Source organism: Pseudomonas sp. PB103, assembly GCF_009764635.1.
Taxonomy (GTDB): domain Bacteria; phylum Pseudomonadota; class Gammaproteobacteria; order Pseudomonadales; family Pseudomonadaceae; genus Aquipseudomonas.
The window spans coordinates 56,953-107,690 of record NZ_RWIL01000008.1; the positions used below are offsets into that span (position 1 = coordinate 56,953).

49 protein-coding genes, 4 tRNA genes and 1 pseudogene (1 of these 54 running past the window's edge) are annotated in these 50,738 nt (G+C 59.9%); 42 read left to right on the forward strand and 12 right to left on the reverse strand.

Annotation, left to right across the window (positions count from 1 at the left end; all coding sequences use genetic code 11):
- Positions 1 to 399: the 5' portion of a response regulator gene (locus tag EJA70_RS01575; RefSeq protein WP_008087827.1), read on the reverse strand. 351 nt of this gene lie to the left of the window's left edge; 399 of the gene's 750 nt are visible here — the first part of the coding sequence; it begins with the start codon at positions 397 to 399; the stop codon falls past the left edge of the window.
- Positions 400 to 695: 296 nt separating this feature from the next.
- Here EJA70_RS01575 and pyrF point away from each other — a divergent pair, with 296 nt between their 5' ends.
- Positions 696 to 1,394 carry an orotidine-5'-phosphate decarboxylase gene (gene pyrF, locus EJA70_RS01580; RefSeq protein ID WP_178116825.1) on the forward strand — a complete coding sequence of 233 codons (699 nt, stop codon included), beginning with the start codon at positions 696 to 698 and terminating at the stop codon, positions 1,392 to 1,394.
- A 149-nt stretch (positions 1,395 to 1,543) separates the two neighbouring features.
- Here the strand turns inward: pyrF and EJA70_RS01585 are convergent, their stop codons facing one another.
- Positions 1,544 to 2,548 (reverse strand): NADP-dependent oxidoreductase, encoded by a 1,005-nt coding sequence (locus tag EJA70_RS01585; RefSeq protein ID WP_158829168.1) that lies wholly within the window; start codon positions 2,546 to 2,548, stop codon positions 1,544 to 1,546.
- A 238-nt stretch (positions 2,549 to 2,786) separates the two neighbouring features.
- Between EJA70_RS01585 and EJA70_RS01590 the strand changes: the two genes are divergently transcribed.
- From EJA70_RS01590 to EJA70_RS31305, 4 genes and pseudogenes are all read left to right on the forward strand, one after another.
- The gene (locus tag EJA70_RS01590; protein WP_158829169.1) at positions 2,787 to 3,548 is read left to right on the forward strand and encodes an SDR family oxidoreductase; all 762 of its coding nucleotides are present in this window, start codon (positions 2,787 to 2,789) and stop codon (positions 3,546 to 3,548) included.
- 186 nt (positions 3,549 to 3,734) lie between these two features.
- Positions 3,735 to 5,108: a PLP-dependent aminotransferase family protein gene (locus EJA70_RS01595; RefSeq protein WP_158829171.1), complete on the forward strand. Its 1,374-nt coding sequence runs from the start codon at positions 3,735 to 3,737 to the stop codon at positions 5,106 to 5,108.
- Between the two features lie 990 nt (positions 5,109 to 6,098).
- A pseudogene (locus EJA70_RS31300) lies at positions 6,099 to 6,323 on the forward strand (HAMP domain-containing protein); the annotation flags it as partial.
- Positions 6,321 to 7,184 (forward strand): methyl-accepting chemotaxis protein, encoded by an 864-nt coding sequence (locus EJA70_RS31305; RefSeq protein ID WP_371924490.1) that lies wholly within the window; start codon positions 6,321 to 6,323, stop codon positions 7,182 to 7,184. The pseudogene EJA70_RS31300 and the gene EJA70_RS31305, both read left to right, overlap by 3 nt.
- 250 nt (positions 7,185 to 7,434) lie before the next feature.
- Here the strand turns inward: EJA70_RS31305 and EJA70_RS01605 are convergent, their stop codons facing one another.
- Positions 7,435 to 8,193, reverse strand: coding sequence for a hypothetical protein (locus EJA70_RS01605; protein WP_045123332.1), 759 nt, complete (start codon positions 8,191 to 8,193; stop codon positions 7,435 to 7,437).
- Between the two features lie 382 nt (positions 8,194 to 8,575).
- Between EJA70_RS01605 and EJA70_RS01610 the strand changes: the two genes are divergently transcribed.
- From EJA70_RS01610 to EJA70_RS01625, 4 genes are all read left to right on the forward strand, one after another.
- A tRNA-Glu gene (locus EJA70_RS01610) sits at positions 8,576 to 8,651 on the forward strand.
- A 2-nt stretch (positions 8,652 to 8,653) separates the two neighbouring features.
- Positions 8,654 to 8,729 (forward strand) — tRNA-Gly (locus tag EJA70_RS01615).
- 104 nt (positions 8,730 to 8,833) lie between these two features.
- Positions 8,834 to 8,909 (forward strand) — tRNA-Glu (locus tag EJA70_RS01620).
- A gap of 2 nt (positions 8,910 to 8,911) precedes the next feature.
- Positions 8,912 to 8,987: transfer RNA gene (locus EJA70_RS01625), tRNA-Gly, on the forward strand.
- Between the two features lie 142 nt (positions 8,988 to 9,129).
- Here EJA70_RS01625 and EJA70_RS01630 read toward each other — a convergent pair.
- From EJA70_RS01630 to EJA70_RS01645, 4 genes are all read right to left on the reverse strand, one after another.
- The gene (locus EJA70_RS01630; protein WP_158829175.1) at positions 9,130 to 10,869 is read right to left on the reverse strand and encodes a dipeptidase; all 1,740 of its coding nucleotides are present in this window, start codon (positions 10,867 to 10,869) and stop codon (positions 9,130 to 9,132) included.
- Positions 10,870 to 11,056: 187 nt separating this feature from the next.
- Positions 11,057 to 11,695: a LysE family translocator gene (locus EJA70_RS01635; protein ID WP_158829177.1), complete on the reverse strand. Its 639-nt coding sequence runs from the start codon at positions 11,693 to 11,695 to the stop codon at positions 11,057 to 11,059.
- 1 nt (position 11,696) lies between these two features.
- A complete protein-coding gene (locus tag EJA70_RS01640) occupies positions 11,697 to 12,467 on the reverse strand; it encodes a 2OG-Fe(II) oxygenase (RefSeq protein WP_158829179.1) in 771 nt (256 codons plus the stop codon).
- Positions 12,468 to 12,555: 88 nt separating this feature from the next.
- The gene (locus EJA70_RS01645) at positions 12,556 to 13,182 is read right to left on the reverse strand and encodes an alanyl-tRNA editing protein (protein WP_158829181.1); all 627 of its coding nucleotides are present in this window, start codon (positions 13,180 to 13,182) and stop codon (positions 12,556 to 12,558) included.
- A gap of 90 nt (positions 13,183 to 13,272) precedes the next feature.
- Between EJA70_RS01645 and EJA70_RS01650 the strand changes: the two genes are divergently transcribed.
- Positions 13,273 to 14,271: a LysR family transcriptional regulator gene (locus EJA70_RS01650; protein WP_158829183.1), complete on the forward strand. Its 999-nt coding sequence runs from the start codon at positions 13,273 to 13,275 to the stop codon at positions 14,269 to 14,271.
- Between the two features lie 94 nt (positions 14,272 to 14,365).
- Here the strand turns inward: EJA70_RS01650 and EJA70_RS01655 are convergent, their stop codons facing one another.
- The gene (locus EJA70_RS01655; RefSeq protein ID WP_008087850.1) at positions 14,366 to 14,773 is read right to left on the reverse strand and encodes a PA2817 family protein; all 408 of its coding nucleotides are present in this window, start codon (positions 14,771 to 14,773) and stop codon (positions 14,366 to 14,368) included.
- A 74-nt stretch (positions 14,774 to 14,847) separates the two neighbouring features.
- Positions 14,848 to 17,295: an acyl-CoA dehydrogenase gene (locus EJA70_RS01660; RefSeq protein ID WP_158829185.1), complete on the reverse strand. Its 2,448-nt coding sequence runs from the start codon at positions 17,293 to 17,295 to the stop codon at positions 14,848 to 14,850.
- A gap of 249 nt (positions 17,296 to 17,544) precedes the next feature.
- On the opposite strand from EJA70_RS01660, the gene EJA70_RS01665 reads away from it, so the two are divergent.
- From EJA70_RS01665 to EJA70_RS01680, 4 genes are all read left to right on the forward strand, one after another.
- Complete coding sequence (locus tag EJA70_RS01665) at positions 17,545 to 18,204, forward strand: transglutaminase family protein (RefSeq protein WP_158829186.1); 660 nt, start codon at positions 17,545 to 17,547, stop codon at positions 18,202 to 18,204.
- A gap of 43 nt (positions 18,205 to 18,247) precedes the next feature.
- Positions 18,248 to 18,871, forward strand: a complete 624-nt coding sequence (locus EJA70_RS01670) for a glutathione S-transferase family protein (protein ID WP_158829188.1) — start codon at positions 18,248 to 18,250, stop codon at positions 18,869 to 18,871.
- Between the two features lie 123 nt (positions 18,872 to 18,994).
- Positions 18,995 to 19,927 (forward strand): ABC transporter ATP-binding protein, encoded by a 933-nt coding sequence (locus EJA70_RS01675; protein WP_158829190.1) that lies wholly within the window; start codon positions 18,995 to 18,997, stop codon positions 19,925 to 19,927.
- Positions 19,924 to 20,703: an ABC transporter permease gene (locus EJA70_RS01680; protein ID WP_008087860.1), complete on the forward strand. Its 780-nt coding sequence runs from the start codon at positions 19,924 to 19,926 to the stop codon at positions 20,701 to 20,703. The genes EJA70_RS01675 and EJA70_RS01680 overlap by 4 nt, the downstream gene beginning before the upstream one ends.
- A gap of 152 nt (positions 20,704 to 20,855) precedes the next feature.
- Here the strand turns inward: EJA70_RS01680 and EJA70_RS01685 are convergent, their stop codons facing one another.
- On the reverse strand, positions 20,856 to 21,374 hold the full coding sequence (locus EJA70_RS01685; RefSeq protein WP_008086309.1) for a DUF2062 domain-containing protein: 519 nt from the start codon (positions 21,372 to 21,374) through the stop codon (positions 20,856 to 20,858).
- A gap of 136 nt (positions 21,375 to 21,510) precedes the next feature.
- Here EJA70_RS01685 and EJA70_RS01690 point away from each other — a divergent pair, with 136 nt between their 5' ends.
- From EJA70_RS01690 to EJA70_RS01745, 12 genes are all read left to right on the forward strand, one after another.
- Positions 21,511 to 23,745, forward strand: a complete 2,235-nt coding sequence (locus tag EJA70_RS01690) for a DNA internalization-related competence protein ComEC/Rec2 (RefSeq protein ID WP_158829192.1) — start codon at positions 21,511 to 21,513, stop codon at positions 23,743 to 23,745.
- A 101-nt stretch (positions 23,746 to 23,846) separates the two neighbouring features.
- A complete protein-coding gene (locus EJA70_RS01695; RefSeq protein WP_007908216.1) occupies positions 23,847 to 24,482 on the forward strand; it encodes a MotA/TolQ/ExbB proton channel family protein in 636 nt (211 codons plus the stop codon).
- On the forward strand, positions 24,479 to 24,907 hold the full coding sequence (locus EJA70_RS01700; protein ID WP_158829194.1) for a biopolymer transporter ExbD: 429 nt from the start codon (positions 24,479 to 24,481) through the stop codon (positions 24,905 to 24,907). Before EJA70_RS01695 ends, EJA70_RS01700 begins: the two co-directional genes overlap by 4 nt.
- Entirely contained in the window at positions 24,907 to 25,917 is a 1,011-nt protein-coding gene (gene lpxK / locus EJA70_RS01705; protein ID WP_158829196.1) for a tetraacyldisaccharide 4'-kinase, read from the forward strand. The genes EJA70_RS01700 and lpxK overlap by 1 nt, the downstream gene beginning before the upstream one ends.
- Positions 25,918 to 25,938: 21 nt before the next feature.
- Positions 25,939 to 26,124 carry a Trm112 family protein gene (locus tag EJA70_RS01710; RefSeq protein WP_003174668.1) on the forward strand — a complete coding sequence of 62 codons (186 nt, stop codon included), beginning with the start codon at positions 25,939 to 25,941 and terminating at the stop codon, positions 26,122 to 26,124.
- Entirely contained in the window at positions 26,121 to 26,885 is a 765-nt protein-coding gene (gene kdsB, locus EJA70_RS01715) for a 3-deoxy-manno-octulosonate cytidylyltransferase (RefSeq protein ID WP_158829198.1), read from the forward strand. The genes EJA70_RS01710 and kdsB overlap by 4 nt, the downstream gene beginning before the upstream one ends.
- A complete protein-coding gene (locus EJA70_RS01720; protein ID WP_158829200.1) occupies positions 26,885 to 27,349 on the forward strand; it encodes a low molecular weight protein-tyrosine-phosphatase in 465 nt (154 codons plus the stop codon). Before kdsB ends, EJA70_RS01720 begins: the two co-directional genes overlap by 1 nt.
- Positions 27,346 to 28,365, forward strand: coding sequence for a UDP-N-acetylmuramate dehydrogenase (gene murB, locus EJA70_RS01725; protein ID WP_158829202.1), 1,020 nt, complete (start codon positions 27,346 to 27,348; stop codon positions 28,363 to 28,365). Before EJA70_RS01720 ends, murB begins: the two co-directional genes overlap by 4 nt.
- A gap of 312 nt (positions 28,366 to 28,677) precedes the next feature.
- Positions 28,678 to 29,148, forward strand: coding sequence for a (2Fe-2S)-binding protein (locus EJA70_RS01730; protein ID WP_008086294.1), 471 nt, complete (start codon positions 28,678 to 28,680; stop codon positions 29,146 to 29,148).
- Entirely contained in the window at positions 29,145 to 31,466 is a 2,322-nt protein-coding gene (locus tag EJA70_RS01735; RefSeq protein ID WP_158829204.1) for a xanthine dehydrogenase family protein molybdopterin-binding subunit, read from the forward strand. The genes EJA70_RS01730 and EJA70_RS01735 overlap by 4 nt, the downstream gene beginning before the upstream one ends.
- A complete protein-coding gene (locus EJA70_RS01740) occupies positions 31,466 to 32,446 on the forward strand; it encodes an XdhC family protein (RefSeq protein WP_158829206.1) in 981 nt (326 codons plus the stop codon). The genes EJA70_RS01735 and EJA70_RS01740 overlap by 1 nt, the downstream gene beginning before the upstream one ends.
- Entirely contained in the window at positions 32,443 to 33,033 is a 591-nt protein-coding gene (locus EJA70_RS01745; RefSeq protein ID WP_158829208.1) for a nucleotidyltransferase family protein, read from the forward strand. Before EJA70_RS01740 ends, EJA70_RS01745 begins: the two co-directional genes overlap by 4 nt.
- Before the next feature lie 124 nt (positions 33,034 to 33,157).
- Here the strand turns inward: EJA70_RS01745 and rne are convergent, their stop codons facing one another.
- Entirely contained in the window at positions 33,158 to 36,397 is a 3,240-nt protein-coding gene (rne, locus tag EJA70_RS01750; protein ID WP_158829210.1) for a ribonuclease E, read from the reverse strand.
- Between the two features lie 699 nt (positions 36,398 to 37,096).
- Between rne and rluC the strand changes: the two genes are divergently transcribed.
- From rluC to sppA, 3 genes are read left to right on the forward strand one after another with little or no spacing between them, the layout of a single operon-like run.
- On the forward strand, positions 37,097 to 38,056 hold the full coding sequence (gene rluC / locus EJA70_RS01755; RefSeq protein WP_158829212.1) for a 23S rRNA pseudouridine(955/2504/2580) synthase RluC: 960 nt from the start codon (positions 37,097 to 37,099) through the stop codon (positions 38,054 to 38,056).
- Positions 38,043 to 38,705, forward strand: coding sequence for an HAD-IA family hydrolase (locus EJA70_RS01760; protein ID WP_158829214.1), 663 nt, complete (start codon positions 38,043 to 38,045; stop codon positions 38,703 to 38,705). Before rluC ends, EJA70_RS01760 begins: the two co-directional genes overlap by 14 nt.
- A gap of 24 nt (positions 38,706 to 38,729) precedes the next feature.
- On the forward strand, positions 38,730 to 39,719 hold the full coding sequence (gene sppA / locus EJA70_RS01765; RefSeq protein WP_158829216.1) for a signal peptide peptidase SppA: 990 nt from the start codon (positions 38,730 to 38,732) through the stop codon (positions 39,717 to 39,719).
- A 95-nt stretch (positions 39,720 to 39,814) separates the two neighbouring features.
- Here the strand turns inward: sppA and EJA70_RS01770 are convergent, their stop codons facing one another.
- Positions 39,815 to 40,393, reverse strand: a complete 579-nt coding sequence (locus EJA70_RS01770) for a nucleoside triphosphate pyrophosphatase (RefSeq protein WP_158829218.1) — start codon at positions 40,391 to 40,393, stop codon at positions 39,815 to 39,817.
- Between the two features lie 105 nt (positions 40,394 to 40,498).
- Here EJA70_RS01770 and EJA70_RS01775 point away from each other — a divergent pair, with 105 nt between their 5' ends.
- The 13 genes from EJA70_RS01775 (at position 40,499) to EJA70_RS01835 (ending at position 50,682) form a co-directional block, all read left to right on the forward strand.
- Positions 40,499 to 41,026, forward strand: a complete 528-nt coding sequence (locus EJA70_RS01775; RefSeq protein ID WP_008086273.1) for a YceD family protein — start codon at positions 40,499 to 40,501, stop codon at positions 41,024 to 41,026.
- 13 nt (positions 41,027 to 41,039) lie between these two features.
- Positions 41,040 to 41,222, forward strand: a complete 183-nt coding sequence (gene rpmF, locus EJA70_RS01780; RefSeq protein ID WP_003179396.1) for a 50S ribosomal protein L32 — start codon at positions 41,040 to 41,042, stop codon at positions 41,220 to 41,222.
- A gap of 4 nt (positions 41,223 to 41,226) precedes the next feature.
- Entirely contained in the window at positions 41,227 to 42,237 is a 1,011-nt protein-coding gene (gene plsX / locus EJA70_RS01785; RefSeq protein WP_158829220.1) for a phosphate acyltransferase PlsX, read from the forward strand.
- A gap of 123 nt (positions 42,238 to 42,360) precedes the next feature.
- Positions 42,361 to 43,299 (forward strand): ACP S-malonyltransferase, encoded by a 939-nt coding sequence (fabD, locus tag EJA70_RS01790; protein WP_034155355.1) that lies wholly within the window; start codon positions 42,361 to 42,363, stop codon positions 43,297 to 43,299.
- A 16-nt stretch (positions 43,300 to 43,315) separates the two neighbouring features.
- Complete coding sequence (gene fabG / locus EJA70_RS01795) at positions 43,316 to 44,059, forward strand: 3-oxoacyl-ACP reductase FabG (RefSeq protein ID WP_008086267.1); 744 nt, start codon at positions 43,316 to 43,318, stop codon at positions 44,057 to 44,059.
- A 196-nt stretch (positions 44,060 to 44,255) separates the two neighbouring features.
- Positions 44,256 to 44,492 (forward strand): acyl carrier protein, encoded by a 237-nt coding sequence (gene acpP, locus EJA70_RS01800; protein WP_003175607.1) that lies wholly within the window; start codon positions 44,256 to 44,258, stop codon positions 44,490 to 44,492.
- Positions 44,493 to 44,603: 111 nt separating this feature from the next.
- Positions 44,604 to 45,848, forward strand: a complete 1,245-nt coding sequence (gene fabF / locus EJA70_RS01805) for a beta-ketoacyl-ACP synthase II (RefSeq protein ID WP_008086266.1) — start codon at positions 44,604 to 44,606, stop codon at positions 45,846 to 45,848.
- Entirely contained in the window at positions 45,848 to 46,663 is an 816-nt protein-coding gene (pabC, locus tag EJA70_RS01810) for an aminodeoxychorismate lyase (protein ID WP_158829222.1), read from the forward strand. Before fabF ends, pabC begins: the two co-directional genes overlap by 1 nt.
- 3 nt (positions 46,664 to 46,666) lie before the next feature.
- Positions 46,667 to 47,848: an endolytic transglycosylase MltG gene (gene mltG, locus EJA70_RS01815; RefSeq protein WP_008086264.1), complete on the forward strand. Its 1,182-nt coding sequence runs from the start codon at positions 46,667 to 46,669 to the stop codon at positions 47,846 to 47,848.
- Positions 47,849 to 47,867: 19 nt separating this feature from the next.
- Entirely contained in the window at positions 47,868 to 48,500 is a 633-nt protein-coding gene (tmk, locus tag EJA70_RS01820; protein ID WP_008086263.1) for a dTMP kinase, read from the forward strand.
- Positions 48,493 to 49,476, forward strand: coding sequence for a DNA polymerase III subunit delta' (locus EJA70_RS01825; protein ID WP_158829224.1), 984 nt, complete (start codon positions 48,493 to 48,495; stop codon positions 49,474 to 49,476). The genes tmk and EJA70_RS01825 overlap by 8 nt, the downstream gene beginning before the upstream one ends.
- A 42-nt stretch (positions 49,477 to 49,518) precedes the next feature.
- Positions 49,519 to 49,875 (forward strand): PilZ domain-containing protein, encoded by a 357-nt coding sequence (locus EJA70_RS01830; RefSeq protein WP_158829226.1) that lies wholly within the window; start codon positions 49,519 to 49,521, stop codon positions 49,873 to 49,875.
- 15 nt (positions 49,876 to 49,890) lie between these two features.
- On the forward strand, positions 49,891 to 50,682 hold the full coding sequence (locus EJA70_RS01835; RefSeq protein WP_158829228.1) for a TatD family hydrolase: 792 nt from the start codon (positions 49,891 to 49,893) through the stop codon (positions 50,680 to 50,682).
- Positions 50,683 to 50,738: the final 56 nt, after the last annotated feature.

Below are 50,738 nucleotides of genomic sequence, written 5' to 3' on the forward strand. Positions count from 1 at the left end.
AATGGTTTGAATGCGCGCGACCAGTTCGCGCGGTTCGAATGGCTTGGCCATGTAGTCATCGGCGCCCAGTTCCAGGCCGATGATGCGGTCGGTCGGCTCGCAACGTGCGGTGAGCATCAGGATCGGGATGTCCGATTCGGCGCGCAACCAGCGGCACAGCGACAAACCGTCTTCACCCGGCAGCATCAAGTCGAGCACGACGACGTCGAAATGTTCGGCCTGCATCGCCACGCGCATCGCTGCACCGTCAGTGACGCCGCTGGCGTGAATGTTGAAGCGGGCGAGGTAGTCGATCATCAGCTCGCGGATCGGCACATCGTCGTCGACGATCAACGCGCGAATGCTCCAGCGCTTGTCGTCTTTAGGCTCATCAGTCGCGGTCGTTTGGGTGTTGTGCATGAGGCTGTTCGTCTGCCAGGTAGGCCGCCAACCACAAAGATGGGCTGCGAGGTTGTGGTTTCAGCATAGGCGTCCGGCCGTGAGGCGGGAAGTGCTGATGTAAGGACGTGTTGCGGCTGGCGAGGCTAGCGCGGGCGCTTGTTGCTGGCGTGTCGGTTGTGTATCGGAGTCGACACAATAGCAGCGAGCGCTATGCTGATCACGGTTGGCGCGACGATTTACCGATCATCGGGTGCCGCGCCGCCGCCGGTTCCGCTACAATGCGCGCCGATTTCGACCTGCCTGAGAGCCCATTCATGTCCGCCTGCCAGACTCCTATCATCGTCGCCCTGGATTTCCCCACCCGTGACGCCGCACTGAAGCTGGCCGACCAGTTGGACCCGAAACTGTGCCGGGTCAAAGTGGGCAAGGAACTGTTCACCAGTTGCGCTGCGGAAATCGTCGGCACCCTGCGTGACAAGGGTTTTGAAGTATTCCTCGATCTGAAATTCCACGACATTCCCAACACCACCGCGATGGCCGTGAAAGCCGCCGCCGAGATGGGCGTGTGGATGGTCAACGTGCATTGCTCCGGCGGTATGCGCATGATGGCCGCGTGCCGTAATGAGCTGGACAAGCGCAGCGGCCCGCAGCCTTTGCTGATCGGCGTGACCGTGCTGACCTCGATGGAACGTGAAGACCTGGCCGGTATCGGCCTGGACATCGAGCCGCAAGAGCAAGTGTTGCGTCTGGCCGCGTTGGCCGAGAAGGCTGGCATGGACGGTCTGGTGTGCTCGGCGCTGGAAGCGACGGCGCTGAAAACCGCGCACCCGTCGCTGCAACTGGTGACCCCGGGCATTCGCCCGGCGGGCAGCGCGCAGGACGATCAGCGCCGCATTCTGACCCCGCGTCAGGCGCTGGATGCCGGTTCCGATTATCTGGTGATTGGTCGTCCGATCAGCCAAGCGGCTGACCCGGCGCAGGCGCTGGCTTCGGTAGTAGCCGAAATCGCCTGATCCCGTAGGAGCTGCGGCACGCTGCGATCTTTTGATCTTGCCTGTCTTGTGGTCGAAAACGTTAAAAGATCGCAGCCTTCAGCAGCTCCTACAGGTTATGTAAACCCCTGTAGGAGCTGCGGCATGCTGCGATCTTTTGATCTTCGACGTTAAACCTTCAACACCAACTTGCCAAAGTTCTCACCGCTGAACAACTTCATCAGCGTCTCCGGAAAGGTCTCCAGGCCTTCGACGATATCTTCCTTGCTCTTGAGCTGCCCCTTGGCCATCCAGCCGGCCATTTCCTGCGCCGCGCTGGCGTATTGCGCCGCGTAATCCATCACCACAAAACCTTCCATGCGCGCGCGGTTGACCAGCAGCGACAAGTAATTGGCCGGGCCTTTGACCGCCTCTTTATTGTTGTACTGACTGATCGCACCGCAGATCACAACGCGTGCTTTCAGATTCAAACGGCTCAGTACTGCGTCGAGAATGTCACCGCCAACGTTATCGAAATACACGTCCACACCTTTCGGGCACTCGCGCTTGAGGCCGGCGATCACGTCTTCGTTTTTGTAATCAATGGCGCCGTCGAAACCCAGTTCATCAATCAGGAACTTGCACTTGTCGGCGCCGCCGGCGATACCCACCACGCGGCAACCTTTGATCTTGGCGATCTGCCCGGCAATGCTGCCCACTGCACCCGCCGCCCCGGACAGCACCACGGTGTCGCCAGCCTTCGGTGCGCCGACATCCAGCAGGGCGAAATACGCGGTCATGCCGGTCATGCCCAGTGCGGACAGATACACCGGCAGCGGCGCCAGTTTCGGATCGACTTTGTAGAAACCTCTGGGCTCGCCGAGGAAATAATCCTGCACGCCAATGGCACCGTTGACGTAGTCCCCGACAGCAAACCCTGGATTGTTCGAGGCGATGACTTTGCCTACGCCCAGTGCGCGCATCACCTCACCGAGACCGACCGGCGGGATGTAGGACTTGCCCTCGTTCATCCAGCCACGCATGGCCGGGTCGAGGGACAGGTATTCGTTCTTGACCAGAATCTGTCCCGCCGCCGGCTCGCCGACCGGTACTTCCTGATAGGTAAAAGTCTCGCGGGTGGCCGCACCCACCGGGCGTTTGGCGAGCAGGAACTGGCGATTGGTCTGGGAAGTCATGACAGGCACTCGAGTTGAATGAAGCTTTGTTGATAGACCTTCGACGGCAACGTCGCAAGGTTGGCTGATGCGGCGAATGCTAGTCGATCCAGTGCAGTGATAGTCACCCGCACAGGTTTATCACTGCGACGCATGAGCACTTAAACAGCCACTGGATAGTGCTGACGTCTGATAACCCGCTGTCGCTATGCTGCAACGACAAGCATCCCCCTGCATCTTTGCGTTCGAGGACATAACAATGAGCATGACGTTTTCCGGTCAGGTTGCCGTAGTCACAGGCGCGGCCAACGGCATCGGCCGTGCGACCGCCCAGGCATTCGCCGCCGAAGGCTTGAAAGTGGTGGTCGCCGATCTGGATACCGCGGGGGGCGAGGGCACCGTGGCGCTGATTCGTACAGCCGGCGGTGAAGCGACCTTCGTCCGTTGCAACGTAACCGTCGAAAGCGAAGTGAAAAATCTGATGGACGAGGTGATCAATGCCTACGGCCGTCTCGACTACGCCTTCAACAATGCCGGCATCGAAATCGAGAAAGGCAAACTGGCGGAAGGCTCGATGGACGAGTTCGACGCGATCATGGGCGTCAACGTCAAAGGCGTCTGGCTGTGCATGAAGTATCAGTTGCCATTGCTGCTGGCGCAGGGCGGCGGGGCGATCGTCAACACCGCCTCGGTGGCCGGACTTGGCGCAGCGCCGAAAATGAGCATCTATGCGGCGTCGAAACACGCGGTGATCGGCCTGACCAAATCGGCAGCCATTGAATACGCGAAGAAGAAAATCCGCGTCAATGCGGTGTGCCCGGCGGTGATCGACACCGACATGTTCCGGCGTGCCTATGAGGCTGATCCGAAGAAGGGCGAGTTCGCCAATGCCATGCACCCGGTCGGCCGTATTGGCAAGGTCGAGGAGATCGCCAGCGCCGTGCTGTACCTGTGCAGCGACGGCGCCGCCTTCACCACAGGGCACTCGCTGGCCGTGGACGGTGGCGTCACCGCGTTCTGAAACAGCGCCTGAAAACCAACCCGCCCTGGTGCGGGTTTTTTTATGCCGGCGGCCTGCTCTGTGTATCCGCTAAACAATGTGTATCAAGGCGTTAGAACGGTCGCTTTTGACGGCGTTGTCGCACAGCCTGTGCGGCGCGGCTGTGATTTACTGCCGCCAGCAAAACGGACAGGAGTTTACAAGCTCATGGAATTGAGAATTGACCGCCAGGCATTGGTGCCGGTAGTGCAGCAGATTGTTGACGGACTCACTGACTGGATCATGCGAAGTGGCGTGCCACCCGCCACGCGTCTGCCCTCGGTTCGACAAATTGCCCGGGGCAATCTGCTCAGTCAGTCCTGTGTGACCGAGGCCTGCGAACGGCTGGTTGCCCAAGGCATTCTGGCCTCACGTCAGGGCGCGGGATTTATGGTGGCGGCGTCACCCAAAACGCTGAGCAGAACGGTCGGCGAGGTCGGCTGCGCAGGGATGTGTGCAACGGTGGGCGGCTTGAAGCTGGGGAGCGGCGGTTTGCCTCAGGGCTGGCGTGAGTCTGACGACCTGAGCTACGCGATCAGGCAGGTAGCCCGCACCGACATGGCCAGTCTGTTCGGCTACAGCTCGGCATTGGGCCTTTTCACCCTGCGAGAGCAGATCGTCAAACGCCTGAAAACCCTGAGCATCGAAGCCCATGAGAGCCAGCTACTGACCACGGCGGGAGCCAGCCACGCGCTTGATCTGATCGTGCGGACGCTGTTGCGGGCCGGGGATTGCGTGGTGGTTGAAACCCCGGGTTATGCGCCATTGTTCAACCTGCTGCGCTTGCATGGCGTGCACATGCTCGAGGTGCGTCGCACCCCGCTGGGGCCCGACGTCGTCGCACTCGAGGCGCTGCTGCGGGAGTTTCAGCCGGTCGCGATGTTCATCAACAGTCATCATCACAACCCGACCGGCACCAGCCTGACGGCGACTGTGGCGCAGCAGATCCTGCAGCTGTGCAGGCTGCACGGCGTGCGCGTGATTGAAGATGATGTCTACGCCGACCTGCACAGTGGTAACGGCACGCGACTGGCGGCGCTGGATGAACAGGTTATTTATGTGGGCAGTTTTTCGAAAACCCTGAGCAGTTCGCTGCGGGTCGGTTTCATTCTGGCTGACGCCGAGCTGATCGCCCGGCTGGCGCAGGTCAAGATGATCAGTTGCCTGGGCGCTTGCGGGTTCAGCGAGGCGGTGCTGGCCAGCCTTTTGGGTAGCGGCGCTTATCGCAAACTGGTGCAGCGCCAGTGCCAGCGTTTGAATACCGATCGCGCAGCGGCGTTGCAAGCGCTCGAAGACGCTGACTGGGAGGTTTTCGGCAAGCCGACCGGCGGGTTGTTCATCTGGGCGCGTTCTTCCATGACCGATCATGTGCGTCTGCGCCGACACGCGCAGCGTAATGATGTGGTGTTGTCTGCGCCGAACGCCTTCAGCCCCAGCGGTGAGGTCAGCGAGTGGCACCGGATCAACGTCGCCTACGCCTGCGACCCTCGGGCTCGGCAGTTTTTTCGCAGTACCTGTGCGGATCGACCTCGAGTGTTCTGAAAACGACGCGAGCGTAGCTTTTTGCCATTATTCCGACGCCAGAGACTTGTGCTGGTTCGTGGCCGTTGCGAATCTTCGTGCACAGACTATGGCAGGGGACTACGCGCAATGATTTCGGCCGTGCAAGGACGTTTTGCCAACCTCGGTATGGCGAAAAAACTGGGTGTCGGGTTTGTCCTGGTGCTGTTGTTGACCGCGCTGGTTGCGGCCATCGGAGTCTGGTCCCTGCAGACCATCAGTCAGCGTTTCGAGGGGCTCAAGCAGATGTCTGCGCTGAACAGTGGCCTACTCAAGGTGCGCCTGCTGGAGCAGGAATATGCATTGCGCGGTGACCCGAAAACCGCCGATGCCTTGCGGCAAGGCGTCGATGGGCTGATTGCCCAGGCCAACGAACTCAAGGCGCTGTCGCCCGCCAATGTGCCGGTGATGAGTGATGTCGAACAATCGCTGGGCGCCTATCGCAAGGCGTTCGATGAGTTCGTATCGCTGACACAAGCCAAGGATCTGGCGCTGGAGATGGCCAGTTGGTCGGTGTCCAGCGTGGCCAATAATCTCGATGTGTTGCAGGCCGGGCTGGCCGACGATGGTGCTTATACATGGAAAGACACCGAGGGCAAGGACGGTGCGCAGTTTATCGAGCAAGCCAGCCAGGTCAGCCAGGTTTCGCGCTTGATGCTGCAAGCGATGAACGAGGCGCGAATTCGTCTGGACCAAAGCCGCAAGGGCGATGCCGACAGTGCGGGCAAGGGCAACATCGAACAGGCGGCGCAGGCTCAGGCACAGGCCGAGGAGCTGAAAGCAACGGTCAAGGACGAGGGCTATCTGACGGTGCTCAATGAGGTGTCCGGGCACATCGCCGGGTTCAACGACAAACTGGCCGAATACACCGGGCTGCTGGCACAGGAAAAAACCGTCTACGAACAATTGCACCAGCGCGCCGCGCAAGTGGTGGAGCGGGTCAATCAGGCCTATGTCGCTGAAGACGGTGCGATGCAGGCGGAGCTGAAGAAAAATTCGTTGCTGATTCTTGGGTCGTCGGCGCTGGCATTGTTGGTAGGCCTGATCGCCGCATGGGTCATTACCCGCTTGATCGTGGCGCCGTTGCGCAGCGTGATTCAGGTGGCGCAGCAGATTGCTGCCGGCGATTTGAGCGCCACGGTGCAAGTGACGCGACGGGACGAAATTGGCCAGTTGATGCAGGCCATGCAACAGATGGGCGCGGGGTTGAGCACGATTGTCAGCGGCTTGCAGGCGGGCATCGAGCAACTGGCCAGTTCGGCGCAATCATTGTCGGCGGTGACTGAGCAGACCAACCTTGAGGTCAGCAGCCAAAAAGAGGAAACCGAGCAGGTCGCCACGGCCATGAATCAGATGACCGCAACCGTACACGATGTGGCGCGCAACGCCGAAGAAGCGGCGTTGGCCGCACAAACGGCGGATGGCAAGGTCGAGAGTGGTCAGCAGGTGGTGCGTCAGAGCATGGCGCGGATCGAGCAGTTGGCGGATTCGGCGTCATCGGCCAGTTCCAGCATCGAGAGCCTGAGCGCGCAAATTCAGAATATTGGAACGGTGCTCGAGGTGATCAAGAGCGTGGCCGAGCAGACCAATCTTCTGGCGCTCAACGCGGCAATCGAAGCGGCGCGGGCCGGGGAGCAGGGCCGGGGCTTCGCAGTGGTGGCGGATGAGGTGCGTGCGTTGGCGCGGCGCACGCAACAATCGACCGAGGAGATCGAGCGCTTGGTCAGTGCGTTGCGGGCAGCGGCGCATTCGTCGGTGCAGCAGATTCAGGGCAGTGGTGAGCTGGTGAAGCTGGCGGTCAGTGATGCGTTGCAGACGGAGAGTGCGCTGGGGAGTATTGCGGCAGCGGTTTCGTTGATTCAGCAAATGAATCAGCAGATTGCGGCGGCGGCCGAGGAGCAGAGTTCGGTGGCTGAGGAGATTAATCGCAGCGTCACGAGTATTCGGGCGAGTGCGGATCAGTCGTCGCTGGCGATGCGCGGGAATGCGGCGTCGAGTGTTGAGCTGGCGCAGTTGGGCAATGAGTTGCGCTCGATGGTCGGCCATTTTCGGCTTTGACCCTCGGCAGCCCTCCACGATTGAGTGTGCACAAGTTTCACGCAGGAGCTGCCGAAGGCTGCGATCTCTTGATCTTCTTTTGCAGAAGCAAAGCTTGCTCGCGAAGGCGGCCTGACCATTTCTAAAACAGTACCCAATCCCTGTGGGAGCTGGCTTGCCAGCAATAGCGGCCTGACATTCCCCCCCAAATCTCCCTCGACCACCCACAAAAAAAGCCACCCCTCGGTGGCTTCTCTTTCATCCCCTGCGATCAGTCGTAGATGACTTTCTTCTTCCAGTCTGCGTCCGCCTCGACGTCTTTGAGGCCGGCGGTCAGCTGGTTCTCTTCGCCTTCGACCGGGGCAATTTTGTCCATGACCTGGGCGTTGGCGCGGGCCAGCAGTTTTTCCAGGTATTGCAGTTGTTCGGCGTATATCTGCGGGTCCTGCTGTTTGCGCAGGTATTGCACGCCGCGTTCGAAGGCGAGGCGGGCCTGGCCGGGCTGGTTTTGTTGCAGGGACTGTTGGCCGAGGTTGTTGAAGAACTCGATGTGCAGCAGTACCAGGATGTGGCGGACTTCACGAATCCACTGTTTGGCTTCGTTTGGCGGCAGGAAGCCGTCGTGGGCAGCGCGGGTGATCTGGCCGTGCAAGGCTTCGAGGAGGAAGCGCACGTCTTTGGCTTTGGCTTCGGTCAGGATCGGCGCCGGCGGGTTGTTGACCGGGATCGATTCGCCCTGGGCGACCAGTGCGCTCAGTTCGGTGATACGAGCTTTGGTGGTGGCGCTGGTTTTTTCCAGGTTCAACAGGCGCTGGCAGACGTTGAGTTCCAGACGGGTCAACAGCAGTTTGAGGCCGGGGGTCATGAACTGGCCGGGGAAGGTCTCGGTCAGTTCGCCGCAGCGGCGCAGGCGGTCGTTGAGTTCGACTTTGGTGCGGGCCTTCTCCAGTTTGTTGTTTTCCACCACATGGTTCATGTAGCCAATGGCGATCAGAATTGCGATCCCGGCTATGACTAGCAGGGTGATCATGAGTGGTGTCACCGGTAAGACCTCTTTATAGGGTTCGCATGCGAGTGTAGTGGCTGGGCATTTAGGCGCCTAGCGCCGCTCGACGAGTTGGATCGGCAGGTTCAATCTGTATCGGCCGCGTGCTGCTTATATGAATGCTGGCGCTTGATGTGCAGATTGCCATCACTGTGCGCTGACTATAACGTCTTGGCGGGTGGCGGAATATAGGCGTCAAACGTCGGGCGACGGAAAAGCCCGATCGGCCTCGCAAAGCAGGGCGAAGTCATTGATTTAAATAAATTTATATCGGGGGGTTGACGACCTCTCAATCCATCCATAGAATGCGCGCCACTTACAGCGTAAAGCGCACAGCGAAACGCGGTAGGGAGTGAAGTTGTAGTGTGTCCCCTTCGTCTAGTGGCCTAGGACACCGCCCTTTCACGGCGGTAACAGGGGTTCGAGTCCCCTAGGGGACGCCAATGCGGGAATAGCTCAGTTGGTAGAGCACGACCTTGCCAAGGTCGGGGTCGCGAGTTCGAGTCTCGTTTCCCGCTCCATTTTTAAACAGCAGTGCTTTCGGGCGGTGCTGAGTGAAACCAGAACCAAATCTTCGGACGCGGATCTGGACACCGAAACACACACCATGTGTTCCGGGTAGCGTGTCCCCTTCGTCTAGTGGCCTAGGACACCGCCCTTTCACGGCGGTAACAGGGGTTCGAGTCCCCTAGGGGACGCCATTGCGGGAATAGCTCAGTTGGTAGAGCACGACCTTGCCAAGGTCGGGGTCGCGAGTTCGAGTCTCGTTTCCCGCTCCATATTCAACAAAAACGCCGATCAGTGATGATCGGCGTTTTTGTTTGTGCGCTATTTGTCGTTGCCCACAAAAAAGGACCTTCACGGTCCTTTTTTTGCGTATGCCAGAACCCGGCCATGCGCTGACCGGGTTCGAACGAACGATCACAGCTTCGGCAGTTGCCCGATGCGGCCCATCATTTCGGTGACGATTTGCAGGTCCAGCAAGAACTGGTCAACGGTCTTGAACTCGCCATCGGTGTGCCCGGTGTATTTCACCTCAGGGCGTGCCAGGCCAAATTGCACGCCGTTAGGCAGTTCATGCACCGACGTGGCACCGGCAGAGGTACCGAACTCGTGCTTCATGCCGAGGTTTTCTGTAGACACGGCCAGCAACGCCTTGACCCATTCACCTTCCGGATTACGGTACATCGGTTCGGCAACCGAGTAATCGAAGGCCACGGCGACGTGAGTTTTCTTCGTCCAGGCACTGAGTTTCTCAGCGATTTCAGCCTTGAGTTTTTCTGGCGACTTGCCCTTCGGCACGCGCAGGTTGACCGCCAGTTTGAAGGCTTTGTCATCCTCACCGACATACGTCAGAGAGGTGGTCAACGGACCCATGAAACTGTCGGAGAAGCCCACCTTCAAAGTGTTGCCCAAGTAATCCAGGCCCCAGTTGTCGGCGGCGTAGCGGGCGGCATCGGTGAACTGGTTGTGCTTGAGGGCGACTTTACCGTTCAGGCTATTGATGAACACCAGCATGCGCGCCACCGGGTTCACGCCGGACTCCGGTTCGGAGGAGTGCGCAGAAACGCCGGTCACCGTCAGCTTGACGTCTTTACCGTCGACCTTGGCCGTCACTTCGAAGTTGCCGCCATTGTGCTTGGCGAACTCGTTGCCGGCCTTTTGCAGGCTGGCGGCCAGTTCGGCAGGTTTGTCGGTCAGCAATGTGACGACGGACGCCGAGGGAATCTGGTTGGTCGCCAGGCCGCCGGTCATCGAGGTGATTTCCGCGCCTTTGCCTTCGGCTGTGCGTTTGGCAAATTTGGCCATCACGGTGCCGTAGCCTTTTTCGGCAATCACCACCGGGTAACCACCGTCCAGCGCCATGTTGTAGGCCGGCGTCGGGTTGTTTTCGAAGTAGTAAGGGATGGCGTCGCCAGTGGTCTCTTCGGTGGTGTCGACCAGCAGCTTGAAGTTGCGTGCCAGTGGCAGCTTTTCTTCCTTGATCACTTTCATCGCGTACAACGCGACAACGATGCCGTTCTTGTCATCTTCGGTGCCACGACCGTACATGCGATCGCCAATCAGGGTGACTTTGAACGGGTCAAGCTTGGTACCGTCCTTGAGCACCCAGTTTTCCGGCGTCACCGGCACAACGTCGGCGTGGGCGTGAATGCCGACAACTTCATCGCCTGCGCCGTCGAGGGAAATTTCGTAAACGCGGTTGTCAACGTTGCGGAATTTCAGATTGAACGATTCGGCCAGGCTCTGGATCTTCGCGGCAATCTTGATGAACTCAGGATTGTCGTGCTGGGCCACACCTTCCTTCTGAAAGGTCGGGATCTCGACCAGCTCACGCAGGGTTTCCAGCGCAGCTTTGCCGTATTTCACGCGGGTGTAGATACCCAGCAGACGGTGAACTTCATTCAGTTGTTCAGCGGTCAGGGTCTTGTTGTCGAGGAAGGCGCTGATGGCCGGGCCGAGATTTTCGCTTTTGGCGATGTCGCTTTTGGCCAGACTGCCCAGAAACTCGCGGAAATCCGTGACGCTTTTGTCGTCGAAGGATTTCAGGATGACCGCGCTTTGCTGTGGCGTGATGTTGGCTTGAGCGGCGCTGGTGAATGACGCGAGGCTGGCCAGCATCAGGGTCGCGGCGGCCAGTTGCTTGAGGGAGAAATCCATTACGGAGGCTTTCCTTGCGGGCAATTGATGAGAGGTATTTCTGTCGGTTGCGTCAGAAACATTTTGCAAACTAACACTGTGGGCGATTACCCAGGGAGTCCTGAAACTTGATCTGTCGCACAGAAACGCAAAAGAGGCGCAGAAATGAAAAAGTCCCGGCAAGCGATTGCCGGGACTTTTTTGTCGCTTACATCGACAGCATCAAGCGTCCGGCGAACAGAATCAGGATCACGCCCATGCTGCGTTCGAACCAGTGCCCCATGCGCATGAACAGCACGCGCACCTTGTTGCTGGAGAAAAACAGCGCGACGATCACGAACCACAACGCATTCACAAAACACATCCACAAGCCATAAAAGGCCTGTATTTGCAGGGGCGTGCTGGCACTGATGATCGTGGTGAAAATCGCCAGAAAGAACAGCGTTGCCTTGGGGTTGGTGGCGTTGGTCAGGAAACCGGTGCTGAACGCCTTGAACAACGATTGTTCCACCAACGGTTCATCGGCGGCTTTTTCGCCTTCAAGGGTGGTTTTCGGTTTGCTGCGGATCAGGCTGACACCCAGATACAAAATGTAAGCGCCGCCGACTACCTTGGCCACGGTCAACAACCACGGGGAGGTGTGCATCAACGCGCCGACGCCGAGCAAGGTGTACAGGACGTGCACGGAAATCCCGGCACCGATGCCCAGTGCCGTGCAAATCCCCACCAGCCGTCCGAAGCGTACGCTTTGGCGGATGGTCACGGCGAAGTCCGGGCCGGGAGCGACCACGGCGAGAAAGTGAATGGTGGCCAGCGCCAGAAACTCGCCCAGGTAATTCGAATACATCTCAGCTCCAGAAAGTCAGGGGTGAAGCATTGCCGCGATAGCCGACAAAGAAAGAAAGGCTCAAGCGCGGATCTGCCACGCCCGGGGTCACCGAGTGCATGCAGCGCGAATTGAACATGATGAAATCGCCGGGTTGCGGTCGTACTTCAAGCGCCGGCGGACCGAGCAGCGCCGGGTCAATGCCGTAACTGTCACCACGCATTTCGTCGAATTGGTCCGGGCTGATGTCGTCGTCCCACATCTGCAACGCGCCGCCCTCGGTCGGCATGTTCAGGTAGACGTTGCAGGCAAATTGCGCTTCGAGACTGCGTGCCTGAAAGCTGTCCGGCGCGTCCTTGGCAAAAATGTCGTGGTGGGCGAGAAAGCACACCCCGGGCTTCACCACGCGCGACAGGCCGACATACATTTTGCGGCCGTAGAGGTTTTCCAGATGCGCGCCGGCCGGCCAGGATTCGTCGAGCATGCAGCGCAAGGTATCGACCGGCGAAGAGTAGGGCGCACAGCGCTTGCGCAATTCAGCGATATTGCCGGTGGCGCGTTCGAAGTAATCCTCGATCAACAACGGCTGGTTTTCTGCTTCGTAAAACGCCATGCCGATGCGGCCGATACTCGGTGCGTTGATGTAGCCCTCAAAGCCTGGAGCGAGAATCTTGTCGCCAATTTCGATGGCCAGCGGCGTGGGCAAAAAGCCTTTGACGCGGATGGCGAGGACTTCTTCGTTGGCCAGTTTTTTTATGCACGTCTCATCGAGACGCTCGACGTCTAGCATCATTTTTTTAGGTCCATCTATCGATAGTCAACGGAACCTGCGAGTGCGGTTCCCCGGCGTCGGACGCTGCGCAGGGCAGCGCCCGAAATGCTCAATCCACGTGATAGTGGACGGACAGCGTGCCCTTCTTCTGCGACAGGGACGCGATCGTGACTGTGCCCAACTCCTTCAGGCTACGAACGTGGGTGCCGCCGCAGCCATAGGCCGGCAGTTCACCAAAACCGATTTCCCGTGCGCCTTCACGCAGCGAGGTCAGGCGCGGCAGATCGTCGTCGATCCACTGCCCGATCCCGGACTGGAGGGTCTGCGCGTCGACCTCCTGTGCACTGTCGCTCGGTTTGAATTGCACCCGGCCTTCGTCTGGCCAGTGATGCGCCTTGATCGGCATCCAGCCCATGGCCTGGACAAAATGGCCGATCAGGTGCCCGGCAGAATGCATGCGCGTGTTGAACTCGCGCCGCGGCTGGTCAACCCGGATAGCGGTCATGCCGAGCGGGACAGGGCGGTCGACGAAATGAATGATCCGCTCCGGCTCCTGCACTACACGCAGAACCTGGGCTTCTCCGATCCAGCCGGTATCGCAAGGCTGGCCACCACCCTGCGGATGAAACAGCGTGGCGCGCAGCACCACGGCGAATTCTTGCTCATGGGGCGTGCAATCGAGCACTTCCACATTAGCCTTGAGGTCATCGCTATGGAAAAAGAGGCGAAGCGTCATATTCCATGCCCTTATTAAAGTTTCTGTTTTTATTATATGAATCGTGTAATAACGTGATAATCCGTTCAAACATCAAAGGACTTGTGCGCTGTGAGCATAAATCTGCCGCTACCGCTGCTCGGCGAAATGGCGATTTTCGTCAAGGTCGTGGAGACCGGCAGCTTCTCTGAAGCAGCCCGCCAACTGGGGTCGTCACCGTCCGCAGTCAGTCGCAGTATTTCCCGCCTGGAAAAAGCTCTGGCCACCCGCTTGTTGCAGCGCACCACACGCAAGCTGCGCTTGAGTGACGGCGGCGAAGAAGTGTTCAAGCGCTGTCAGGAGATGGTCAGCGCGGCCAAGTCAGTGATGGAAATCAGCGGCCAGTTCACGCATGAAGCCGAAGGGCTGGTGCGGGTCAGCGTGCCGAAAGCGGTCGGGCGCTTTGTGATTCATCCGCACATGCCGGAGTTTTTGCGGCGCTATCCCAAGGTCGATGTCGAATTGCTGCTGGAGGACCGTCAGGTTGATCTGATCGACGATCATGTTGATCTGGCCATTCGCATCACCGACCGGCCACCGGCCGGGTTGGTCGGTCGGCAATTGCTGACCATCGACCATATGCTGTGCGCCACCCCGCAATACCTGGCCGAACACGGCACACCGACGCACCCGCATGACTTGCTCAATCACAGCTGCATTTACCTGGGCGAAACCCCGAGCGATGCGCGCTGGAAATTCAAGAAGGGCAGTAAGTCGGTAACGGTCGGAGTACGTGGTCGATATGCCGCCAACCATACGGGTGTGCGGTTGGGCGCGGTGTTGCAGCACATCGGCATTGGCAGCCTGCCGTACTTCACCGCGCGTTATGCGTTGGAGCAGAAGTTGATTGTGCAGGTGTTGCCGGACTGGACGTTCCTGGCTTCCTACCACGGTGGGCTCTGGCTGTTGCATTCGCCCACGCGGTATTTGCCGCCGAAGTTGCGCGTGTTCATCGACTATCTGGTGGAGTGTCTGGAGAGGGAGCCGACGTTGAGCAAGCCGGGAAAGGTGGGCAGTGTGAATAACGCGGCGATGGCGTATGAGCTGCCGGAAAGTGAAGGGTTGTTGTAGCGCAAAAGCAAAAGATCGCAGCCTGCGGCAGCTCCTACAGAGGAATGCGCCTTCCTGTAGGAGCTGCCGCAGGCTGCGATCTTTTGATGTTAAATCAGTGCTTGCTGTCCTGAGCGGACATCGCCAGCAACTGCTTTTCCTGATTCCAGTCGAACGGTTCGTCGTTCTGTTCAGCTTCGTAACGACGTTCTTCCAGCGCCTGATACATGTCGATTTCTTCATCGGACAGGTAATGCAGGCAGTCACCGGCGAAGAACCACAGCAGATCCCGCGGGATCAGGTGAGCGATTTGCGGATAACGGGTAATCACTTGAGTCAGGATGTCCTGGCCCAGGTATTGGCTTTCGATCGGATCGATCGGCAGCGATGCGAGCAGTTCGTCGAAGCGCTCCAGAAACAAGGCATGGCTTTCTTCGGGAACCTGTTCGGCCTCACCTACGGCGACCAGGATACTGCGCAGGTGGTCGAGCAACACAAGATGATCGGCAACGACGTTGGACACGAGATAAGTCCTCAAGAGCAAAACGGGCGCGGGAGTATAAAGCTCCTGCGCCCGCTTGGACATGGGTCTCAGGATCAGCGGACTTTGCCCTCTGCCTGTTTCAGCTCTTCTTTGTCGAAATCATCGACATCAATCACCTTGCGGCGCGCCGCTTCGGCATCGCGCAAGCTATGCGCTTCCACTGCTTGCAACACGCCAGCCTCCAGTGCCGCATCGATCGCGTGTTCGCCGGCGACCGGCTTGACCTGACCGCTTTTCAGCGACGCATGCAGTTTTTTGTGCAGCGGTTGCGCAGCTGTCAGCAGGTCGCTGGCGTGTTGCAGAGCACCGACCGCATCGTCCGGCGATTGTGGGCGATAGCAACCGGCAAGCAGTTCTTCCAGCGCCGGATCGCCTTTCGCGCGACCAATTACGCCAGCCACTTCGGCACCGAGTTTGTCCGACGGGCCTTTATGACGACGACCGAACGGGAAGACGATCACGCGCAGCAGGCAACCGAAGACCTTGTTCGGGAAGTTACGCAGCAACTCGTCCATGGCGCGTTCCGCCTGGCCGAGGCTTTCTTCCATGGCCCAGCGGAACAGCGGCTCCATGTACGCCGGCGAATCCAGATCGTGATAACGCTTGAGCGCCGCCGAGGCCAGATACAGGTTGCTCAACACATCGCCCAGTCGTGCCGAGAGACGTTCGCGACGTTTCAGCTCGCCACCGAGCAGCATCATGCTGAAGTCGGCGAGCATCGCAAAGGCTGCAGCCTGACGGTTAAGCGCGCGGAAATAGCCCTGACTGATCTTGTCGCCCGGCGCATGTTCGAAGTGGCCGAAACCAAGGTTCAGCACCAGTGTGCTGGCGGCGTTGCTCACGACAAAACCGATGTGCTTGAGCAGCAGGCCGTCGAACTCTTTCAGCGCCTGATCCTTGTCCTCGCGACCGGCGAGGGCCATTTCCTTGAGCACGAACGGATGGCAGCGAATCGCGCCCTGACCGAAGATCATCAGGTTGCGCGACAGGATGTTCGCGCCTTCCACGGTGATGAAGATCGGCGCACCGTTCCAACTGCGCCCCAGGTAATTGTTCGGGCCCATGATGATCGCCTTGCCACCGTGGACATCCATGGCGTGGCTGATGCATTCGCGACCGCGTTCGGTGAGGTGGTACTTGAGAATCGCCGACAGCACTGACGGTTTTTCGCCCAGATCCACCGCGTTGGCCGTGAGCATGCGCGCGGCGTCCATCATCCACGCGTTGCCGCCGATGCGCGCCATCGCTTCCTGAATACCTTCGAACGCTGACAGCGGCACATTGAATTGTTCTCGGATTTGCGCGTACTGACCGGTGACCAGACTGGTGAACTTGGCGGCGCCGGTACCCACTGCTGGCAGCGAGATCGAACGGCCGACCGACAGACAGTTCATCAGCATCATCCAGCCTTTGCCGAGCATCTCCTGACCGCCGATAAGGAAGTCCAACGGGATGAACACGTCTTTGCCGGAGTTCGGGCCGTTCATGAACGCAGCACCCAGTGGCAGGTGACGACGGCCGATTTCGACGCCATCGGTGTCGGTCGGGATCAGCGCGAGGCTGATGCCGAGGTCTTCCTTGTCGCCAAGCAGATGCTCCGGGTCATAGGCTTTGAACGCGAGGCCGAGCAGTGTCGCCACCGGCCCGAGAGTGATGTAGCGTTTTTCCCAGTTCAGGCGCAGGCCAATGACTTCCTGACCTTCCCACTGACCTTTGCAGATGATCCCGGTGTCGGGCATCGCCCCGGCATCAGAACCGGCGAGCGGGCCGGTGAGGGCAAAGCATGGAATGTCGTCACCACGGGCCAGACGGGGCAGGTAGTGATTGCGTTGTTCGTCGGTGCCGTAATGCAGCAACAGTTCGGCCGGGCCGAGGGAGTTGGGCACCATCACGGTGGAGGCGAGGTCGCCGCTGCGGGTGGCGAGTTTCATCGCCACTTGCGAGTGGGCGTAGGCCGAGAAGCCTTTGCCGCCAAATTCTTTTGGAATGATCAGGGCGAAAAAGCCGTGTTCCTTGATGTGCGTCCAGGCCTCGGGCGGCAGATCCATCGACTGGCCGATCTGCCAGTCGGTGACCATCGCGCAGAGTTCTTCGGTTGGGCCATCGATGAAGGCTTGTTCTTCTTCGGTCAGTTGCACCTTGGGATAGGCCAGCAGTTTGTCCCAGTCCGGACGGCCGCTGAACAGTTCGCCATCCCACCACACGGTGCCGGCATCGATCGCGTCGCGCTCGGTCTGCGACATCGGCGGCAGGGTTTTCTGGAACCAGTTGAACAGCGGCGCGGTGAAATGTTTGCGGCGCAGGTCAGGCAGCAGCAACGGCGCGGCGACCACCGCCAGCAGCACCCAGAACACCAGCAGCAACCAGCCCGGTGCGTGACTGAAAATGCCCATTGCCAATAAGTAGACGGCAACGATGCCCAACGCGGGCAACGGGGCGATACGCCGGTGGGCGAGATACGCCACGCCGACAACCAAAACCAGTATCCACAACAACAGCATATTTCAGTCCTCCGTGAACCAAGGCAAATCGACCCTCCAGAGCTTAGACCGCATCTGCAAAACCGGGTGGTCAGACCAAGGTGATTGAAATCGTGGGAAACCCCGGATCGTTTTCGTAGGTTCGGTGGGCAACACGTGTGGGAAATCGTTCGGTGATCCCGCGTCTTTGCGTCCATGTTTGGCCGAAACGTCGTTATCTCTGTGCTTGAGCTGTCGCTAGACTCCAGATTCATTCAGGAGATTGTCGTCATGCTCGAGTATCGGAGTCCCGGCCGCTTCATCGATAGTGACCACCCGGCGGTGGTGGAGTTCGCTGAACGACATCGGGGTGCCAGCCGCGACCCGGTCGAGCAGGCGATCAATCTTTATTACGCCGTGCGCGAAGCGGTGCGCTACAACCCTTACACCTTCAGCCGGGATCCACAAACCCTGCGCGGCAGCTATGCATTGGCGGCGGGGGAGAGTTATTGCGTGCCCAAAGCCACGCTGCTCGCCGGTTGCGCGCGGCATTGCGGGATCCCGGCGCGGATCGGTCTGGCCGACGTGAAGAATCATTTATCGACGCCGCGTCTGCTCGAATTGCTGAAAAGCGACATGTTCGCCATGCACGGTTACACCGAATTTTTCCTCAACGATCGTTGGGTCAAGGCAACGCCGGCGTTCAACCAGAAACTCTGCGAACTGTTCAACGTCGCGCCGCTGGAATTCGACGGCATCAATGACAGCGTTTTCCATCCGTTCAACCGTGATGGCGCGCAATTGATGGAGTACCTGGTCGATCACGGTCAGTTCGCCGATGTGCCGGAAACCTTCTTCTTCGAACACCTGGAAAAATGCTATCCGCACCTGTTCGGCGAACAGCAGCCACAACTGTTGGGCGACATGCACAACGATGTAAGCCGCGTCTGATCCGGCGTATGCTGGCCGCCCACGCATTTGCAAAGAGGCGGTCATGCTGAAGATCTGGGGACGGAAAAACTCATCGAATGTCAGGAAGCCATTGTGGGCCGCCGAGGAACTCGGCCTGGCCTACGAGGCGATTGATGCCGGCGGCGCGTTCGGTGTGGTCGACACACCGCAGTACCGGGCGATGAACCCGAACGGTCGCGTGCCGGTGATCGAAGACGACGGTTTCGTGCTGTGGGAATCCAACGCCATCGTGCGTTATCTGCTGGCTAAACATGCGCCTGATAGCGCTTGGTATTCAGCGGATCCGCAAGCCCGCGCCCTCGCAGACAAGTGGATGGACTGGACGACCTCGAGTTTTGCCGGGCCGTTCCGCACGGTGTTCTGGGGCGTCTTGCGCACCCCGGCGGACAAGCAGGACTGGCCAGCGATCAACGCCGCAATCAAGGAGTGCACCGAGTTGCTGAGCATGGCCGACGAGGCGTTGGCCAGCCAACCGTATCTCTCCGGCCAAGACATCGGCATGGGCGATATCCCGCTCGGCAGTTTCATTTATGCCTGGTTCGAGATGCCCATCGAACGCGCCCCGCAAGCGCATCTGCAGGCCTGGTACGAGCGCCTGAAGCAGCGTCCGGCCTACCAGAAAGCAGTCATGACCGCGTTGACTTAATACCTACTATCGACACACTTGACTGTACTTGTACGGCGGCGGCAAGCACCATTGCGCACTTGCGCTGCGGTTCGATCCTTCGCCGCCGTCTCCTTTTTCCCTTCAATGGTGCGTAAATCAGATATGAGTTCCGCTCTGTCCATCCGGCAGCTAACCAAAACCTACGGCAACGGGTTCCAGGCCTTGAGTGGTATCGATCTGGACGTCGCCGAAGGTGACTTTTTCGCCTTGCTCGGCCCTAACGGTGCCGGCAAATCCACAACCATCGGCATTCTCTCGACCCTGGTCAACAAGACCAGCGGCACGGTGAATATCTTCGGTCACGACCTCGACAAAAATCCTGCGCAGCTCAAGCGCTCGATCGGCGTGGTGCCGCAGGAATTCAACTTCAACCAGTTTGAGAAGACCTTCGACATCGTCGTCACTCAGGCCGGTTACTACGGCATTCCGGCGAAAGTCGCCAAGGAACGCGCCGAGCAGTACCTGACGCAACTGGGCCTGTGGGACAAGCGCGATGTGCCGTCGCGTTCGCTGTCCGGCGGCATGAAGCGCCGTTTGATGATTGCCCGCGCGCTGGTGCACGAACCGCGTCTGCTGATCCTCGATGAACCGACCGCAGGTGTCGACATCGAGTTGCGCCGCTCGATGTGGACGTTCCTCACCGAGCTGAACCAGAAAGGCATCACCATCATCCTCACCACGCACTATCTGGAAGAGGCTGAGCAGCTGTGCCGCAACATCGGCATCATCGACCACGGTACCATCGTCGAGAACACCAGCATGAAACAGTTGCTGGGCCAGTTGCACGTCGAAACCTTCTTGCTCGACCTGAAAAACGACTTGAGCGTCGCGCCGCAATTGCTCGGCTACCCCGCGCGGTTGATCGACAGCCATACCCTGGAAGTCCAGGTCGACAAATCCATGGGCATCACGGCGTTGTTCACCCAATTGGCGCAGCAAAACATTGAAGTGCTGAGCCTGCGCAACAAAACCAATCGCCTTGAGGAGCTGTTCGTGTCCCTGGTGGAGAAAAATCTGTCGAAGGTGGCGGTATGAGTTCCGAATTCCGTCCCAACCTCGTCGCCCTGCAGACCATCGTTTACCGCGAGGTCAAACGCTTCACGCGGATCTGGCCACAGACCCTGCTGCCGCCAGCAATCACTATGGTTCTGTATTTTGTGATCTTCGGGAACCTGATCGGCCGGCAGATCGGCGACATGGGTGGCTTCACCTACATGGAGTACATCGTGCCGGGCCTGATCATGATGTCGGTGATCACCAACTCTTACGGCAACGTGGTCTCGAGTTTCTTTGGCAGCAAGTTCCAGCGTTCCATCGAAGAATTGATGGTCTCACCGGTATCGCCGCATACGATTCTGATCGGCTTCACCATTGGCGGTGTATTGCGCGGTTTGATGGTGGGCGTGATCGTGACGATTCTGTCGCTGTTCTTCACCCATTTGCAGGTGCATCACCTCGGCGTGACCATTCTGGTGGTAGTACTGACGGCGACGATTTTCTCGCTGCTGGGCTTCATCAACGCCGTGTTTGCGCGCAACTTCGATGACATTTCGATCATCCCGACGTTCGTACTGACGCCGCTGACGTATCTGGGTGGGGTGTTCTACTCGATCACCTTGCTGCCGCCGTTCTGGCAGACCGTGTCGCTGGCGAACCCGGTGCTGCACATGGTCAATGCGTTCCGTTACGGCATTCTTGGTGTGTCGGATATCAAAATCGGTATTGCGATCACTTTCATGCTGGTGGCGACGGTGGTGCTGTATCTCGGCTGTGCGCGGTTGCTGGTGAGCGGGCGCGGGATGCGTACCTGATCCACACACAATCCCTGTAGGAGCTGCGGCACGCTGCGATCTTTTGATGTTGTTTTTAAAAGATCAAAAGATCGCAGCGTGCCGCAGCTCCTACAGATCGTGTCCGACAGCACAAAACAAAACGGCCTCCCATTGCGGAGGCCGTTTTGCGTTCAAGGCTGGCGGCTTTTCTTGCGCCGTGCCCACTGTCGCGCCACCCACCAGCGCCAATACATCATCACCACGAAGTAGGCGAGGGCACCCAGTACCAGCCCGCACACCACCGAACCCAGCAGAAACGGCTGCCACAGCGTTGACAGCTCCCCGCTGATCCACTCCCAGGTCAGCTCATCCGGCAGATGCCGCGCCGGCACATCCATCAACCACGCCCCGGCCTGATAGGTGCAAAAAAACACCGCCGGCATGGTGATCGGGTTGGTCAGCCACACCAGGCTGACGGCAATCGGCATGTTCCCGCGCACAGTGATGGCCAGCGCGGCCGCCACCAGCATCTGTGCTGGAATGGGCAGGAAAGCGGCGAACAAACCGACGGCCATCGCCCGCGCGACCGAGTGGCGATTGAGGTGCCAGAGGTTGGGGTCATGCAGCAACTTGCCGAGAAAGCGTAAGGATTTGTGTTCCCTGATGCTCGTCGGGTCGGGCATGTAACGTTTGAATAAGCGCCGGGGCATAAGGCTTCTCGGTCGGTTAAGGCGGCAAGTATGTCTGGATTCTAGGGGGCGCCCATTCAGACTTTGTGACAATTGTTGACGACGGCCATGCCGAACAGCCGCTATGCCTAGAGGTGCGACTCTCAAGGACGGGCTTATGCGCACAGGGATGATGGCGCTGGCAGTCGGTCTGCTGGTGGTGGTTTTTTTGCCGGGTTTACCGCCGGTCGGGTTACTGGTGGTATTGCCGGCGGTGGGGCTGATGTTGCTGCCGTTTCGCAGCTATCCATTGGCGTTTTTGCTGTTCGGTTTCACTTGGGCCGGTGTCGGCGCGCACTGGGCGCTGGATGATCAACTGGCGAGCCATCTCGACGGCGAGACGCGTTGGCTGGAGGGACGAGTCGTCGGCCTGCCGCAACACAGTGATGGCGTCGTGCGTTTTGAATTGGCCGATGCGCGTTCGCGTCACGCAACGTTGCCGCCGCTGATGCGTCTGGCTTGGTATGCCGGGCCGCCGGTCAACAGCGGCGAGCGCTGGCGTCTGGCGGTCAAGCTCAAACGTCCCGCCGGCCTGCTCAATCCTGAGGCCTTCGATTACGAAGCGTGGCTGTTGGCGCAGCGCATCGGCGCGACGGGCACGATCAAGGACGGTGAGCGTCTGAGCACGGCGCGATGGGCGTGGCGCGACAGCCTTCGTCAGCGTTTGCTTGAAGTCGATGCGCAAGGTCGCGAAGGCGCGTTGGCGGCGCTGGTGCTCGGTGACGGTTCCGGGCTCAGTCGCGAGGATTGGCAGGTCCTGCAGGACACCGGCACCGTGCATTTGCTGGTGATTTCCGGCCAGCACATCGGATTGCTCGCGGCGGTGATGTACCTGCTGGTTGCAGGACTCGCTCGTTACGGGTTGTGGCCGCTGCGTTGGCCGTGGCTGCCGTGGGCCTGTGGCCTGGCTTTCGCCGCTGCCGTCGGTTACGGCTTGCTCGCCGGTTTTGATGTGCCGGTGCAGCGCGCTTGCGTGATGGTCGGGCTGGTGCTGCTGTGGCGCCTGCGCTTTCGCCATCTGGGGGCGTGGTGGCCGCTGCTGCTGGCGTTCAACGGCGTGTTGTTGCTGGACCCGCTGGCCAGCTTGCGCCCGGGTTTCTGGTTGTCTTTCGCTGCTGTGGCGGTGCTTGTTTTCACCTTCAGCGGTCGGCTGGGCGCGTGGCGCTGGTGGCAAACCTGGACGCGAGCGCAGTGGTTGATTGCCATTGGCTTATGCCCGGTGCTGCTGGCGCTGAACCTGCCAATCAGCCTAAGCGGGCCGCTGGCCAATCTGCTGGCGGTGCCGTGGGTCAGCCTGGTGGTGCTGCCGCCGGCCTTGCTCGGCACGTTGTTGTTGCCGCTGCCCTATGTCGGCGAAGGCTTGCTGTGGCTGGCCGGTGGATTGATCGATGGGCTGTTTCGCGCGCTGGCGGTGATTGCCGGGATCTGGCCTGCGTGGACAGCACCGTCGATATCCACATGGGTGTGGGCGTTCGGCAGTCTGGGTGCCGTGTTGTTGCTGTTGCCGCGCGGCGTGCCGATGCGGCCGCTGGGCTGGCCGTTGCTGCTGATGCTGGTGGTGCCGCCGCGTGAACGGTTGGACGAAGGTCTGGCTGACGTCTGGCAACTGGATGTCGGTCAGGGGCTGGCGATCCTGATCAGAACCCGTCACCACGCGCTGCTGTATGACGCCGGCCCGCGTTTCGGCGATTTCGATCTGGGCGAGCGCGTGGTGCTGCCGGCGTTGCGCAAACTCAGCGTGGAGAACCTCGATCTGATGCTGCTCAGCCACGCCGATGCCGATCATGCCGGCGGTGCGCTGGCCGTCGCCGGAGGCCTGAAGGTCGGCAGGGTACTCAGTGGCGATCCGCCGGGACTGCCGGCCGAGCTTGGCGCTCAAGCCTGCGAAAGTGGTGAGCAATGGGAGTGGGATGGCGTGCGTTTTCAGCTTTGGGTATGGTCGGACGCCCATGACAGCAACCAGCGCTCCTGCGTGTTGCAGATCGAGGCCAGTGGCGAACGTCTATTGCTGACGGGCGATATCGACACTCACGCCGAACGCGTTCTGCTCGACAGTCCATTGGCCGTGCCCACGCAATGGTTGCAGGCCCCGCACCATGGCAGCCGCAGTTCGTCATCCATGGCCCTGCTCAAGGCACTCAAGCCTGAAGCCGTGTTGATCTCCCGAGGTCACGGCAATTCCTTCGGCCATCCGCATCCGACCGTACTGGCGCGCTATCGCAAACAAGGCCTGCGCATCTATGACAGTGCCGAGCAGGGCGCTATTCATCTGCAGCTGGGCCGCTTCACGCCACCGTGGACGATGCGTCAACAGCGGCGTTTCTGGCGCGATCCGCCTGCGCTCGCCCGTTGATCGGTGCCAGCATGGATGGCACATCACGGTCGTCGGAGGGGCGGGTCTTAATCGCGGATCGGTATGGTAAAGTGGCGCACTTTTTCGAGGGGACTGTCACTGTGTGGGAATTGGTCAAATCCGGCGGCTGGATGATGTTGCCGATCATTCTGAGTTCCATCGCGGCCATGGCGATTGTCGCCGAGCGCCTGTGGACCCTGCGCGCCAGTCGCGTCACCCCCGAGCATCTGCTGGGCCAGGTCTGGGTGTGGATCAAGGACAAGCAGCTCAACAAAGAAAAACTCAAGGAACTGCGTGCCAACTCGCCGCTGGGGGAAATCCTCGCCGCCGGTCTGGCCAACTCCAAGCATGGTCGCGAGATCATGAAAGAGTGCATTGAAGAGGCCGCCGCCCGCGTCATTCACGAGCTCGAACGCTACGTCAATGCGCTGGGCACCATCGCTGCGATGTCGCCGTTGCTCGGCCTGTTGGGTACGGTGCTGGGCATGATCGATATTTTCAGCGCCTTCACCGGTTCCGGCATGACCACCAACGCTTCGGTATTGGCCGGCGGTATCTCCAAGGCGCTGATCACCACGGCGGCAGGCCTGATGGTCGGTATTCCGGCGGTGTTCTTCCACCGTTTCCTGCAACGCCGCATCGATGAACTGGTGGTGGGCATGGAGCAGGAAGCGATCAAACTGGTTGAAGTGGTGCAGGGCGACCGTGACGTCGACCTGGCCGAGGGCCGCGCGTGAAATTCCGTCGCAAGCCTCGGGAAACGATCGACATCAACCTCGCGTCGTTGATCGACGTGGTGTTCATCCTGCTGCTGTTTTTCGTCGTGACCACCACGTTTACCCGTGAAACCCAGTTGCGCGTCGATCTGCCGGAAGCGGTCAGTGGCTCGCCGGCCGAAGATCAGCAACTCAGGCAGATCGACGTGGCCATCAGCGCTGAAGGTGTGTTTTCGGTGAACAACAAGATTTTGCCGAAAAATGATCTGGCGACGTTGATGGAAGCCATGCAGAAAGAATCCAACGGCGACACCAATATGCCGTTGTCGATCAGTGCCGACGGCAAGACTCAGCATCAATCAGTGATCACCGCCATGGACGCGGCCGGCAAGCTCGGTTTCAGCCATCTGCGCATGACCACGGTTGAGGCGGCGCCGAAATCCTGATGAGCCTGGCCGATCGCTTGCTCGCCGCGTGGTATCAGGGTCACCCGGCCCTGACGCTGCTGCGGCCGCTGGAAATGTTGTACCGCCGCGTGGTGGTCAACAAACGTCAGCGTTTTCTCGACGGTATAGGCCAGATCTACCAGCCGCCAGTGCCGTTGATCGTGGTTGGCAACATCACCGTGGGTGGTACCGGCAAGACGCCGATGATTCTCTGGCTGATCGAACACTGTCGGCGCAGCGGTCTGCGTGTTGGCGTAGTCAGCCGAGGTTACGGCGCCAAGCCGCCGCAGTTGCCATGGCGGGTCGAGGCCGATCAGGCCGCCGACGTTGCTGGCGACGAACCGCTGCTGATCGTCCAGCGCACCGGCGTGCCATTGATGATCGACCCCGATCGCAGCGCCGCCGTCAAAGCCTTGCTCGCCAGTGAACCACTCGATCTGATCCTCTCCGATGACGGCATGCAGCATTACCGTCTGGCGCGGGATCTGGAGCTGGTGTTGATCGACGCTGCCCGTGGACTCGGTAATAAACGTTGCCTGCCGGCGGGGCCGTTGCGCGAGCCGATCGAGCGTCTGCAAAGTGTCGACGGCGTATTGTTCAACGGCGCCACGGCTGATCGCGACGACGGTTTCGCTTTCCATCTGCAACCGACCGCGCTGGTCAATCTGCGCAGCGGCGAGCGTAAACAGCTCGATCATTTTCCAGCAGGCCAGGCCGTGCACGCGGTCGCCGGGATCGGCAATCCGCAACGTTTCTTCAACACCCTCGAAGCGCTAGACTGGCGAGCAGTCCCGCATGCGTTTGCCGACCACGCCGAATACAGCGTGCAGGCGTTGAATTTCACACCGTCATTGCCGCTGGTGATGACCGAAAAGGACGCGGTGAAGTGCCGTGCCTTCGCTGCTGCCGACTGGTGGTATCTGGCGGTCGATGCCGTGCCGTCGCCGGCCTTCGTGGCCTGGTTCGACACACAGCTGATGCGCCTGTTGCCCGATCGTCTTTTGCCTTAACTCTTTATCCAGGGAATGTTCATGGACACCAAATTGCTCGACATCCTCGCGTGCCCGATCTGCAAAGGCCCGCTCAAGCTCAGCGCCGACAAGACCGAGCTGATCAGCAAGGGCGCCGGCCTGGCATACCCGATCCGCGACGGCATCCCGGTGATGCTCGAAAGCGAAGCGCGCACCCTGACCACCGACGAGCGTCTGGATAAATGACCACCGCCTTCACCGTTGTCATCCCGTCGCGTTACGCCTCGACCCGCCTGCCGGGCAAGCCGTTGCTGGACATCGCCGGCAAGCCGATGATCCAGCATGTCTGGGAACAGGCGAGCAAAAGCAGCGCGACCCGCGTGGTGGTCGCCACTGACGATGCGCGCATTGTCGAAGCCTGCAAGGCTTTTGGCGCCGAGGTCGTGCTGACTCGTGAAGATCACAACTCCGGCACTGATCGTCTGGCCGAAGTCGCGGCAAAACTGGGTCTGGAACCTGACGCGATCGTGGTCAACGTCCAGGGTGACGAGCCGCTGATCCCGCCAAGCGTGATCGATCAAGTCGCCGCCAATCTGGCCTCCCACACCGAAGCGCGCATGGCGACGTTGGCCGAGCCGATCGAAGACGTGGAAACCTTGTTCAATCCGAACGTGGTCAAGGTCGTCAGCGACCTCAACGGTCTGGCGCTGACCTTCAGTCGCGCCACGTTACCGTGGGCACGCGATGCCTTCGCCAAGAGCCGCGAGCAATTGCCTGAAGGCGTGCCGTACCGTCGTCACATCGGCATTTATGCCTACCGCGCCGGATTCCTTCAGGACTTCGTGAATTGGGGCCCGTGCTGGCTGGAAAACACTGAGTCGCTCGAACAGCTGCGTGCCCTGTGGCACGGCGTGCGTATTCATGTTGCCGACGCGTTGATCGCGCCGCCAACCGGCGTCGACACCGTTGAAGACCTAGAGCGCGTTCGTCGCCTGCTGGGGGCCTGATGCGCGTTCTGTTTGTGTGCCTGGGCAACATTTGCCGTTCGCCCACGGCCGAAGGCGTATTGCGCCACAAATTGCGTGAAGCAGGGTTGGCGGAACAGGTCGAAGTAGCCTCCGCCGGCACCGGTGACTGGCACGTCGGCAATCCGCCAGACAAACGCAGTCAGGCCGCCGCCAAAGTGCGCGGTTATGACCTGTCGGCGCAACGCGCGCAACAGGTCAGCCGTGCCGACTTCGCCAGTTACGATCTGATTCTGGCTATGGACAACAGCAACCTGCGCAACCTCAAGGCCCTGCAGCCGTCCACCGGTAAAGCCGAACTGGATCTGTTCCTGCGCCGTTATGCCGGGCTGGTCGATGAAGTGCCGGACCCGTATTACGACGGCGATCAAGGGTTCGAACAGGTGCTGGATCTGATTGAAGCGGCCTGTGACCAATTGTTGATCGAAGTGAAGGGCCGCTTATGAGTTTGCAGGTGCAATCGCAGGTTTCCCTGAAACCGTTCAACAGTTTTGGTGTGGATGTTCGCGCGCAATTGTTCGCCGAAGCCCACAACGATGCCGACGTTCGCGAAGCGCTGGCTTATGCCACTGCCCACGACATGCCGTTGCTGGTGATCGGTGGTGGCAGCAATTTGCTGCTGACCGCAGACATTCCGGCGCTGGTGCTGCGCATGGCCACCCGTGGCATTCGTGTGATCAGCGATGACGGCAGTCGCGTGGTGATCGAGGCGGAAGCGGGCGAGCCGTGGCACCCGTTCGTGCAGCACACGTTGGCGCAGGGTTTCTCCGGGCTGGAGAACCTCAGCCTGATTCCGGGCACCGTCGGCGCTGCGCCGATGCAGAACATTGGCGCTTACGGCGTCGAGATCAAGGATGTGTTCGCCGGGCTCACCGCGCTGGATCGTCAGACCGGCGAGCTGCGCGATTTCACCCTGGAAGAATGCAACTTCGCCTACCGCGACAGCCTGTTCAAGCAGCAGCCGGGGCGTTGGCTGATCCTGCGGGTGCGCTTCACGCTCAATCGCGTCGCGCAATTGCATCTGGAATATGGCCCGGTGCGTCAGCGCCTGACCGAGCAGGGCATTGAGCATCCGACGCCGACCGATGTCAGCCGCGCCATCTGCAGCATCCGCAGTGAAAAGCTGCCGGATCCGGCGGTGCTCGGCAATGCCGGCAGCTTCTTCAAAAACCCGCTGGTGTCGGCGGCCATCGTCGCGCAGATCAAAGCGCAGCACCCGGATGTGGTGGCTTACGCGCAGCCGGACGGCCAGATGAAGTTGGCCGCTGGTTGGTTGATCGAGCGCGCCGGCTGGAAAGGTTTCCGCGAAGCCGATGCCGGCGTGCATAAATTGCAGGCGCTGGTGCTGGTCAATTACGGCGCGGCGACCGGTCTGCAATTGTTCGATCTGGCGCAACGTATCCAGAAAGACATTGCCGAACGTTTCAATGTCGACCTGGAAATGGAGCCCAATCGGTATTGAAGCAGCTGCGAGCTTCAAGCTTCTAGCGGCAAGCTACAATCTTGAGCGTGAGCCAGCTACTGCTTTTACTTGCAGCTTGTAGCTAAAAGCTCGCCACTGAAAAGCCCTGTCTCAGCAGGGCTTTTTCGTTAATGCTGGGTTAACTTAGCGAGCTAACGATAACCGTCATTTGCTCCACCAAAGGCCCGGTGCAGACGTTCGCGTCGGCACAAGAGAGCCTCATTAGCCTGAGTCGATCTGCGTGAACCACCGCCGAGGCAACGGCGGCAGATTGCTCGACCCCATAACCACCAACAATATGCGGGCGTGCCCATGATTACCCTGAAACTCAACGGTCAAGACCATCCCCTCGATGTCACGGAAGACATGCCGCTGCTCTGGGCAATCCGTGACGTGGCCGGTTACAACGGCACCAAATTCGGCTGCGGCATGGGCCTGTGTGGCGCCTGCACCATTCACATCGACGGTCTGCCGGCGCGCAGTTGCATCACGCCGATCGGCTCGGTGATCGGGCAGAACGTCACCACCATCGACAACCTGCATGCCGACCCCGTCGGGCAAGTCGTGCAGCAAGCCTGGCTCGACACGGCGGTCGCGCAGTGCGGTTTCTGTCAGGGCGGGCAAATCATGTCGGCCACCGCATTGCTCAAAACCAATCCGAACCCGAGTGACGAGCAGATCGAAGAAGCCATGGTCGGCAACATCTGTCGCTGCGGCACTTATAACCGGATCAAAACCGCGATCCGTCAGGCCTCCACTCACTTGAAGGAGGCCAAGGCATGAGCCGCCTTCCGAACGATTTCGCCCTGAGCAACCTCAGCCGTCGGGGTTTCCTCAAAGGCGTTGGCGCGACAGGCGCGCTGGTGCTGGCAGCGAGCTGGGGTTGGCAGGACGCGTTGGCCGATGAGAAAGAAAAGAAATTTGGCGCCGATGGCATGCCCAATGGCTGGATCGATGATCCCAAGGTTTATGTGAGCATTGCCGCTGACGGCACCGTCACCGTGGTCTGCAACCGTTCGGAGATGGGCCAGGGCGTGCGCACCAGTCTGACCATGGTCGTTGCCGATGAGCTGGACGCCGATTGGGCCAAGGTCAAAGTGCAGCAGGCGCCGGGCGATGAAGTGCGTTTCGGCAATCAGGACACCGACGGCTCGCGCAGCATGCGGCACTGGTACGAACCGATGCGGCGTTGCGGCGCTGCGGCCCGGACGATGCTCGAACAAGCGGCGGCCGCGCAGTGGAAAGTGCCGGTCGGCGAATGCCACGCGCAACTGCACAAAGTCATTCACCAGCCATCCGGGCGTGAGCTGGGTTATGGCGAACTCGCCGCTGCCGCGAGTGCGTTGACGGTGCCTGCGCGTGACAGCCTGCGCCTCAAGCAACCATCGGAATTTCGCTACATCGGCAAGGAAGGCACCAAAGCCATCGATGGCGACGACATCGTCAACGGCCGCGCCGTGTACGGTGCCGACGTGCATTTCGACGGCATGTTGTACGCGACCATTGCCCGTCCGGCCGTATATGGCGGCAAGGTCAAATCGCTGGATGACAGCGCCGCACTGAAAGTCCCCGGCGTGCTGAAAGTGATTCAGATTGAAGGCCGTCCTCTGCCTTCGGAATTTCAGCCGCTGGGTGGCGTGGCCGTAGTGGCCAGCAACACCTGGGCTGCAATCAAGGGGCGCGAAGCGCTGAAGATCGAATGGGATGACGGCCCGAATGCCAGTTACGACTCCATCGCCTATCGCAAGGAACTGGAAGCCGCGTCGCTGAAGCCCGGCAAAGTCGTGCGCAATACCGGCGATATCGACAAGGCCTTGAGCGGCGCTGGCAGTATCCTCGAAGCTTCGTATTACCTGCCGCATCTGGCGCAGGCACCGATGGAACCGATGGTTGCCATCGCCCGTTACACGGACGGTGTTTGCGAGGCTTGGGCGCCGAGTCAGGCGCCACAAGTCACTCGCGAGCGGATTGCCGAGCGTCTTGGCCTGCCGTTCGACAACGTCACCTTTAATGTCACGCTGCTTGGTGGTGGTTTCGGTCGCAAGTCAAAACCGGACTTCGTCGTTGAAGCGGCGATCCTCGCCAAGGAGTTTCCCGGCAAAGCGGTGCGGGTGCAGTGGACGCGCGAAGATGACATCCATAACTCGTATTTCCACACCGTGTCCGCCGAATACCTCAAGGCTGGCGTTGGCAAGGACGGCATGCCGTCCGGCTGGTTGCATCGCACCGTGGCGCCGAGCATCACCGCGCTGTTCGCGCCGGGCATGAACCATGAAGCGGCGTTCGAGCTGGGCATGGGCTTCACCAACATGGCCTACGCCATTCCCAATGTGCGCCTGGAAAACCCCGAAGCGACCGTGCACACGCGGGTCGGCTGGTATCGCTCGGTGTCGAACATTCCCCATGGTTTTGCGATCCAGAGTTTCGTCGATGAACTGGCGCACAAGGCCGGTGAGGATCCGCTCAAGTACCAGATCAAACTGCTCGGCCCTGATCGCCAGATTGACCCGCGCACGCTGAGCGAAGAGTGGAACTACGGCGAATCTCCCGAGCGTTATCCGATCGATACCGGGCGCATGCGCACCGTGCTGGAAACCGCTGCCAAAGCCGCCGGTTGGGGGCGCAAACTGCCCAAGGGGCGTGGTCTCGGGTTGGCGGTGCATTACAGCTTCGTCACTTACGTGGCGGCAGTAATCGAGGTCGAAGTTAAAGACGACGGCACGCTGATCGTGCACAAGGCGGATATTGCCGTCGACTGCGGGCCGCAGATCAACCCTGAGCGCATTCGCTCGCAGTTCGAGGGGGCATGCGTGATGGGCCTGGGTAACGCGGTGCTGGGTGAAATCAGCTTCAAGGACGGCAAGGTCCAGCAGGACAACTTCCATATGTATGAAGTGGCGCGCATGTCGCTGGCGCCGAAAGAAGTCGCGGTGCATCTGGTGACGCCGCCGGGCGACGTGCCGCTGGGTGGGGTTGGTGAGCCTGGTGTGCCGCCGATTGCGCCGGCGCTGTGCAACGCGATCTTTGCTGTCACCGGCAAGCGTATTCGCAACCTGCCGGTGCGTTATCAGTTGCAGGGCTGGCAGAAGGCTGAGGCGTAATGGACAGCGTCGACCTTAATGTCCTGCGCAGCGTGCTTGAATGGCGCCGCACCGGGCAGCGGGTGGTGCTGTTCAGTGTCGTGCAGACCTGGGGCACGGCGCCTCGGGCACCCGGTGCCATGCTCGCTTTGCGCGAGGATGGCGTGGTGATCGGTTCAGTGTCGGGCGGTTGCGTCGAGGATGATTTGATCGCGCGTCTGCACGACGGGCGTATCGCCAGCGATGGCCCGCCCGTGCAACTGATTACCTACGGCGTCACCCGTGAAGAAGCCGCGCGGTTTGGTTTGCCGTGTGGCGGCACGTTGCGCTTGACCGAAGAACGGGTCGGCGATCCCCAGTGGGTTGCCGAGTTGCTGGCGCGTTGCGAAGCGCACGAGATCGTTGCCCGTGAGCTGAACATCGACACTGGTGAAGTGGTTTTGACAGCGGCGAGCAAAACCGATTCGCTCGAATTCGACGGCAAGACCTTACGCGCGATCTATGGCCCGCGCTGGCGATTGTTGTTGATCGGTGCCGGGCAATTGTCGCGCTATGTGGCGGACATGGCACGGCTGCTGGATTTCGAAGTGCTGATCTGCGATCCACGCACTGAATTCGTTTATGGCTGGGAAGAGCATCACGGTCGCTTTGTGGCGGGCATGCCGGACGAGGCGGTGTTGAGTATTCAAACGGATGAGCGCACAGCGATTGTGGCGCTGACTCACGATCCGCGTCTGGATGACATGGCGCTGCTCACGGCGCTGGATTCGCCAGCCTTCTACGTTGGTGCGCTGGGCTCACGGGTCAACAGTCAGAAGCGCCGGGATAATCTGGCTCAGCTAGGCTTGTCGGTACAGGCGATTGATCGACTGCATGGCCCCATCGGTTTGCACATCGGCAGTCATTCGCCGGCGGAGATTGCGTTGTCGCTGTTGGCAGAGATCGTCGCGATCAAGAACGGTGTCGAGTTGAAACAGAAGAAATCCCTGGAGGACGCATGAGTCGATCCATCGCAGTGATTGTGCTGGCGGCGGGCGAGGGTAGTCGCTTTCGCCAGGTGGCGGGTGCTGACAAAGACAAGTTGCTGGCCGATTGCACCGGTCGCGATGGCGCGTTGCGTTCGGTGATCGAGCAGGTGCTGGTGAATCTGCCGGCGAGTCTCGACAAGCGCGTACTGGTGGCCACTGAAGCGCGACCACAAGCGATGCGTATGGCGCAGGCTTATGGTTGTGAGGTTGTGGCGATCGAGTCCACCGGGATGGGCGACAGCATTGCGGCGGGTGTTGCGGCTTGCCCTGACGTCGATGGGTGGCTGATTGTGCTGGGGGATATGCCGTTTATCTTGCCGTCGAGTATTGAACGGGTGGTCGCAGCCATAGCTGATGATGCGGTGAGCGTGCCGGTGCAGGATGGCGAGTTTGGGCATCCAGTGGGGTTTGGTCGCGCGTTTGGTCCGGGGTTGTTGGCATTGAGCGGAGATCGCGGGGCTCGGCCATTGTTCAAACAGGGCAGGGTGGTTGAAGTGGCGGTGGATGATCCTGGAGTATTGTGGGATATCGATGTGCCTGAGGCTTTGGTTTTTAAATAACAGCAAGATCAAAAGATCGTCCGAAGGCTCGGGCCGCGTTCGGACGATCTCTTGATCTTTTAAATGGCATAAAAAAAGCCCCGCCAGGCTTTCACCGGGCGGGGCTTTTTAACGGCTTTTGGAATCAGACGAGTGGTTTAGGCTCGTGTTCTTTTTCCTGGGCCTCTTCGTGGTGCTCGACCGCGTCCTGAACGGAGCGTGGTGCTTCAGCAATCACGGCTTCAACAGCCGCTTGTTCTGTGACCACTTCAGCAACCGGAGCAGCAGCGGCAGCCTGTTCGGCTTCCTTCTGCAGACGCTCTTCTTCACGCTTGCGGCGACGCACTTCACGTGGGTCGTTCGGTGCGCGGCCGTTTGCTGCCAGGGCGCTGGCCGGAGCAACTTCAGCAACCGGAGCAGGCGCTTCGGCAACTACAGGCGCTTCGACGACTGGAACTGGCTCGGCGACAACCACTGGCTCGGCAGCCTGGGTCTCTTCGACAACAGGCGCTTGCGCAGGCGCTTCGAACACTGGTGCTTCAACAACCGGTGCTTCGAACACTGGCGCTTCAACAATCGGTGCTTCAACCACTGGCGCTGGCGTTTCAGCGACAACCGGCTCGGCTACCCAGTTGAAGGCAGTCTGCTCTTCGCGAACTTCACGCACGGTTTCGGTCACGGTTTCAGCGACGGTTTCAACCGCCGGCTCGGCTTCCACAACTGGCGCTGGTTCTACCTGAGGCAGGGTTTCCTGAACCGGAGCCACTTCCACTTCTGGAGCGGCAACAACTTCTACCGGAGTGGTCGCTTCAACAACCGGCGCTTCCACTGGAGCGGTTTCCTGAACAGCAGCGGTGGCGCGTTCGGCTTGCTCAAAGGCCTGAGCTTCGGCTGGAGCGCTGATCACGGTGCTGGCAACGGCTGTGGTAACAGCCAGGCCAGCGGCCAGATCGGCAGTGCTTGGCGCTTCAGCGTGTTCGCCGGCTTCGGACTCTTCCGAACCCTCGATCACGTTGCCGTTGGCATCACGTTGGCGCTCACGACGGTTGCTGCGACGACGCTGACCGCGCGAACGACGACGTGGACGATCGCCTTCGGCGTTCTCCGAACCGTCTTCCGGCAGTTGCTCTTCGTTGGTGTTCACTTCTTCTTCAGCGACGGCAGCAGCGGCCTGTTCGGCGCGCGGTTGACGCTCTTCACGCGGCGGACGCGGTGCGCGCTCTTCGCGTGGCTGACGAACCGGACGCTCTTCAGTAGCCACCTCGGTGGTCACGGCAGGGGCGGCGTCGAGTGGCTCGCGCAGTTCACGTACACGTTCTTCACGCTCGCCACGTGGCTTGCGATCTTCACGCGGGGCGCGCGGTGCACGTTCTTCACGCGGCGCACGTGGCGCGCGTTCTTCACGAGCGGCCGGGGCTGCTTCGGTACGGGCTTCGCGCGGTTCACGCACTTCGCGGGCTTCGCGTGGAGCGCGTTCTTCACGCGGCTCGCGTGGGGCACGTTCTTCACGCGGAGCACGTTCTTCGCGCGGTTTGCGTTCTTCATCGCGGCGACCGTTACGGTTGCGGCTCTGCTGACGACCGTTGCGACGCTCTTCGTTACGGGCCGGACGCTCGGCAGCCGGTTTTTCAACCACGGCCGGGGCAACTGGCTCTTCTTTGGTGGCGAACAGGCTGACCAGCGATTTCACCAGACCTTTGAACAGGCTTGGTTCTGGCACGGCAACCGGAGTCGGTGCGGCGGCGGCAGCAGGTGCAGCCACTTCGGTCGGAACCGGAGCGTTGGCACGCGCCGGTGCAGTCTTGACTGCAGCTTCCTGGCGAACCAGGGTGCGGGTCGCGGCGGCTGGCTGAACTTCTTCAACTTCAGCGGCGGCGGCAGCGATTTCGTAGCTGGACTGGTTGGTCGCGGCTTCCGGGCTGTCGTCACGCAGGCGCTGAACTTCGAAGTGCGGCGTTTCGAGGTGATCGTTCGGCAGAATGACGATGCGAGCACGGGTGCGCAGTTCGATCTTGGTGATCGAGTTGCGTTTTTCGTTGAGCAGGAACGCAGCCACCGGGATCGGCACTTGTGCACGAACTTCGGCAGTGCGGTCTTTCAGGGCTTCTTCTTCGATCAGGCGCAGGATCGCCAGCGACAGCGATTCAACGTCACGGATGATGCCGGTGCCGTTGCAACGCGGGCAGACGATGCCGCTGCTTTCGCCCAGCGATGGACGCAGGCGCTGACGCGACATTTCCAGCAGGCCGAAGCGCGAGATGCGGCCGATCTGTACGCGAGCACGGTCGGCTTCCAGGCATTCGCGGACTTTCTCTTCCACGGCGCGCTGGTTCTTGGCAGGGGTCATGTCGATGAAGTCGATGACGATCAGGCCGCCGATGTCGCGCAGGCGCAACTGACGGGCGATTTCTTCAGCCGCTTCAAGGTTGGTCTGCAGGGCGGTTTCTTCGATATCGCTGCCTTTGGTGGCGCGCGCCGAGTTGATGTCGATGGACACCAGGGCTTCGGTCGGATCGATGACGATGGAGCCGCCGGAAGGTAGTTCAACGACGCGCTGGAAAGCGGTCTCGATCTGGCTTTCGATCTGGAAACGGTTGAACAGCGGCACGCTGTCTTCGTACAGCTTGATCTTGCTGGCGTACTGCGGCATTACCTGGCGGATGAAGGTCAGAGCTTCGTCCTGGGCTTCAACGCTGTCGATCAGCACTTCGCCGATGTCCTGGCGCAGGTAATCGCGGATGGCGCGGATGATCACGTTGCTTTCCTGGTAGATCAGGAATGGCGCGGAGCGATCCAGCGAGGCCTCTTTAATAGCCGTCCACAGTTGCAGCAGGTAATCGAGATCCCACTGCATTTCTTCGCTGCTGCGGCCAAGGCCGGCAGTGCGCACGATCAGACCCATGTCGGCCGGTGCAACCAGACCGTTCAGCGCTTCACGCAGTTCGTTGCGCTCTTCGCCTTCGATGCGACGGGAGATACCGCCGGCACGCGGGTTGTTCGGCATCAGCACGAGGTAACGACCGGCCAGGCTGATGAAGGTGGTCAGGGCGGCGCCCTTGTTGCCACGTTCTTCTTTTTCGACCTGAACGATGACTTCCTGGCCTTCGCTCAGGACGTCCTTGATGTTGACGCGGCCTTCAGGGGCTTTCTTGAAGTATTCGCGGGAGATTTCTTTGAGGGGCAGGAAGCCATGGCGCTCAGAGCCAAAATCGACAAAGGCAGCCTCAAGGCTTGGTTCGATGCGAGTGATACGGCCTTTATAGATGTTGGCCTTCTTCTGCTCGCGTGCACCGGATTCGATGTCCAGGTCGTAGAGGCGTTGGCCATCTACCAGTGCAACACGCAACTCTTCGGGTTGAGTTGCGTTAATCAGCATTCTTTTCATGTAGTACCGTCGGTTTCCGGGCTGCCGGAAACGGCGTTCGGCACACACGACTTCTCACGGTCGGTGTCAGGTGCGTCGGGAGTGGTTGGCCATTCCCGTGTCCAGCGATATGCGGCCAATTGGGCCGATATAGCGACGTACGCGTCCTGCTTGCTGTGGCTACTTAAGCACTCAGTCAGGAGGAGGAATCAACCAGTGGCTGTGGACGAGATGAAGCGTCTTGATAAAGCCTATTGCTACACAGTCCAGCGGTTGTGCATCTCCACCCTACACGTATCCCTGATAATTCGGGTGCTGCCGCGCGCAGAATCCGCAGCGGGTTGGCATTTACCGTGAGCTCCGAAAGGGGAGGTCACGCATCATGGCTAATTCAGGCGGTGTTTCCGAAACCTTCGCTCGGGGTCATCTGCGGCTGACTGCACTTTGTGAACTGGCCGTGAATATCTGCCTGTCAGGCGAGTAAAAACTCTGCTCGACGGTGTAATTCAGGCCTCATGTCACCTGCGCTTGTTACAACTGCAAACTCCACCGTTACGTAGCGAAAGCCCCGTAGGACGGCCTCGCGTCCTGGTGAATTGCGTTGGTCAGGGCCGGTTTTTGACCGTGGTGCCGCTGTCCAGGCCGCTTTTGGCGGCGTTCGCGACTATAGCAGCAATGATTAAGTGCTTCAATTCCATAAAAATTGTTATCATCCGCGGCATGACAACTACTGCCCCTTCGACTCCAAGCGTTCAATTGCTTGAAGTCTCGCCGGAGTATGCCGGCCAACGAATCGACAATTTCCTCCTCGCCCGGCTCAAAGGCGTGCCCAAGACCTTGATTTACCGCATTTTGCGCAAAGGCGAAGTACGCGTGAACAAAGGTCGGATCAAGCCCGAATACAAGCTGCAGGCCGGCGATATCGTGCGCGTGCCGCCCGTTCGCGTGCCTGAGCGCGAAGAACCGGTGCCACTGGCCCAAGGCTTGTTGCAGCGCCTGGAAGCCTCGATTGTCTTCGAAGACAAAGCCCTGATCGTGATCAACAAGCCCGCCGGCATTGCGGTTCACGGCGGCAGTGGCTTGAATTTCGGGGTGATCGAAGCCTTTCGTCAGTTGCGTCCTGATACCAAGGAGCTGGAGCTGGTTCACCGTCTCGACCGTGACACCTCCGGCCTGCTGATGATCGCCAAAAAGCGCAGCATGTTGCGTCACCTGCACGAGCAATTGCGCGGCGATGGCGTCGACAAACGCTACATGGCGCTGGTTCGCGGCAACTGGGCGACCTCGATCAAGAAAGTCAGCGCGCCATTGCTCAAGAGCAATCTGCGTTCCGGCGAGCGCATGGTTGAAGTCAACGAAGAAGGCAAAGAAGCCCTGACGATGTTCAAGGTGCTGCGCCGCTTCGGTGATTTCGCCACCATGGTTGAAGCCAAACCGGTTACCGGTCGTACCCATCAGATTCGCGTGCACACTTTGCATGCCGGTCATTGCATTGCTGGCGACAGCAAATATGGCGATGAAGACTTCACCAAGGAAATCCGCGATCTGGGCGGCAAGCGTCTGTTCCTGCACGCCTACATGCTGACCGTGCCGCTGCCGGACGGTGGCAAGCTGACCCTGCAAGCACCGGTCGACGAAATGTGGGCCAAGACCGTGGAGCGATTGAGTGCGCCCATCTGATTACAAGCTGCTGATTTTCGATTGGGACGGCACGCTGGCTGATTCCATCCATCGGATTGTCGAGGCGATGCACTCGGCGTCCGGTCGCTCCGGTTTCGAGTTGCGCGATGATTTCGCCGTCAAAGGCATCATCGGCCTGGGCCTGCCTGAGGCGATCCGCACCTTGTATCCCGAGATCAGCGACGCTGAAATGACCTTGTTTCGCGAGTATTACGCCGATCACTACATCGCTGCCGAAGCGGTGCCTTCGCCGTTGTTCGAAGGTGTAGTCGAGTCGATGACGTCCTTTCGTGAGCAGGGTTATCACTTGGCTGTCGCTACCGGCAAGAATCGCCGTGGCCTGGATCGAGTGCTCAAGGCCAATGGCTGGGAAGATTATTTCGATATCACCCGCGCTGCCGATGAAACTGCGAGCAAGCCGCACCCTCTGATGCTGGAGCAGATCCTCGCTCATTGCGGTGTGCGTGCCGAGCAGGCGTTGATGGTCGGCGATTCGTCGTTCGATCTGCTGATGGCGCGTAACGCGGGGATGGATTCGGTGGCGGTCAGTTATGGCGCGCAATCGATCGAATCGCTGCAACAGTTTGAGCCGCGGCTGTCGATCGACCGTTTTTCTGAATTGCACGCCTGGCTGGGGCAGCGGGCTTAATACGTTTTTGCTGGGGTGGATGGCATGACCGACGAATGGAAAGCACCGGCCAAGGCAGATGCCGACGGCGGTGACGAGAAAAGCTGGAAGCTGCTGGAGAAGACTCTCCTGGCCGGCGTGCAAGAGCAGCGCCGTTCGCGGCGGTGGGGGATTTTCTTCAAGCTGCTGACGTTTGTTTATCTGTTTGTGGCGTTGATCCTGTTCACGCCGCTGATGGACATGGAAAAGAGTGCGACCCGCAGTGATAACTACACCGCGTTGATCGATGTCACCGGGGTGATCGCCGATAAGGAGCCTGCGAGCGCCGATAACATTGTCGGCAGTCTGCGTGCCGCGTTCGAAGACAAGAAGGTCAAAGGCGTTGTCCTTCGCATCAATAGCCCGGGCGGCAGTCCGGTGCAGTCCGGTTATGTGTATGACGAGATCAAGCGTCTGCGAGGCCTGCATCCGGATATCAAGGTGTATGCCGTGATTTCCGATCTGGGTGCCTCCGGTGCCTATTACATCGCCAGTGCGGCGGATCAGATCTACGCCGACAAGGCCAGTCTGGTAGGGTCCATTGGTGTGACGGCGGCCGGTTACGGTTTTGTCGGCACCATGGACAAGCTGGGCGTAGAGCGTCGCACGTACACGTCGGGCGAGCACAAGTCGTTCCTTGATCCGTTCCAGCCGCAGAAGCCTGATGAGACGGCGTTCTGGCAAACGGTGCTGGATACCACGCACAAGCAGTTTATCAATAGCGTCAAGCAGGGTCGTGGCGATCGCTTGAAAGACAAAGAGCATCCGGAGCTGTTCTCCGGTTTGGTCTGGTCGGGCGAGCAGGCGCTGCCGCTGGGGTTGATCGATGGGCTGGGCAATGCCAGTTCGGTTGCGCGGGATGTGATTGGCGAGAAAGAGTTGGTGGATTTCACCGTTCAGGAATCGCCATTTGATCGCTTCTCGAAAAAGCTTGGTGCCAGCGTGGCTGAGCAGTTGGCGATGTGGATGGGTTTTCACGGGCCTTCGTTGCGCTGATTCGTTGTAAAGATCAAAAGATCGCAGCCTGCGGCAGCTCCTACAGGGGAATGTAAAACCCTGTAGGAGCTGCCGAAGGCTGCGATCTTTTGCTTTTAAGGAATCTGCACGCCCTCAACCAGCAACATGTCGATCAGCCGAATCAGCGGCAGGCCGATCAGGCTGGTAGCGTCAGGCCCTTCAGTGGACTGAAACAGACTCACCCCCAACCCTTCGGCCTTGAAGCTGCCAGCGCAGTCATACGGCTGCTCGATGCGCAGGTAGCGCTCAACGCGCGCCTGATCGAGCTGACGCATGTGCACGGTAAACGGCACGCAGTCGACCTGGCATTCGCCGGTCTGGCTATTCAGCAGCGCCAGGCCGGTGAGGAAGGTCACGCTGGCGCCACTGGCGGCCATCAATTGCTCGCGGGCTTTCTCGAACGTGTGCGGCTTGCCGATGATCTGTTCGCCGAGTACGGCAACCTGGTCGGAACCGATAATCAGATGAGCGGGATGGCTGTCGGCCAATGCCCGGGCTTTTTGTTCGGCGAGGCGTTTGACCAGTTCGATGGCTGACTCGCCCGGACGATGACTTTCATCGATATCCGGTGAGCTGCAGACGAACGGCAGGTGCAGGCGGGCGAGCAATTCGCGACGATAGGTCGAGCTTGAAGCGAGTAATAAAGGCAGCATTCGCGTCTCCTGAGGCAGGTGCAGATTCTAGCGGAGGCACGCAAGTGACGGACAGGGCACAATTTCCTTTGACATGGGTGGGTGCATCCCTATAATGCTGCGCCTATGTTGAATGACCCGATTCCACCTCACGTTGACCCGCGCAAATTGGCTGATCGTGGCACCACCCTTCAAGGTGAATTGCTGCTAGCCGATTTGAAGAGACTCTGCGACCCGCTTTCCGACGATGTCGGTACGGTGCAGGCGAAATTCGTTTTTGAACGAGATGAACGTAAATCTGTGGTGATCCACAGCTTTATCGACACCGAGGTCAAAATGGTTTGCCAGCGTTGTCTTGAGCTGGTCACCCTGCCGATCCACAGCGAATGCAGTTATGCTGTGGTGAAAGAGGGTGCGAATACCCAGTCGTTGCCGAAAGGTTATGACGTGCTGGAACTGGGCGAAGATCCATTGGATCTGCAGTCACTGATCGAGGAGGAGCTTCTGCTCGCCTTGCCCATTGTGCCTGCTCATCATCCGGAAGAATGCCAGCAGCCGGCGGGTCTCGATGAGCCCGAACCGAGCGAGGACGAGTCAACGCGGTCCAACCCGTTCAGTGTATTGGCGCAGTTAAAGCGTGACCCAAACGTTTAGGAGTTAATCAATTATGGCTGTTCAGCAGAACAAAAAATCCCGCTCTGCCCGTGACATGCGCCGTTCGCACGACGCTCTCGAGGCTAGCACCCTGTCTGTAGAAAAAACCACTGGTGAAGTTCACCTGCGTCACCACGTATCGCCAGAAGGCGTATACCGTGGCCGTAAAGTGATCGACAAGGGCGCTGACGAGTAATCACTTGTCCGCTCAAGTCATCGCGATTGACGCAATGGGCGGGGACTTCGGTCCCCGCAGCATTGTTCAGGCCAGCCTCGCTTGCCTGTCTGCTACGCCCTCGCTACACCTGACCCTCGTCGGTCAACCCTCCCTTCTTGAAGAACTGATCCACGGCCAATCGGCTGCTGATCGCGCGCGCCTGACGATTGTTGCGGCCAGCGAAGTCATCACCATGGATGAAAAACCGACCCAGGCCTTGCGTGGCAAGCCGGACTCATCGATGCGTGTCGCCCTGGAGCTGGTGCGTGATGGCAAGGCGCAAGCGTGTGTCAGTGCCGGCAATACCGGTGCGCTGATGGCGTTGTCGCGATTTGTGCTGAAGACGCTGCCGGGTATTGATCGCCCGGCGATGGTGGCGGCGATTCCAACGCAGAAGGGTTTTTGTCAGTTGCTCGATCTGGGCGCCAATGTCGATTGCAGTGCCGAGCATCTGCTGCAGTTTGCGGTGATGGGCTCGGTGGCAGCGCAGACGCTGGGTATCCATCGCCCGCGTGTGGCGCTGCTGAACATCGGCACTGAAGACATCAAGGGCAATCAGCAGGTCAAGCTCGCGGCGACGTTGTTGCAGGCTGCTCGTGGCATCTACTACATCGGCTTCATCGAAGGCGATGGCCTGTATCGTGGTGAGGCCGATGTTGTGGTGTGCGACGGTTTTGTCGGCAACATCCTGCTCAAGTCCAGCGAAGGCCTGGCGACAATGATCGCGGCGCGTATCGAGGCGCTGTTCAAAAAGAATCTCGCTTCCCGTGCAGTCGGTGCTTTGGCGCTGCCATTGATGAAGCGCTTGCAGGCGGATCTGGCGCCGGCGCGACATAACGGCGCAAGCTTTCTCGGCTTGCAGGGTATCGTCGTGAAAAGTCACGGTTCGGCCGGGGTGGAGGGCTTTCAGAGTGCGATTCAGCGTGCGCTGATCGAGATTCAGGAGAACTTGCCTGAGCGCCTCCACGGTCGTCTGGAGGATTTGTTGTCTTAGGCGTTTTCGTCGGACAATGCTTAAATGTGACCGCCCGGTTCAAAGGGCCATCCAACTGTCAGTTTCTTGCGTCCCCAAGCGGGGCGTCATTTTCCGACGACAAGATCATTAGGGGCTTGTTACATGTCTGCTTCCCTCGCATTCGTCTTTCCAGGACAGGGTTCGCAGTCCCTCGGCATGTTGGCCGAGCTGGGCGCGGAATATCCGTTGATCCTCGAAACATTCAAAGAAGCCTCTGAGGCTCTGGGTTATGACCTGTGGGCACTGACCCAGCAGGGGCCGGAAGAGCTGCTCAATCAAACCGATAAAACCCAACCGGCCATTCTGACCGCTTCGATCGCCCTGTGGCGTCTGTGGCTGGCGGAAGGTGGTGCGCGTCCGGCCTTCGTTGCCGGTCACAGCCTGGGTGAATACAGCGCGCTGGTTGCCGCTGGCAGCCTGACGCTGGCTGACGCGGTGAAGCTCGTTGAGCGCCGTGGTCAACTGATGCAGGAAGCGGTTCCGGCCGGGCAGGGTGGCATGGCCGCCATCCTCGGTCTGGAAGACGCTGACGTGCTGGCAGCCTGCGCCGAAGCTGCGCAAGGTGAAGTGGTCAGCGCCGTCAACTTCAACTCGCCGGGCCAGGTCGTCATCGCCGGCGCCAAGGCTGCCGTCGAGCGCGCCATTGAAGGTTGCAAGGCCCGTGGCGCCAAGCGTGCCATGCCGCTGCCGGTGAGCGTGCCTTCGCACTGCGAACTGATGCGTCCGGCCGCCGAGCGCTTTGCCGAATCCATTGCCGCCATCGACTGGCAGGCGCCGCAGATCCCGGTGGTACAGAACGTCAGCGCGCAGGTGCCGGCCGATCTGGAAACCCTCAAGCGTGATCTGCTCGAACAACTCTACAAGCCAGTGCGCTGGGTCGAGTCGGTACAGACGCTGGCCGCCAAGGGCGCGACCAATCTGGTTGAATGCGGCCCGGGCAAAGTGCTGGCCGGTCTGAACAAACGTTGCGCCGAAGGCGTGGCGACTTCCAACCTCAATACCCCAGACGCTTTCGCTGCCGCTCGTGCAGCGCAAGCCTGAATCAGGAGAAACTTGCATGAGTCTGCAAGGTAAAGTTGCACTGGTCACCGGTGCAAGCCGCGGTATCGGCCAGGCCATCGCGCTGGAATTGGGTCGTCAAGGCGCCATCGTTGTTGGCACCGCGACCTCCGCGTCGGGTGCTGAGCGCATTGCTGCGACCCTGAAGGAAAACGGTATTCAGGGCACTGGCCTTGAGCTGAACGTCACCAGCGACGAGTCCGTCAGCGCGGTGCTGGCGAGCATTCAGGAGCAGTTCGGTGCGCCAGTGGCGATCCTGGTCAATAATGCCGGTATCACCCGCGATAACCTGATGATGCGCATGAAAGACGATGAGTGGTACGACGTGATCGATACCAACTTGAACAGTCTATTCCGCCTGTCCAAGGGCGTTCTGCGCGGCATGACCAAGGCGCGTTGGGGTCGAATTATCAGTATTGGCTCGGTGGTGGGTGCCATGGGCAACGCTGGCCAAGTAAACTATGCAGCCGCCAAGGCCGGTCTGGAAGGTTTCAGCCGTGCAATGGCGCGTGAAGTCGGTTCGCGTTCGATTACGGTCAACTCGGTAACCCCAGGGTTCATCGACACCGATATGACCCGCGAACTGCCTGAAGCACAGCGTGAAGCCTTGCAGACGCAGATTCCGCTGGGTCGTCTGGGACAAGCTCAAGAGATCGCGTCTGTGGTCGCTTTTCTTGCATCCGACGGTGCGGCATACGTCACTGGGGCTACAATCCCGGTGAACGGTGGGATGTACATGTAAGTAAAATGTGACGGATTGCTTCAAAAAAATGTCATACGAGCTGTCTAAAATCCGTTATAAAGCTGCAATCTATTTATAGGCAGAGGGCCGCAGGGTTTGAGGAGTGAAGCTTTCAGTTGAAAAGCTGAAAAGTCTTTCTATACACTTACCCACTGGCCAGCTGCCTGAATTTGTCCATTAGGAGTGAAAACAAGGTATGAGCACCATCGAAGAGCGCGTCAAGAAAATCGTTGCCGAGCAACTGGGCGTTAAAGAAGAAGAAGTGGTCAACACTGCTTCCTTCGTTGAAGACCTGGGTGCCGACTCCCTTGACACCGTTGAGCTGGTGATGGCTCTGGAAGAGGAATTCGAGACCGAAATCCCTGACGAAGAAGCTGAGAAGATCACTACTGTACAAGCTGCAATCGACTACGTTACTAGCCACCAGGCGTAATAGTTTGTAATCGTTGTTTGCTGTCATGGAAAAACCGCACTGCCATCATGGCGTGCGGTTTTTTCTTTAGGCCTGATGCAAAGTCGTCGTCATTTGAAAAAGGAGAGTGCTGTGTCGCGTAGACGCGTCGTAGTCACCGGTATGGGTATGTTGTCGCCACTGGGCACGGATGTGCCGAGCAGTTGGCAGGGCATTCTGGCTGGCCGCAGTGGCATTGGTCTGATCGAACACACCGACCTTTCTGCCTATTCCACCCGCTTTGGCGGCTCGGTAAAAGGCTTCAATGTCGAGGAATACCTGTCGGTCAAGGAAGCGCGCAAGCTCGACCTGTTCATTCAGTACGGTCTCGCTGCGGGCTTTCAAGCCGTGCGCAATGCCGGGCTCGAAGTTACCGACGCCAACCGTGAACGCATTGGCGTGGCCATGGGTTCGGGCATTGGCGGTCTGACCAACATCGAAGAAACCAGCCGCACCCTGCACGAGACTGGCCCGCGCCGGATTTCTCCGTTCTTTGTGCCTGGCTCGATCATCAATATGATTTCCGGTTTCCTGTCTATCCATCTGGGTGCACAGGGACCTAACTACGCCATCGCCACCGCGTGTACCACCGGTACGCACTGCATTGGCATGGCGGCGCGCAACATCATGTACGACGAAGCCGACGTGATGATTGCCGGCGGTGCCGAAATGGCCGCGTGCGGTCTGGGCATGGGCGGCTTCGGCGCGTCCCGTGCGCTGTCGACGCGCAACGATGAGCCGACCCGCGCCAGCCGTCCGTGGGACAAGGGCCGTGACGGTTTCGTCCTGTCCGACGGTGCCGGCGCACTGGTTCTCGAAGAACTGGAGCACGCCAAGGCTCGCGGTGCGACCATCTACGCCGAGCTGATCGGCTTCGGCACCAGCGGCGATGCTTTCCACATGACTTCGCCTCCTGCCGACGGCGCCGGTGCCGCACGCTGCATCACCAATGCATTGCGCGATGCCAAGATCAACGTCGATCAAGTGCAGTACATCAACGCCCACGGCACCTCGACCCCGGCCGGCGACCTCGCCGAAGCCAATGCGCTCAAGTCGGTGTTCGGTGAGCACGCCTACAAACTGGCGGTCAGCTCGACCAAGTCGATGACCGGTCACCTGTTGGGTGCAGCGGGCGCGGTCGAAGCGATTTTCAGCGTGCTGGCGATCAACAGCCAGGTGGCACCGCCGACCATCAACCTTGAAGAGCCGGATGAAGGCTGCGATCTCGATTTCGTGCCGCACACCGCGCGCAACATGGACATCGATGTCGTACTGTCCAACTCCTTCGGTTTTGGCGGCACCAACGGCACCTTGGCGTTCCGTCGGTTCGCGGGCTGATGGACAGCTGGGTCGACGGTCAACCGGCTGACAGTCTGTCGCTGAAAGATCGCGGCCTGGCTTACGGCGATGGTCTGTTCGAGACCATCGCTGTGCATCGCGGCCAGCCGATCCTGCTGGATCGGCACCTGACGCGATTGGCCGATGGCTGTTCGCGTCTGGCCATCGCGGCCGATATCGAGCTGATTCGCCACGAGCTGCTGAGCTACGCAGCAGCGATGGGCGAGGGCGTGCTCAAGCTCATCCTCAGTCGTGGTGACGGTTTGCGCGGTTATGCGCCCGATCCGGCGGCGCCGGGCCGACGCATCCTGCAAGGCAATCCTCCTGCTGTTTATCCTGCTGCTCATGCCGAGCACGGCGTGCGCCTCTTCCCGTGCAGCACGCGTCTGGCTACGCAGCCGTTGCTCGCCGGGCTCAAACACCTCAATCGCCTTGAACAGGTTCTCGCCCGTGCCGAATGGCAGGACAGCGAGCACGCCGAAGGCTTGATGCTCGATCAGGCCGGTCGAGTGATCGAAGGGGTGTTCAGCAATGTGTTTCTGCTGCGCGACGGTGTATTGATCACCCCGGATCTGAAGCGCTGCGGCGTCGCCGGTGTGATGCGCGCCGAAATATTGTTTCAGGCCGAGTCCTTGGCCATCCCCACGCAAATCGCCGACATCAGCCTCGAACAGCTGCAATGGGCTGACGAAGTGTTTCTCTGCAACAGCGTTTATGGCGTCTGGCCGGTACGCGCCTACGCTGCACTGAGCTGGCCGGTTGGCCCGCTCACCCGTAAACTGCAAACCATTGCCCGCGCCCTACTGGATGCCTGATTCGTGAGACGTAAACTTTTGCTGCTGCTGGAAACCGGACTGGTTCTGGCAGGGCTGCTGTTGGGCGCTAGCGCCTGGAAGATTCACTCCGCGCTGGAACAGCCCCTGAACATCACGCAGGAAGAACTGCTGGATGTGCCGAAAGGCTCGACACCGACCCGTACTTTCCTTTCACTCGAAACCGATGGCGTCATCAAAGACGCGTTCTGGTTGCGGGTCTATTGGCGCTTCAATCTCGCTGGTACGCCGATCCACAGCGGTGAATACCGCATGCAGCCGGGCATGACCGTCAACGGCCTGATCGACTTGTGGAAGCGTGGCGACGTGGTGCAATACAGCCTGACGCTGGTCGAAGGCTGGAATTTCCATCAAGTGCGCGCGGCATTGGCCAAAGACGAAAAACTCACCCAGACCCTCAATGGTTTGAGTGACAGCGACGTCATGGCGAAGATCGGTCATAAAGGTCTGTTCCCGGAAGGCCGCTTTTTCCCTGACACTTACCGCTTCGTGCGCGGCATGTCCGACGCCGAGTTGCTGAAGAAAGCCTTCGAGCGTCTCGACGAAGTGTTGGCCAATGAATGGGAAAAACGTTCGGCCGATGCGCCGTACAGCGAGCCGTATCAAGCGTTGATCATGGCCTCGCTGGTCGAGAAAGAAACCGGCGTGCCGCAGGAACGCGGGCAGATCGCGGGTGTGTTCGTGCGCCGGATGGCGTTGGGGATGCAATTGCAGACCGATCCGACGGTCATTTATGGCCTCGGCGATCGCTATACCGGCAAACTCACACGCGCGCATTTGAAAGAGCCGACGGCGTATAACACTTACGTGATTCCCGGCTTGCCGCCGACGCCGATTGCGATGGTCGGGCGTGAAGCGATTCACGCGGCGCTGAACCCCGTGGAAGGCTCCAGCCTGTACTTTGTCGCACGCGGCGACGGCAGCCATGTGTTCTCCGACGATCTTGATGCGCACAACAGTGCGGTGCGTGAATTCCAGCTCAAGCGCCGCGCAGATTATCGTTCGAGCCCGGCCCCGACGGCGACGCCTGAAGCTGCTGCGCCTGCCGAGGAAACGATTCCTGCGGCTTCACCCGATACGGCGCCGGAGGCGTTGCCGCAAGTTCCCGCCGAGGAACCTGCGCCGACCCCGGCCCCGGAAGCCGCTGCTCCACAAAACGCGCAATGACTTTGATTAAGGACTGCCTGTGACTGGCTTGTTTATTACCCTGGAAGGCCCGGAAGGTGCCGGCAAAAGCACCAACCGCGAATACCTCGCCGAGCGCCTGCGCGCCGCCGGTATTGAGGTGGTGCTGACCCGTGAGCCCGGCGGTACGCCACTGGCCGAGCGGATTCGCGAAGTGTTGCTGGCACCGGCCGACGAAGTCATGACCCCGGACGCCGAGCTGCTGTTGGTGTTTGCCGCGCGCGCTCAGCACCTGGCCGAAGTGATCCGCCCGGCACTGGCCCGTGGCGCGGTGGTGTTGTGTGATCGCTTCACCGATTCGACGTATGCCTATCAGGGCGGCGGTCGCGGTTTGTCGCTGGAGCGTATCGCCACGCTGGAAACTTTTGTCCAGGGCGATCTGCGACCTGACCTGACGCTGATTTTCGATCTGCCGGTGGAAATTGGCCTGGCCCGCGCCAGCGCTCGTGGCCGTCTGGATCGTTTCGAGCTGGAAGGCCGGGCGTTTTTCGAGGCGGTGCGCAATGCGTTTCTCAAGCGCGCTGAAGCCGACCCTGCGCGCTATGTGCGCATCGATGCCGGTCAGCCGTTAGCCAAAGTTCAACAATCGCTGGATACCTTGCTGCCGAACTTGCTGGAGCTGGCCCGTGGCTGAGGCCTATCCATGGCAGGACAGCCTCTGGCAGCAACTGGCCGGCCGCAAGCAGCACGCGCACGCCTATCTGCTGCATGGCCCCGCCGGGATCGGCAAGCGCGCGCTGGCCGAGCGCTTGATGGCGAGCCTGCTGTGTCAGCGTCCGACGCCAGAAGCGTGCGGCGAGTGCAAATCCTGCCTGCTGCTCAGGGCCGGTAGTCATCCCGATAATTACATCCTCGAACCGGAAGAAGCCGACAAAGCCATCAAGGTCGACCAAGTGCGTGATCTGGTCAGTTTCGTGGTGCAGACCGCGCAACTGGGCGGGCGCAAAGTGGTGTTGATCGAGCCGGTCGAGGCGATGAACATCAACGCCGCCAACGCCTTGCTGAAAAGCCTTGAAGAACCGTCCGGCGATACTGTGTTGCTGTTGGTCAGCCATCAGACCAGCCGTTTGCTGCCGACGATCAAAAGCCGTTGCGTGCAGCAGGCTTGTCCGCTGCCGGGCGAAGCGATGAGCTTGCAATGGCTGGCTCAGGCGTTGCCGGATTGCTCTGAAGAAGAACGTGTCGAACTGCTGACGCTGGCGGCCGGTTCGCCGTTGATGGCAATCAGTCTGCAATCCCAGGGCGTGCGTGAACAGCGCGCGCAAGTGGTCGAAGGCGTGAAGAAGTTGCTCAAGCAGCAGCAATCGCCGACGCAACTGGCTGAAGAATGGAAAAGCATTCCGATGCTGCGCCTGTTCGACTGGTTCTGCGACTGGTCGAGCCTGATTCTGCGTTATCAATTGACGCAGGATGAAGCAGGCCTCGGCCTGACCGATATGCGTAAAGTCGTGCAGTACCTGGCGCAGAAAAGTGCGCAGGGCAAAGTCCTCGAGATTCAGGACTGGATCCTCGCGCAGCGGCAGAAAGTCATGAGCAAGGCCAACCTCAATCCGGCGCTGTTGCTGGAAGCGTTGTTGGTGCAATGGGCGGGATTGCCTGGCCAAAGATAACAATGTGTACCTAGACTCTGAACATCAGCAGTGGAGGTCAACATGAATGAACCCGTCAGCCCGGGGCCGCGCAACGGCATTTTGTCCCTGACGATCAAGGACAAATCGGTGCTTTACGCCGCCTACATGCCATTCATCAAGAACGGTGGCTTGTTCATCCCGACCAACAAGAGCTACAAGTTGGGCGACGAGGTGTTCATGCTGCTCAACCTGATGGACGAAGCCGAGAAGATTCCGGTGGCCGGCAAGGTCAGCTGGATCACGCCCAAAGGGGCGCAAGGCAATCGCGCCGCCGGTGTCGGCGTGCAGTTCAATGATGGCGACAACACCGCGCGCAGTCGCATCGAAACCCATCTGGCCGGAGCCCTGAAGTCCGACCGTCCCACTCATACGATGTAAGTAGCCGTCCTTTTTATGCTCGTAGATTCCCATTGTCACCTCGATCGCCTCGACCTCGCCGCCCATGATGGCTCGCTGGATGCCGCACTCGATGCAGCCCGGCAGCGCGGGGTAGGGCACTTTCTGTGCATCGGCGTCAGTGCCGACAACGCCGCCGACGTCAAAGCCCTCGCTGAACGTTACGACGACGTTGATTGCTCGGTTGGCGTGCACCCGCTGGATGTACAACCGGGCGCGGCGCCGGCGCTGGACTGGTTGCTGCACGAACTCAACCACCCGAAAGTAGTGGCGATCGGTGAAACCGGTCTGGACTATCACTACGAGCCGGAAGCCGCTGAACTGCAGCAAGAGTCGTTTCGTCTGCACCTGCAAGCGGCGCAGCAGACTGGCAAACCGGTGATTATCCATACCCGTGGCGCGCGCGCCGACACCCTCGAACTGCTGCGCGAAGCGGCGTTGCCGCAGGCCGGTGTGCTGCATTGCTTCACCGAAGACTGGGACATGGCCAAAGCTGCTTTGGACATGGGTTATTACATCTCCCTGTCGGGGATTGTCACCTTTCGCAATGCCGATGCGCTGCGCGATGTCGCAAGCAAGGTCCCGGCCGATCGACTGCTGGTGGAAACCGATTCGCCGTATCTGGCGCCGATCCCGTATCGCGGCAAGCCAAACCTGCCGCAGTATGTGCGTGAAGTGGCGGAATTCCTCGCGATGTTGCGCGGTGAGAATTACGAGTGCTTTGCCGAACAGACCACCGAGAACTTCAAGCGCCTGTTCCCGCTGGCCTCCGTCAAATCTGCCCTGTAGGAGCTGCCGCAGGCTGCGATCTTTTGATCTTAAAAAAGCCAGATCAAAAGATCGCA

Coding starts and splice junctions, on each gene's coding strand:
- EJA70_RS01835 (WP_158829228.1), top strand. CDS start 49,891: ATGCTCGTAGATTCCCATTGTCACCTCGATCGCCTCGACCTCGCCGCC.
- rpmF (WP_003179396.1), top strand. CDS start 41,040: ATGGCTGTTCAGCAGAACAAAAAATCCCGCTCTGCCCGTGACATGCGC.
- EJA70_RS31305 (WP_371924490.1), top strand. CDS start 6,321: ATGGGCGCGGGGTTGAGCACGATTGTCAGCGGCTTGCAGGCGGGCATC.
- EJA70_RS01640 (WP_158829179.1), bottom strand. CDS start 12,467: ATGATGCTAGACGTCGAGCGTCTCGATGAGACGTGCATAAAAAAACTG.
- EJA70_RS01680 (WP_008087860.1), top strand. CDS start 19,924: ATGAGTTCCGAATTCCGTCCCAACCTCGTCGCCCTGCAGACCATCGTT.
- EJA70_RS01635 (WP_158829177.1), bottom strand. CDS start 11,695: ATGTATTCGAATTACCTGGGCGAGTTTCTGGCGCTGGCCACCATTCAC.
- EJA70_RS01745 (WP_158829208.1), top strand. CDS start 32,443: ATGAGTCGATCCATCGCAGTGATTGTGCTGGCGGCGGGCGAGGGTAGT.
- pabC (WP_158829222.1), top strand. CDS start 45,848: ATGGACAGCTGGGTCGACGGTCAACCGGCTGACAGTCTGTCGCTGAAA.
- EJA70_RS01675 (WP_158829190.1), top strand. CDS start 18,995: ATGAGTTCCGCTCTGTCCATCCGGCAGCTAACCAAAACCTACGGCAAC.
- EJA70_RS01645 (WP_158829181.1), bottom strand. CDS start 13,182: ATGACGCTTCGCCTCTTTTTCCATAGCGATGACCTCAAGGCTAATGTG.
- pyrF (WP_178116825.1), top strand. CDS start 696: ATGTCCGCCTGCCAGACTCCTATCATCGTCGCCCTGGATTTCCCCACC.
- EJA70_RS01685 (WP_008086309.1), bottom strand. CDS start 21,374: ATGCCCCGGCGCTTATTCAAACGTTACATGCCCGACCCGACGAGCATC.
- EJA70_RS01730 (WP_008086294.1), top strand. CDS start 28,678: ATGATTACCCTGAAACTCAACGGTCAAGACCATCCCCTCGATGTCACG.
- EJA70_RS01830 (WP_158829226.1), top strand. CDS start 49,519: ATGAATGAACCCGTCAGCCCGGGGCCGCGCAACGGCATTTTGTCCCTG.
- rluC (WP_158829212.1), top strand. CDS start 37,097: ATGACAACTACTGCCCCTTCGACTCCAAGCGTTCAATTGCTTGAAGTC.
- EJA70_RS01690 (WP_158829192.1), top strand. CDS start 21,511: ATGCGCACAGGGATGATGGCGCTGGCAGTCGGTCTGCTGGTGGTGGTT.
- EJA70_RS01770 (WP_158829218.1), bottom strand. CDS start 40,393: ATGCTGCCTTTATTACTCGCTTCAAGCTCGACCTATCGTCGCGAATTG.
- murB (WP_158829202.1), top strand. CDS start 27,346: ATGAGTTTGCAGGTGCAATCGCAGGTTTCCCTGAAACCGTTCAACAGT.
- lpxK (WP_158829196.1), top strand. CDS start 24,907: ATGAGCCTGGCCGATCGCTTGCTCGCCGCGTGGTATCAGGGTCACCCG.
- EJA70_RS01735 (WP_158829204.1), top strand. CDS start 29,145: ATGAGCCGCCTTCCGAACGATTTCGCCCTGAGCAACCTCAGCCGTCGG.
- EJA70_RS01710 (WP_003174668.1), top strand. CDS start 25,939: ATGGACACCAAATTGCTCGACATCCTCGCGTGCCCGATCTGCAAAGGC.
- EJA70_RS01605 (WP_045123332.1), bottom strand. CDS start 8,193: ATGATCACCCTGCTAGTCATAGCCGGGATCGCAATTCTGATCGCCATT.
- rne (WP_158829210.1), bottom strand. CDS start 36,397: ATGAAAAGAATGCTGATTAACGCAACTCAACCCGAAGAGTTGCGTGTT.
- EJA70_RS01595 (WP_158829171.1), top strand. CDS start 3,735: ATGGAATTGAGAATTGACCGCCAGGCATTGGTGCCGGTAGTGCAGCAG.
- acpP (WP_003175607.1), top strand. CDS start 44,256: ATGAGCACCATCGAAGAGCGCGTCAAGAAAATCGTTGCCGAGCAACTG.
- EJA70_RS01720 (WP_158829200.1), top strand. CDS start 26,885: ATGCGCGTTCTGTTTGTGTGCCTGGGCAACATTTGCCGTTCGCCCACG.
- EJA70_RS01585 (WP_158829168.1), bottom strand. CDS start 2,548: ATGACTTCCCAGACCAATCGCCAGTTCCTGCTCGCCAAACGCCCGGTG.
- EJA70_RS01670 (WP_158829188.1), top strand. CDS start 18,248: ATGCTGAAGATCTGGGGACGGAAAAACTCATCGAATGTCAGGAAGCCA.
- EJA70_RS01775 (WP_008086273.1), top strand. CDS start 40,499: ATGTTGAATGACCCGATTCCACCTCACGTTGACCCGCGCAAATTGGCT.
- sppA (WP_158829216.1), top strand. CDS start 38,730: ATGACCGACGAATGGAAAGCACCGGCCAAGGCAGATGCCGACGGCGGT.
- EJA70_RS01665 (WP_158829186.1), top strand. CDS start 17,545: ATGCTCGAGTATCGGAGTCCCGGCCGCTTCATCGATAGTGACCACCCG.
- EJA70_RS01630 (WP_158829175.1), bottom strand. CDS start 10,869: ATGGATTTCTCCCTCAAGCAACTGGCCGCCGCGACCCTGATGCTGGCC.
- fabG (WP_008086267.1), top strand. CDS start 43,316: ATGAGTCTGCAAGGTAAAGTTGCACTGGTCACCGGTGCAAGCCGCGGT.
- EJA70_RS01660 (WP_158829185.1), bottom strand. CDS start 17,295: ATGCTGTTGTTGTGGATACTGGTTTTGGTTGTCGGCGTGGCGTATCTC.
- EJA70_RS01590 (WP_158829169.1), top strand. CDS start 2,787: ATGAGCATGACGTTTTCCGGTCAGGTTGCCGTAGTCACAGGCGCGGCC.
- fabD (WP_034155355.1), top strand. CDS start 42,361: ATGTCTGCTTCCCTCGCATTCGTCTTTCCAGGACAGGGTTCGCAGTCC.
- EJA70_RS01740 (WP_158829206.1), top strand. CDS start 31,466: ATGGACAGCGTCGACCTTAATGTCCTGCGCAGCGTGCTTGAATGGCGC.
- kdsB (WP_158829198.1), top strand. CDS start 26,121: ATGACCACCGCCTTCACCGTTGTCATCCCGTCGCGTTACGCCTCGACC.